The sequence below is a fragment of the Facklamia sp. P13064 genome (genome assembly GCF_050409425.1).
Lineage (GTDB): Bacteria > Bacillota > Bacilli > Lactobacillales > Aerococcaceae > Facklamia.
The window spans coordinates 1-57,671 of the sequence record NZ_JBNUPM010000002.1 but is presented as its reverse complement, the minus strand read 5'-3'; the positions used below and the strand labels follow the sequence as shown (position 1 = coordinate 57,671).

The following is a 57,671-nucleotide window of genomic DNA, read 5'->3' as shown; positions in this document are numbered from 1 at the left end:
AAACATTGGCTCCCGAAGCCATTTCATGACCACCGCCATTAAACTGGATCGCTACTTGATGAATATTTGGGCCTTTTGAGCGAATACGTGCACGATACTCTCCATGTGAGTCTTCTTTTTCAATAAAAATAACCCATGTTAATACTTCTTTTAAACGTCCTGGTAAATTGGTAACCGCATTGGTTCCATCAACCGTCATTCCTCTTTGAATTAAATCTGCTTGTTTCAAGGTCATTGTTGCTACTCCCTTTTCATACAATTCAATTTGATCAATGGCAAATGATTGGAAATTTAATTCATTGAGTGATAACTCATTCATCTTGCGGTTAATTTGAGTATTTTCAGCTTGATGAGCCATCAAATAAGCTACTGCCTCAAAGGTTGCTTGAGTGGTATTTGAATGGAGGAACCGTCCTGTATCACCGACAATGCCCGCATATAGGAATGTAGCAGCTTGTGGTGAAAGGGTCAATTGACCTTGAGAATGCATGATCATTTTAGTAATGAGTTCTGCAGTTGAAGAACTTAGAATTTCAACAATTTCCAAGTCAGCAAAGTGCTCAACTACCAGATGATGATCTATTTTGATTAAAGTATTATTTTGAATGTGATCATTTCCGTCAATCCGTTCAAAAACTGGTGTATCTAAAATAATTACCAAAGCATCTTCATAATCCTGTCTGTCAACATTATCCATACGACCCAACCACTCAATTCCCTTGCCCATCTTGCCAGCAGCTAGGACCGTCTTATCTGGAAAATTATGTTTGATTGTGGCCTTCAGCCCTAATTGTGAACCAATCGCATCTGGATCTGGATTGATGTGTCGATGAATAATAATACGATCATATTGATCAATTAGACTTATTAACTTTTCGATTAAGCTTTGCTTAACTGTCATTAGTTAGACTCCTTCTGTCTTTTATTTACCATTTGTGAACCAACTGTTGCTTGAGCGACCAGAATATTTTCAACAAAAACTTTCACCTGAGAAATTGCCGAACGTCGATTGTAGTTAGAAATTTCAACTTGAAATTCAATCAAGTTTCCTAATTGAATAAATGTGAAATAATTAAGATTAAGTGATTCAAGAATATTATTATGACCTGTTAAATCCTTTACCTTGATAATTGCAACTTGGGCAATCAACTCGCAAAGCCCTCCATAGGATAAAGTCCCCAAAGTATTAACCATCTGGGGTTGGACCTCAAACTGATAATCATAACGATTTTTAAAATCATTACGGTTAACTTCAACCAAGTGTTTTAACAGATCGTGTTCGAAGGTATTAGCTGTTTGTGGTTGCTGTTGAATATTTTGTAAGGCCTTCATAACATCTTGGCGAGAAACGACACCCAAAAGTTGCAAGTTGTCAGCAACAACGGGAATCATTTCAATATCTTCCCAAATCATCTTATATGAAACAGATGCTAAACTCATATGCGGCTTAACAGTAATGACATTTTTACTCATCGCCCGTTCAATTGAAACACTGTTACCTCTTCCCATTAAATCATTAGCAGTTACGACTCCTACTAAACGCTTATTGGTCACCACTGGGAATCTTGATAAACCAGTTTCACTCGATTTCTTCTTAAAATTCTCAATAGTATCTGAAGGCTCCAATGATACCGTTCTTTCAATAGGAGTATAGACTTCTTCAACTGTTACAATTTCTTGCTTAATCATTTGCTCGTTGATTGATTGATTGATTAATGAGGCAACAGTATAAGTATCATAACTAGTCGTTATAATGGGTAGCTCTTCTTGGTTTGCTAGTCTTATAATATCGTGGTCTGTTTTAAAGCCACCTGTTATTAATACAGCGATACCATTCTTTAGGGAGTGTCGGTGAACTTCAGACCGATTACCAACAATAATCAGGGTCTGACTTTCAAAATATCGCTCCATAGCTTGCAAGGTCATCGCTCCAATAATGAATTTGGTCAGGGGTTTATCCAGTCCTTTTTCCCCCCCTAAGACCTCGCCATCAATTAGAGGGATTATATCACCAAAGGTTAAATGGCCGACTGATAAGTGATTTTTCTGTTCAATACGTATAGTCCCTACCCGTTCAATAGTCGAAACAAGTCCCTTTTCTTCAGCATCTTTGATAGCACGATAAGCAGTTCCCTCACTCACTTGCAATTGCTTAGCTATGCCTCTGACAGAAATTTTGTTTCCTATGGGCAAGGATTGAATGTATTGGATAATGCGTTCATGCTTAGTTCCCAAAGAATCACCTCAAAATCTTATTTATTAATAATATATCTTAAAGCCACATCTAAAACCATCTTAATAACAAAACCTACCATAAAACTCATGGTTGCTAAGTCTGTATTGCCTTCTGTTTGTGATTCTGGAATTAATTCTTCCACTCGAACGAAAATCATAGTCTTCAGCATAATGCAAGTGCGGAACAAACTGATCCATTAAGCGTAAGAAGACACCACCAACTAAAAAGCCAACTGCTGCTGGAAACCGTTCAGGAATTTTAAAACCAACACTGGCAAGTTATTCTAAAGCAGGAGCTAAAAGTAACCAGAAAGAAGCTGCCACCATAATTTCACCTGCTAATCCCTGCATCATGGCTAGTAATTTATTGTCTACTTTCTTTACTAAAAAACAAAAGATGCAGCAAATACAGTACATAAACATGTTCCTATGCCGACTATACCCGACTGAAAGATGGGTTCAGTTGAAGAAACCCTTCCATTTTATATCCTTCTATTAAATATCTAATTGAATGGGTAAGGGTTCACTTTGAGGGTCTAATAACTTGGATACTGATATTCCTAATAAACGAATCTCTCTATTTGCCTCACCGTGATCTTCCCACAATTCTATAGCTTTATTCATTAATTGATAACGATCATTAGTTGGATAGGCAAAGCTGTCTTGCCTGGTCACTGTTTCAAAATTACTGTAACGTATCTTAAGAGTGAGCGTTTGACAATATAAATCTTTAGCATTTAGATCTTGCGATATTTTCACTACTAGTTGGCGTACTTTTTCCTTAATAACCTCCTCATCTAAAAGGAAAGTTTGAAAGGTTTGTTCAGTTCCCATCGATTTTCTTTGCCGATTTTGACTGACAGGCACATTGTGAATACCTCGAACCTTAAAATAAAGTGAGTGTCCCATTTTTCCAAATTTAGCAATTAATTCTTCGAGTGAAAACTTTGCTAGGTCTGAGCCAGTTTTAATGTTATGGCTTTCAAAAATACTTAAAGACTTAGCGCCTACCCCATAGAAATCTTTAATTGGGAGCGCATGAAGAAAAGGTATGGCTTCATCCGGAGAAACCAAGGTAATACCATTCGGTTTATGAAAATCTGAAGCCAGTTTAGCAATAAATTTATTATAAGAAACTCCTACTGAACAACTTAGATGAATTTCTTCATAAATTTGAGCCTGGATAAGACGAGCGATTTTTAAAGCTGATTCTTCCTTTATATGATTTTTCGATACATCCAAATAGGCTTCATCTAAGGATAGAGGCTCCACTTGGTCAGTGTATTGATAAAAAATTTTGCGAATTTCTTGCGAAACCGAGCGGTAATAAGCCATATTGCCTTTGATAAAAACAGCTTGAGGACAGCGCTTATAAGCTTCCAAAGAAGACATTGCAGAATGAATACCGTATTGACGCGCTATGTAATTACAAGTGGTCACAATCCCCCGTCCATTAGTTAATTTTGGATGTTTAGCAATAACTACAGGTTGATTGCTTAAGGACGGATTATCACGAATTTCAATGGAAGCATAAAAGGCATCCATATCCACATGTAATATTTTGCGACTTGTATCCGGTTTAGGATCATCGAAAGTAAGTAAGCCATATCTCATATTTAGCCTCCTAAAGGCTTCATATCCTAATAATAATACTATAAAGCTAGATAGAATAAGTGAAAAAACATTTATTAATAAGTAATAATTACCTACTAATAAATGTTTCAATTATTCATTTAAGATGCTAAGACTTACACATTAGCATCCGTTTCTAACTTCCCTTCAACAGTGGTTTTATTTTCAGAAGAGTAGACGGTTTCATCATTTGTACCCGCACTCTTAAGAACATTTGCTACCGCACTGATTTCAAAGGTTAAATATATACCTTCACAGTCAATTACAACAAGGCCTTCTTGCTGTTTTACTTCATCTACTATTCCATGCAATCCCCCAATTGTAACTACTCCATCACCTGCTTGCATTGCCTCAATCATTTGGCGCTTTGCATCGGCCGCTTTTTTTTGGGGACGAATCAACATAAAGTAAAATAAAGCGAACATAATAAGCATTGGTAAAAAAGCAAAATAACTATTTCCCATTAAAAATTCCTCCTCTAAATATCTCTTATATTATAACAGTTTTTTAAGACTTTCTCCATTAAAATTCTGGAGCATTTGGTTTGTTATAACCATATTCTTCACGAAAAGCTTGACGAAACTCTAATAAATTATCTTCTCGAATGGCTTGACGAACATCACGCATCAATTGCAATAAGAAATGGGTATTATGTATCGAAGTTAAACGTAACCCAAAGGTTTCTTGACTCTTCATTAAATGGCGAATATAAGCGCGACTATAATTACGACAGGTATAACAGTCACATTTAGGATCAATGGGGCTATAATCACGTGCATATTTAGCGTTTTTCACCACTAATCTTCCTTGCGAAGTCATGCAGCTACCGTTTCGAGCAATGCGAGTAGCTAAGACACAATCAAACATATCCACACCACGAATGGAACCATCAATTAAGGCATCAGGAGAACCAACCCCCATTAAATAGCGTGGTTTGTTTTTAGGAAAAACTGGCATTAAGTAATCTAGGACTTCATTCATTTCCTCTTTAGTCTCGCCCACTGATAAGCCGCCAATGGAATAGCCTGGGAAATCTAAAGCAATCATGTCTTTAGCGTGTTGTAAGCGCAAGTCTTTATAACCTGCCCCTTGGCAAATGCCAAAGAGTGCTTGTTTTTCAGGATTTTGATGTGCTTTTAATCCTCTTTCTGCCCAACGACTAGTTCTAGCAATCGACTTTTTAACGTAATCATAAGGCTGATGATAATCTGGGCATTCATCAAAGGACATGATAATATCTGATCCCAAAGCATTCTGAATTTGAATGGCTTTCTCAGGAGATAAGAATAATTTTTCTCCTGAAATATGATTACGAAAATGAACGCCTTCTTCTTCTATATCACGAATCTCACTCAGAGAAAAGACTTGAAACCCTCCTGAATCGGTTAGAATCCCTTGATCCCAGTTCATAAACTTGTGAAGCCCGCCTGCTTGCTCAATAATCTCTTCACCAGGCCTTAACCATAAATGATAGGTATTACTTAATATCACACCCGCTCCCATATCTTTTAACTCTTCAGGTGATAATGATTTGACGGTAGCTAATGTTCCTACCGGCATATACATGGGGGTTTCAAATGAGCCATGTGGAGTATGAAGTATCCCTAATCGAGCTCCCGTATGTTTTTCTTCTTTGATTAATTCATAAGTTATAGCAGCCACTATTTACCTTCCTTTCTATTATTTCAATTCCACTTTAAAAATTAATGGATAATTTTTTCCAGTTAAATAAAATTGATCCGCTTCAATATGAGCAATCCCATTTAAGACATCCATTGTTTCTCTTTGTTCTGCTGTAAGATCCAACTGATCGAGCATAGGAGTCAAATCATATGTTTTAAGTATTTGACCACTTTGAGGATCAATTTTAACAATGCGATTATCATACCAAATATTAGCGTAAATTGCATCATTGGCATATTCCAACTCATTTAACTGATCTAATGGCTCTCCTTCTAAATTCACTTCCACTTGATCAACTAATTTAAAGTTGTCAGGATTATAAGTATAGATAGTTGATGACCCATCAGACAAGTAGAACAGATCTTTTTCCTCATTATAAGCTAATCCCCATCCTTCACCTTTTATTTCATAAGTGTTGACTAGTTCTTTGGTCTTTACATCCCATTTGAAAACTTTGCCCTCTTTCCAAGTTAACTGCCAAAGTTCATTGTCACGCAAAGAAATCCCTTCTCCAAAGTATTGGTTATCTAATCCAATGGAGCGGTCTAACAAGCCTTTTTCCCAATTAAAATAACCCCAAGCTGATTCTCCGTATAAACCTGTGCCGATTAAGAGTTGGGCCTCTTGATCAAGCTCAAATCCTTGTATAAATAAATTTTCCTTGATAGGGTATGTCTCAATTAAATAGACCCCTCCTAAGCTACCATTAGCTATAACGTTTCTTGTAAAAGTAAGACTAACTAACAATAAAATAGTGAAATTCAATATTTTAAACATCATTCATTCCTCCTATAAAAAAACTTGATAAATCCTTAAGAATATGCTGACTTGAATCTTGATTGAATCTTGGTAAAATAATAACAAACATTGTAACTGAAAGGAAATTGAATATGACTTTTTATCAGTTTGCCGTAGCCATTTTACGCTGTCTCTTTCGTCTTTTTAATGGGAAATCCTATATAATTGGCAAAGAAAACATTCCCGATCCCAATCAATCAACTTTTATTCTAGCAGCCACTCACCGCTCTTTTTGGGATCCATTATACTTGGCCATTGCACTTTATCCACTTGAAATTTCTTTTATGTCAAAAGAATCAATTTTTCATAATTCTTTGTTAGCTAGCATTTTACGAAAGGCACATGTTTTTCCAGTTAATCGAGAAAAACCTAGTCCTAAAACGATCAAAATAGCCGTCAAACAATTAACTGAAAAAAATTTGAATTTAGGTATCTTTCCTTCTGGTAGTCGGTACACAACTGAAATTAAAGGTGGAACTGCTTTCATTCAACGTCTTTCAAAAAAAGACATCATCCCAATTGCTATTCAACCACCTTTAGACTTTAAATCATTCTTTAAGAGACAAGGAGCTAAAATAGCTTTTGGACCTGCCATTAAATATAATCCTGAATTAGATTATAATAAAGATCAACTAGCTAAAATAGACCAGGAATTGGCCAAGGCTTTTGATAATTTGGATCATCAATTAGACCCAAGCTTTAGCTATGTTCCTGCTAAAAAGAAATAATTATTACGCTTTATAAAAAAACTCCTACCCTTGAAGCTGTCGTTAAGCTGCTCTAGGGAGGAGGTTTTTAATCTTAAAAATAATTTATTGTATACTTGATTAAAGAAAACCTAATTTTCTGCGCCTTTTCTGCTCCTTAAGGACAGAAAACAGTAACAAAAATTGTGAAAGAAAAAACATATTTTCAAACAAAGCTATTTCGATTGCATCTTCATAGACTGCATGATTTGCTGAACTTTTTTCTTGGAAGGCTTTTGCCCCATTTGCGCCATCATAGTCGTAATCATGCGCTCATCAATAGGTGGATTTTCTTTAAAATAATTCATCATATACTTCCGAGCAATAAAGAAACCTAACACTGCTCCTGCTACCAATGCTAAAATAACAATTAAAACCCATGAAAATGTTGACATACCATCTCTCCTTTTAAAAATTTAACCGATTAAATACTCTAACCTATTAATCTTTACGATTATGCATTCCTTTAGCTTTTTGAATTCTTTTAACTTTTTCAGGTGTTAAATCATTTCCATCTGAATCGACAATTTTAACTCCCTCAACCTGTCTTACCATGTGCTGTCTGAAGACTTTTAAGTACTCTTGTCTTAATTGATTCTGTTCTTCTTTTTCTGAATCCGTAAGGCCTTTAGTTTTTTGAAGTTTAGCTAACTCATTAATTCTTGCTAGTTTTGAAGATGAAAGCATAGCGTTCCTCCTTTGCTACGAACATTTGTTTGATTTATAATTCTACTTCTGCTACAATTAAATTATCCTATAGAAAGAGTGAGTGAAATGATTAAGATAACGACCAAGCAATTAAACGTGCTACAATCTATTTATGAATTACTCAATGAAAATGGTTATCCACCCACTGTTCGCGAAATTGGAGCGCGTGTTGGACTTTCTTCTCCATCCACTGTCCACGGTCATCTTGACCGATTAGAAGAAAGTGGACTGATTGAAAGATCTGCCAGTAAAACAAGGACGATTGAAATAACGGCCTTGGGAATTAAAAAATTGGGCATCAAATCCGATAAAGTACCTTTACTCGGCTATGTTGCCGCAGGTGCTCCGATTCTTGCTGAAGAAGAAGCTATGGAATATTATCCTAAGCCTACCGATCTTCAATATGATTCAAGCGAATTATTTATGCTGATCATTAAAGGTGAATCCATGGTTAATATTGGCATTTTGGATGGCGATATCATCACCGTCCGCAGACAAGCAACTGCCAATAATGGTGAAGTCGTTGTTGCTATGACTGAAGATAATGAAGCAACATGTAAAACTTTTTATAAGAAAAAAGATCATATCGTACTTCGCCCTGAAAATGATACCATGGACGATATTATCTTGCCCGACGTTTCAATTTTAGGCAAAGTAGTTAGTCTTAATCGCTATTTCTAATCAACTCAATTAAAGATTAGCCTAACCAGAGATTAAAACTGGTTAGGCTCTTTTTATTTCTAATAGTGCATTAGTGTGAAATACTTGTGATCTCCCAACTTCTCTTTTCCTTTTAAGTCATCTAACTCAATAAGAAAAGCACACCCTGCGACAATTCCTCCAAGATTTTCCACTAATTGGATAGTTGCTTGAATGGTTCCACCTGTTGCTAATAAATCATCGGTTATTAAGACTCTTTGGCCCGGTTGAATAGCATCTTTGTGGATTTGTAAGACATTTGATCCGTATTCTAAACTATAGTCTACTTCAATTGTTTCTCTAGGAAGTTTACCTTTTTTACGGACAGGGGCAAAGCCCACTCCAAGCGCATAAGCAACTGGGCATCCAATAATAAAACCACGCGCTTCAGGCCCTACGACCATGTCCACCTTTAATTCTCTAGCATAGTCTACTATCTCTTGAGTCGCTGCTTCAAAAGCGGGACCATTTCCCATGAGAGGTGTGATATCACGGAAAATAATACCTTCTTCTGGGTAATTATCAACACGAGCGATATAGTTTGTATAATCCATTTTAAGTCTCCTTATTTATCCAGCTTTTCACTTGATCAAGTGTTTGAAAATTCAATAATTTTTCTGCTTCCATGGCTTCTTGATACTTGCTCATGGCAGGCAACTCCATTAAATCAAGTTTGTTGGCTTGCTTAAGCTGGTTCATGATTACAAGTCCATCTTTTATTGTAACAAAACCCGCCTCAAAAAACACCACAATCATTGTTTTTATTTTTATTAATGGAATTGATAAATAGCTAGAAAGAACTTGTAAATCTTTTAGTTGAAGACTACCTTCTTGCTTAAGCAGTTGGAACAATTTTGCAAAGTCTTGACGCTGGGGCAAGCCTGCTAAATATCTGGATTCTACAACAACACTGGCTAAATAAATTTTTTCCCATCCGTGACTCTTTAAAAGTTTTTTTAGTTTATTAAGATTTTGGGGGGGCTCAATCAACACTAGATTTTCATATTTAAAATTAATGGGTAATGCTTCATAATTAATCAATTGATAGTCGTTTTTCAACTGTTCAGAAAAGAGTGCCGCATTTTTTTTATCTTGAAAACAATAAACCACCTCAGACAGCTGTTTTAATTTATCAAAATGTGTTTTCCCTCGGTAATCAATCCACAATTGCCCTTCCAAATTAAAATCTTTGACAATTAATTGACATTCTTTTTGTTGTTTCCATTCGTTAATTGACAGTTCTCCAACCATATCCAACTGAATACCCAATTGACAATCTTCAAAGTCATCCGCCATACTAAACGCTATGGCAGCTAGTGAGTTTGCAGTGCCTGATTGATTAAATTTCATTTTAACATGTTGTTTATTCGCTCCAATTACTCTTTTTTCAATCATCTTTAAGTCCTTAAATAAAACAATAGGCTTAGGATTATGCATACCGAAAGGTCCTAATTTTTGAATCTCTTCAATTAATTTTAAATTAATATCTGTCAAACTTAGTCTAGCATCAACCGACAAGGAAGTTTTGGCTAAAATTTGATCTTTGTGTTTATCAGCTAACTGGCTTAATTCAGTCTGAAATTTTTGCCAATTATCTTCTTCAATTGTCATACCAGCCGCTTGGCTATGACCACCAAAATGCTTTAATAGTCCTTTTAGCTGACTAAGATTTTTGAAAAGATTAAAGTTTTCTTTTGATCTAGCTGAACCTTTATACTGATGATTTTTCTTGTCAAAGTTGAAAAGTAGGCATGGGCGCTGGTATTTATCACAAATGCGACTAGCTACAATTCCTAAAACTCCGGGATGCCAATTTGGAGAAGTCTGGCAAATAATTCGAGGCAACTCCTTTAAAACATCTAATTTTGATGTAACTTCTTGATAAATTTGAGTGACTAATTGCTGTCTTTTATAATTTTCCTGTTCAATAAACTCAAGCCACTGACTAGCCTCTTGCTCGGTAAAAGCTGCCAACCAATCGAATCCCGGTCGAGGATCTCCCAACCGTCCCACAGCATTGAGTCGAGGACCAATAATAAAACCAATCGTTTCGGCAGATATATCATCTTTTGACTGTAATTGTTGGTTTAATAGAAGCTGTAGTCCGGGCCGCTGAGTAACTTCTAACTGATGGATTCCTCCAATAACAATTGTTCGATTTTCATCTAAGAGAGAGACCATATCAGCAACCGTACCAATAGCTGCTAAATCTAACATTTCTATTGGTATTTCACCAAGGATGGCTGTTGCTACTTTAAATGCGACACCTGCTCCAGATAAATCTCCAAAAGGATAACTTCCCTGAGGGTGACGAGGATGTATGATGGCATATGCAGCTGGCAGCGTTTCCTGTAACTCGTGATGGTCAGTTACAATAACGTCGACCTTCTTTTCTTGAGCAAATTCAATTGCTTCATGACCTGCCACTCCATTATCAACCGTGATGATTAATTGAACCCCTTCTTCAATAAACTCTTGATAACGATCGATATTGGGACCGTAGCCATCTTTAAAACGATTGGGTAGATAGACTCGACTGTCAGCTCCTAAAGCATCTAAAGCCTCTTTTAAAATTAAAGAAGAAGTGATTCCATCTGCATCATAATCACCATAAATCAAAATTTTTTCTCCCTTTTCAATGGCTAAATGGATGCGTTTTACTGCTATATCCATTTGATATAAGGCAAAGGGGTCATGATATAAAGTTGGCTCTTGTTCGGTGGCTTTTTTTATTGCCGATAGATCATGAAGACCACGATTAAAACAGATTGCTAAAAAAGCGGGCGAATAGTCTTCTCCCGCTATTAATAATTTTTGATAGTTTTGATTTCCATTTAAATTTTCTGGCAATTGCCATTGGTATTTAGACAACATCGTTATTCTCCTTACACATCATAAACTCATTAATTAAGTGGGATTTCATATTCATCAAAGTCATTAACAAGATGACTGTTAGGAAAAATAGAACAAGCTTCTTTTTCAAGTTGCTTGAGAGCCTTGCCTAAGTAGCGAGCTGAAATATGATTGAGATAAAGAGCCTCTACTTGACTATCTTTAGCCACTTGGGCTGCTTGATGACTGGTCGAATGGTAATAAGCTCTTGCCATTTTTTCTTCCGCTGCTTCATGAGTAGCCTCATGGACTAAAGCATTCGCTTTTCTGGCTAAGACTTTAGAATTCTGACAATAACGGGTATCCCCCAAAATGGTAACGATTCTACCAGGTCGATCCGGAGCAAGAAAATTCTGGCCATCTATCCATCTGCCATCTTCTAATTGAACACGTTCTCCGCGTTTGAGTTGACCATAAATTGGACCATTAGGTATCTCAAATTTTTTCAACTCTTCAACTAAAAGTTGACCAGGTAAATCTGGTTCTTCTACTCGGTAGCCAAAAGAAAGAATCCCATGTTCTAAAGGTAAATAATTAACCTTCCAGCCATTATCAAAGATTAACTCGCCACCTCGGTCTACCAACTCTGTTATTTTTAAACTGTATGCAAGTTTGGATTTTGAATATTTTAAGGAAATCTTAATAAAATCTTTTATCCCCTTAGGTCCATAAACTTCTAAACAGTCTTCTCCACCTTGAAAAGATCTTGAACTTAGAAGTCCTGGCAAGCCAAAAATATGGTCTCCATGAAGATGAGTAATAAAAATTTTAGTTATTTTTCTAGGTCGAATGGTTGTTTCCAAGATTTGATGCTGGGTTGCTTCTCCACAATCAAATAACCAGATTTCATTCAACTCATCTAATAACTTTAAAGCCAGCGAAGAAACATTTCTTTGTCTGGATGGAATCCCAGCACCTGTGCCTAAAAAATGTAATTTCATATTTCCATCAACCTCTTTCTATGACTAGCGCTGACGGTATATCTCCTTAGCGATAAATTTGGATAACTCCAATGATCCCTCATCATTTAGATGAACGCCATCTTCAGCAAACCATTCAGCGTGTCCACGGGCATAATTCGCCCAGTCTATAATTCTAACATTTCCATATTCTTGAGCCGCTCTTACCAATTGACGGTTAGCATCATCTGTCCAAATGCGATCAACCAAAACGTTGACATAATACTGATCACGGTCTAGACCGACTGCTTGAATATAATCATCCATTTGACCAACTGTAAATGTTCCATTAGAGCCTAACATGGTTACCACAGTAGGCTTTAATCCGCCTGTTTGATTGAGACCATATACCGTATCATAAGATTCATAAAGTTGTCGACCGACTTTCGGATCAAAAACAGCCTTGGGAAATACATCATTCAAGCGCTCGGTGGCTGCAGCTAAAGTTGAATCCCCTATGAAAGTTATCTCCAATGCATTAGCATAGAGTAAGACTTCTTGATCTAAGCCTTCGATATTATTAACAACTACTTGTCTTTCTTCAGTTTTTCTTGACTCTTCAGCAATATTCATATTGTTTTCAATAATGGCTTGAATTTCCTTACTTGATTCTACACCCTTAGCTGGTGAAGAAATAGCCAGAGCGATGACCCCCATCACGACATTAAAAATATAACACGCTGTGATAAATTTCACTACTCTTAATGATTGAGGGTGAGAGCTTAAATAATCAAATTGATGCTTCATTTTGCGCCAATTAAAGTCTTGTCCAATTGGAAGACTAATTCTGCGCTTTTCAAATAATTGGTAAGTAATTTCAGCTAAAATAATGATCAAAAGCAACTGAAAACCATAATTTAACCATGGAGACCTATTCATAAAGCTAATGTTTTGAGGCATTAAAAGATAGACAGGATAGTACCATAGATAGTAAGAAAAAGATCGTTGGCCTATCCAGGTAAATAGTTTAAAACGAAAGATTTTGTTCCAAATAGTTGCTGGATGAATACTTGAAACAACAATTACAGCAGAAATCAAAGAAAACAAAGTTAAACCAAAACGATAAGCAAAAGGTTTGGTTGCAAACATGAATTTAATCATGAAGAAAGCAAAAATGACTGCAAGTAAACCCATAAGATTCATGGTCATAATTTTCTTTGATGAAATCTTTTTAGGTGATAAATTAACTGGAAGAGCTAATCCTAAAGAACCCCCAAGAGTAAAAGCAGATAATCTTGTTAAAAGGTCATAGTAAATTCGGGTAGGATCTTGGTTATCTTTATAAAGATAGCCCATTAAAAAAGCGGATAAGGCTGAAATAATCAATAACATACGAATAGTTACTTGAGGTTTTTTATGCCAACTGTAAAGTAAAAATATTAAAATAGGTGTTAAAATAACCAATTGTCCATATAAAGAGACGTACCACAAATGTGTAAAGGGACTTGGATTAGCCGCTTGAACAAAGTAAGACTGTTGATTAAAAATCTGATAATAATTGTTAATAAATGTGAGTGAACTTAATCCCATCCACCGAATATTAGATAAAAAATCACGGTTAAAAAGTAAAATATAGGTAGACGTAGTTAAAACTACGAATAAAGTAGGGAAAAAAAGTCTTTCAAAACGCTTATATATAAATTGCCAAAAGGACTCTTTTCTAGCTTGTATATCTTTTAAATAAAAATGTCTAAAGTTAAAAAAACCAGCTATGAAAAGAAATAGATTAACTGCAAGGAAACCACCTGGAACAATATGTTCAAAGTAGTAATAAGCAATGATTAGCAGTATTGCGATTCCCTTAAGACCGTCAAAAATTGGGATACGCCCTTGTTTAACTTTATTTTGCATATTAAAACCACCTAATCAATAAACTCAAATTGATAATCCTCTAAGTAAACTGTATCGCCATTTTTCGCGCCAGCTTCTCTCAAGGCTTGATCGACACCCATTGATCGCAGTTGACGTGCAAAGCGTTGTAAACTTTCATCATGAGCTGTATTGGTCATTTTATAAAGCTTGATAATCTTTTCACCTTCTAATTCCCAATAACCTTCTTCAAGTTTACGAACAGTAAAATCAGGGCTTTCGTCGATCGTATAATTTTTATGATCACTTTCTTTTTCCTCCAAGGGTATAAAGTCACTGGAGGCAACTAATTGAGCTGTTGCTCGCATCAATGAATCAATTCCCTGGGCTTGGCAAGCTGAAATTTGATAAATTTTTGGAATAGAAAGATTTAAATTCTGATAATAATCAGATATTTTTTCTTCAAATACTTTTAAATTATCTTTAGCTTGATCTAAATCCATTTTATTAGCCACAATCAACATGGGTCTTTCTAAAAGACGAGGATGATAATTAGCTAACTCTTGCATAATAGAAGAAAAATCTTCAAAGGGATCGCGTTCATGTACCGCTGCCATATCCACAATATGTAATAACGTTTTAGTTCTTTCAATGTGGCGTAAGAAATCAATACCTAAACCAACACCATCAGAAGCACCATCAATAAGGCCCGGCATGTCTGCAACGACAAATTCCTGACCATCAGCAATTTTAACCACTCCCAAGTTGGGTACTAAGGTAGTAAATTGATAATCTGCTACTTTGGGTTTAGCATTAGAAATAATGGACAATAGGGTTGATTTGCCCACGCTTGGATAACCAACCAAGCCCACATCTGCTAGAACTTTAAGTTCCAATTGTAACTCCAAGGCTTGACCTGGTTCTCCATTTTCAGCAATTGAAGGAGCAGGGTTTTTATGCGTGGCAAAGCGTATGTTTCCACGCCCCCCTCTCCCTCCTTTAGCAACAATTACTTCTTGTCCATGGTCCACTAAATCGGCAATGAGTCTACCGCTTGCTTCGTCATAAACAGAGGTTCCTGGTGGAACTTTTACATAAAGGTCTTCTGCATTCGCTCCATATTTACTCTTACTCATTCCATTTTCCCCGTTATGCGCTTTGAATTGACGATTGTATCTAAAATCCATCAAAGTATGAAGGCCTTCATCCACTCGAAAAATGACATCGCCACCGCGGCCGCCATCTCCTCCTGCAGGTCCACCATCTGGTCGATATTTTTCTCTTAGGAAAGCGACCATTCCGTCGCCACCTTTACCAGCAATTACCTTCACTTTTGCGCGATCTAAAAAGGTAGACATTATTATCGCTCCTTTACTCTTATTTATGGACCACTTTTCTAGGATCCATGAGACTGAGAATTGTTTGTGTTAATTGGTACATCATTTGATAGCGATTATGGCGAAGAGCTTCTTGGTCAGCGTTAACCATATGTAGTTCTAAATATGAAGCAATCATTGGACTAATGCTTTCAAAATATTCCATTAATCTTGAGGTGTCTTGTAAGTCCTCTATTGCCACTATCTTTTCAATTAAGTCCTTTTCTAGTTGACTTTCAGCTAGGTTATCAGTGATTTTAACTTGCTCGCTAACCTTTTCACCTAAATTAACTACTCGTGCCAAGTTTTCAATCATTTTTGAAAACTCAACCGGTTTGGCAGCTTTGAAGTCTTGTAAACTTTTAGCCGTTTCTTTTATTTTTACAGGATTTAGTTGTTTTTGTGCGAGTGCTGCTTGAATAATATCGTAATCCATTCCTAGATTACCTAATCTAACTTGAATCCGAGCTTCTATAAAACTAAGCAAATCATTTAAGTAATCGGCTGCTGAATCAGCATCTTCATGGTTAATCTTCACTAACAAGCTCTTTAAATCGATATTCCAAGATTGGTCTAAAAGAATGTCAATTAATCCCATGGCTTGTCTTCTTAATGCATAAGGATCATTAGACCCTGTTGGTATCATATCCGCTTTGAAGTAAGCAATTAGACTGTCTAATTTATCTGCAATCGATAAGGCGGCAGCCGCAGGTTTATCAGGTAATTTCCCTCCAGCCGAAGTTGGTAGGTATTGCTGAGCAATTGCTTGCGCTACACTATCTTCTTCACCATAATGTTTGGCATAAATCCCACCAATGACACCTTGTAATTCGGCAAACTCATTTACCGCTTGAGTCACAAGATCAAACTTGTAAATCTCACTAGCACGCAAAATGGTCTTTTGATCTTGAGCAGATAAATCGATAAAATCCATCAATTCTTCAAGCAAGTGTTTAACACGTTCTTGTTTTTGACTATAAGTACCTAACTTAAAATGCTCTTTCAAGCTTGATAATTTAGCTAAGTCTTCTTTTAAAGATAATTTTAAATCTTCTTGGTAAAAGAATAAACCATCTGCTAAACGAGCTCTTAATACCTTTTGATTACCTTTAATGACTTGATCAATATGCTGATCATTACCATTTCGTACTGAAATAAAATAAGGCAACAATTCTTTGCTTTTAGGATCTAAAACATAAAAATAACGTTGATGATCACGCATTGCTGTGATGACCATTTCTTGGGGAATTTCTAAATATTTTTCCTCAAAACTGCCGTAAAAAGCAGTTGGCCACTCGACAATGGCTGTTACCTCTTCTAGTAATTCATCATTTTCCGGTATAACCCAGCCCCTTTCATCTTCAATCGCTTGAATTTGCTGGTAAATCTTCTCTTGTCGTTTTTCAAAACTGGCAATCACATACATCTTTTCTAGTGCGTTTTCATAGTCACGACTATTTTTAATTATAACTTTGTCATTTTTAGTTAGAAAACGATGACCATGTGAAAAATTATTCGCCTGAATACCAGCAAATTCAAAGTTAATCACCTGATCTTCTAGTAATGAAAGTATCCAATGAATCGGACGAATATATTCTAAATTTAAATCTGACCACCGCATGGTAACTGGGAAATGCATACTGGCAAGAACAGTTGGGATAGCTTTTAACACTTCTTCTACTTTCTTCTGCTCAGCCACCTTATTCACAAAGAAGTAGTCAGTTCCTTTAACTTCTTTAACAAATAAGTCTTCCTTTTGACAGGCTTGACCTTTTAAGAAGCCCAATGCAGCTTTCGTCAGATTCCCTTCGTTATCTTGTCCAACTTTTACGGACGGTCCTCTTACTTCTTCTTCTAAAGCTGATTGCTGATCAGATAAACCTTCTACTCTTAGAGCTAATCTTCTAGGAGTTGCGTAAGTTTCAATGGATTGAAAGCTGATTCTTTCTTCTGCAAGAAATGCTGCAAGTTTTTCGGCTAATTGATCACGCAATTTCAATAAAAATCTAGCTGGAATTTCTTCCATTCCTACTTCTAATAAATAATCTCTCATAGCAATCCTCCTAGTTCTTATTTTCTTTTAATAATGGAAATCCAAGTTTTTCTCTTTCTTGTACGAAGGTCTTAGCAATACCGCGAGCTAATTTACGAACACGTCCTAAATAAGCAGGGCGATCTGATGCCGAAATCATCCCTCTAGCATCCATTAAGTTGAAGGTATGACTGGTCTTTAAAATATAATCATAGGCTGGATGAACTAAGTTTTCCTCAAGTAAACGGTTGGCTTCTTTTTCATAAGCTTCATACTGCTTCATTAATAAGTCAGTATCAGCTAATTCAAAAGAATATTTAGACTGCTCATATTCTTGTTGGAAAAAGATTTCGCCATACTTCACGCCTTTGGCCCACTCTAAATCATAAACATTTTCCACATCAAAAATATACATAGCAAGACGCTCCAAGCCATAAGTAATCTCTGACATTACCGGATCACACTTTAATCCCCCCACTTGTTGGAAGTAGGTAAATTGAGTCACTTCCATACCATCAATCCAAACTTCCCATCCCAGTCCCGCACAACCCAAGGAAGGGTTTTCCCAATTATCTTCTACAAACCGTATATCATGCTCTAGGGGATCAATGCCTAATTCAATCAATGAATCCAGGTAATATTCTTGTATAGCAAGAGGAGAAGGCTTCATAACCACTTGAAACTGATGGTGTTGGTATAAGCGGTTAGGATTTTCACCGTATCTTCCATCAGCAGGTCGTCTTGACGGTTCGACATAAGCGGCATTCCAAGGTTCTGGTCCATTAGCCCTTAAAAAGGTATAGGGGCTCATGGTTCCGGCTCCTTTTTCAGTATCATAGGATTGAAGGATCAAACATCCTTTCTTTGACCAAAAATTTTGCAAGGTTAAAATCATATCTTGTAACGATTCAACTGCCATTTTGACACCTCTTTCTTAAAATAAAAGTCCCTATGACCCCTTTGGAGGTCATAGGGACGAAATAAATTCGCGGTTCCACCCTAATTCTAGTTAGACTAGCACTCTTAAAATTCATTTGTTAACCCAAAGGACCATTCGATTTGCTCTAGCTTTCACCTGCCTAGAGTCGCTTTACTATCTTCTTTTAATTGCTTTGGCTTGTTAAAATTCTACTAATTATAAAGCTTTTTGTCAATTATCTTCCTTGATTTTTACTGATTTTCAATTGGTCGGCTACTTTATATAATTGATTGAGATAAGATTCTCCTTTTAATTTAATCCCTACTTGTTCATGGTAGATGGTGAAGATCAATTCATCAATTTTTTTGTAAGAAAGGTCTGAAATTGAGACTTGTCCTAATTGATTCAGTTTAATTTCATTAAAGAGTTGTAAAATTTTGACTTGCTTAGAACTAAGATGCATTCGGTTGGGATCTTTATCTAAATGGTTATGACACAAAACACCCAAATGGACCATCGAAAAGTCCTCAATCCTCTGGCTCGATCCGCAGACTACACAATTTTTCATATTTAATTGAAGCCCGAAGCGTTGCAAAAGTTTAAGTTGCAAAAGTAATTGAATAGGCCGGGCATCTTCACGCTCATTGAGACTGCTTAGAGTAGCTTGGAAAAAATCAAATAGCTGTTGATCTTTGCTATTATCATCCACACTGGCATCCACTAGTTGACTTATATAAGCAGCATGCGCTTGCTTAAAGGGATCAGATTGAATGGATCGAAAGAGGTTAAGGGTTTGACCTTCTTTCAAAAAGGACAAACCCTGTTGGTTAATAGTTCCCCAATATTGATGTTCTGTCAATGGGATTAAATGCTTTTTAAGGGGATGATTGAGTGACTGTAAACCTCTTACAAAAAACATTTTAGTACCAAATTCACGTGTAAAAATTTTAACTAAACTATCTTTTTCGCGGTACGGCCGAATAAACAAAACAATTCCGGTAAATTTTTCGTTCATTGGCACTCTCCTTATTAATAATTCTCACTCTGATAGCCCAATTCATTTAAATTACTTTGACGATCCCGCCAATCTTTTTGCACCTTGACCCATAAGTCTAAATAGACTTTGGTTGCTAAAAGCTTTTCAATATCACGTCGTGCCAGATGACCTATCTTTTTAATCATTGATCCTTGAGCACCAATAATTATTCCCTTTTGGCTTTTGCGTTCCACGATTATTGTAGCTAGTACTTCTACCTTGTCATCAGCATTTTTTTGCATGGATTGGACTTGGACGGCTACTGAATGAGGAATTTCTTCGCGTGTTAACATTAAAATCTTTTCACGAATTAACTCCGCAACGAGGAAATACTCAGGATGATCCATTACCTGGTCAGCCGGGTAATATTGGGGGCCATCTGGCAAGCTGAGTGTCAGTTGGTCTAATAAAGCTTCGACATTTTCACCTGTAAGTGCAGATAAAGGGATAATCTGATCAAAATCATAAGCATCTTGATATTTAGTGATAATATCAAAAAGCAAATTTTTTTCAATCAGATCTACTTTATTAATAACTAAAAAGACTGGTTGCTGGACATCTTTTAAACGATTGATAATAAATTGATCGCCAGGTCCTATTTTTTCTGTCGCATTGACTACCATAATCACTGCATCCACCCCACTCAAAGAGGAATAGGCTGTTTTTATCATGAAGTCTCCTAAAGCATGCTTGGGTTTATGGATTCCGGGGGTATCAATAAAAATGATTTGTGAGTCTTCACGGGTATAGACACCCTGAATTTTATTGCGGGTTGTTTGGGCTTTATCAGACATAATCGCTATTTTTTGGCCAATAATTTGATTTAATAAAGTTGATTTCCCAACATTGGGACGGCCAAGAATAGCTACAAAACCCGATTTAAAATCTTTTTTCATTTAAACTCCTTTAGTATGATTAATTGTCACCTTTTAAAATAAATAGGGGAGAAATAGTATAGCCCCGATTATAATGGAAATGATTGCTGTCATTAAAACAGAAGCAGCAGCGATATCTTTTGCCTTTTTCGCTAAGGGATGCCATTGGTCTGCTACAATTAAATCAATAACCGCTTCTATTGCTGTATTGATTAATTCGGAAAAGATAACAAGGCCAATAGTTAATAGTAAAATCGTCCATTTCAGTGGTTCAAATTTAAAATAAAAGGCTAAAAGGACTGCCACTAAAGCAAAAAATAAGTGGATTTTTAGATTTCTTTCACTTTTAATTGCTTGAAAAAATCCTTGGCTGGCACAAATAAAAGACTGGAAAAAATTTGAATTCTTAAAAGGATTATCTTGTGAGTCCATATTCACTCAGCACCTCTTCTTGAATTGCAAACATCTCTTTCTCAGTTTCAATGGTTTGGTGATCATAACCATTTAAGTGTAAGAAACCGTGGACAGCTAGAAATCCCAACTCTCTTTCTAGAGAGTGGTTGTATTCACTGGCTTGTTCAAGCGCTCGTTCGATTGAAATAATAATATCTCCCAAGTGAAGATTTATTGGCTCTTGAACTTCATTTGAGCTGATAACTGACCAATCTATTGGTTCTTCCCCCTCCATTAAAGCAAAAGATAGCACATCCGTTGCTCGGTCAATACCACGGTAGTCGCGATTCAATTGGCGAATGGTGTGATTATCGACGATGGTTATGTCTAATTCTGCTTGAGTAGGAGCAGCGATTTTTAAGCCCGCTTGATCAATTAAGTCTAAGATAATCTGTTTTTGTTTTTCAGTCAGCCTCTGACCTTCATCAATTAATTCAACTTGCATTTTCTTCTCCTTATTTAGGATATTCCACACGCGTGTGATACATACTAGCTATCCCTAAAATTAGTGACTTTCTTACTGTTTTTAGTTCATCAACCGTCAACCCACAATCGGCAAATTGGCCATCGTTAATCTTACTCGCAATTATGGAATCCAGTAATTCTTCAATACTCTTTTGAGTATGTTCTTTCATTGTTCGAGAGGCTGCTTCCATTGAATCTGCAATCATCACTATAGCGGATTCTTTTGATTGTGGAATCGGGCCAGGATATCTAAAGGTCTCTGGATTAATAGTCATTTTTTGCTCTTTAGCTTGGTAATAAAAATAGCTAGTCATGGTTGTGCCATGGTGTTCTTTACATAAATCAATAACAGACTGAGGCATACGGTACTCTTCTAATAATTTTACACCTTGAGCAACATGATCAATAATAATTTTAGCAGACTCATCTGGCCCTACCATGCGGTGAGGTGATTCAATGCCTCCAGATAAGTTTTCAACGAAGAATAGGGGATGGACTGTCTTTCCAACATCATGATAGTAAGAGGCTACCCGGGTGGTCAAGGAATCCCCGCCTATGGCTTCCACGGCATTCGCTGCTAAATTAGCCACCATAATTGAATGATGATAGGTTCCCGGTGCTTTTTCAATCAACAATTTTAATAAGGGATGATTTAAATTAGCTAACTGATTCATCGTCATGGCTGAACGACTGGATAAAAGTTGCTCCCAGTAGGGTTCAAAAACAGCGATTAATAACAAGCCAAGTAAATTAGCTGCAATTGTCATTATTAGGATGATAAAAGCCTGACGAGATAATATAGGAATTGTAAGAACAGCCATTAGAGGCAAAGCAATTATGAACTGCCAAATGATATTTAAGGCCACTCTTTTTTCTACTTTCATCGCCTGACGATCAGAAAAAGTAGTCAGTAAAACGGAAACAATGGTAGTAAATAGGTAAAATAAACTGATGAAGGTTACAACAGTTTGATTGTCTAAATCACTAACTATAAAAATAGCAAAGATATTAATAAATAGAAATGCTAACAATGTTACTTTATAGGAAGATTTTTCTTTTAAATATCCTGGTAAAATCATCAAAGGTAGAAGCAACATACCATACTCTAGACCTGCCTGTTGGAAGAAATGTCCCATCTTGGCCATGATCAACGACCCAAAAACAATAATCATATAAGCAGTAGCCTGCATATTCGCACGGCTTAAATCTGTCCAATTTAATTTATCAGAAAAGATATAAACGAATAGAAAAGCATGGACAAAAATTAATAGAACAAAGACTGGCATGAGATATTGCTTAGTCGATGCATCCAAGTAACCAAACATCTCAAGTTGTCGCATATTATTTTGATTAATAATATGACCTTCTTGAACAATAACTTGTCCTTGTAGAATATAAGATGTTTGAACTTTGGAAGCTGCTTCTTCCTTTAAGCGATTTGTTTCTGACTCCGAATATACCATCGTTGGTTTTATCAAGGCGCCTAAAAAGTTTAAAGTCGTTTGCTGAGCAAGCTCTGACATATCGGAAGATGTGATTTGTAAACGATATTTGTCCAACTCTTTATCAACTTGATCAGGACCTAATTCTTGAGCAAGACTCTCGGATATAAAATCAGTTAAATTCGATTGTAATTCAGATAGTTCTAAGGGACTGATTTTAAAAACTTGATCAATTGAGCGGTTAGAAAGCTGATCAAACAAATTAAAAACATTTTCATCTACCATTTGTAATTGTGCTTGAATCACTGTTCGCTTTTGCTCCTCGGATAAATTATCGAAGTTGGTTTTTTTAGTTGGTAAATTATTGACCTTTTCATTAAAAGATTGATCCAGTGGCTTTTCTTTAGATGCATTCTTTAAAGAATCAATTACACCGTCTCGTGAGTACTTACCATTACGAGCCTCACGAACAAAGCCAAAAAACTGCTCAATCCGCGTAATTTCCTGAATCCTGATATCTTCTTGATATAAATAGATATCATTAATAGCATCCTTAGCTCTTTGTTGATTGGCTTTTGTCTGCTCAACATCTTCCATCGTCACAGGCGCTAAAATTGTTTCATCTGCTACTTGATTCAATTCAAAGTGATAAACTTCTGGTTTGACGTGTTGATAGCCAATTAAAAAAATTGCTAAGGATAGTATGAATGTAATAAGAGGTATAAAGACTTTACCTAAACGCTCATGAAGTAACTGTAGTCGACGATTCATTTTCTTCTCTCCTTGGAAGGTTTTCAATCATGGGTTCTTTGCTATAAGCTCTAATAATATCCGCAACTACTGGATGACGAACCACATCGAACTCATCAAAAGATACAAATTCAATGCGTTTAACCTTTCTTAATTTATGATAGGCGTCAATCAATCCAGATTTTACCCCTTTAGGTAGGTCAATTTGTGACTGATCGCCATTTATAATCATTTTTGAGCCAAAGCCTAATCGAGTTAAGAACATTTTCATTTGTGCAATTGTTGTATTTTGAGCCTCATCTAAAATAACAAAAGCATCGTCTAGGGTTCGACCTCTCATATAAGCCAATGGCGCAATTTCGATAATGCCTCTTTCCATTAGACGGTTGGTTTGTTCCGTTCCGTAAATGTTATATAAGGCATCGTATATTGGTCTTAAGTAAGGATCTACTTTTTCTTTCAAATCACCTGGTAAGAAACCAAGGTTTTCTCCAGCTTCGACTGCTGGGCGTGTCAGTATTATTTTTTTCACTTTACCTTCTCGCATAGCCTGGACAGCCATCAAAACAGCCAAGTAGGTCTTTCCAGTTCCAGCAGGTCCCATACCAAAGACAACGTCTTGTCGGTTAACAGCTCTAACGTATTGTAACTGTCCAAAGTTTTTGGCACGAATAGCTGTTCCATCTGCAGAACGACCCACCACTTCTTCGTAAAGGTTGAGAAAAAAATCTAATTTATTACTTTTTGCCATTTTAATGGCTGTCATGACATCCATGGATCGAGGGGTGATTCGCCTTTCCAAAAGTTGAATAAGGTTTAGGAGGATTTGACGAACAGACTCCACTGTCTCTTCACGCTCACCAATAATGTTAATTATTTCACCGCGGTTGGTTATTTCTACTTCGAAACTATCTTCAATCATACGTATGTATTTATCATGATTGCCCAACAAGGAAATTAGCCAATCTGTGTTTGTGACGGTGACTTGTTTTGAGAATTTTTCGTTGTTATTCAAATAGTCGTCTCCTTTATTAATAAACTAAGTTAAGATTACCATAAAATGCTTATAAAATGGAATAAAAGACCGATATATTAATACTTATTATGATATTTTTTAAAAATAAAAAAGAACCAGAAAACTGATTCTTTTTAAACAGAATATTTTATTCTATATTGTTGCTTAGGCGATACGCTTAAAACTTGCGTTTACGAGCTGCTTCTGATTTCTTTTTACGTCGAACACTTGGCTTTTCGTAAAATTCACGCTTACGAGCCTCTCTCAAAGTACCGGTTTTAGAAACGTTACGCTTAAAGCGACGAAGAGCGTCATCCAATGATTCGTTATCACGAACTACTGTTTTTGACATCTGGTTCCCCTCCCCCCGAGCTTATAGTAACCTTTCCTTAGAAATAATAATCTAAACAAAGTCCTCTCTATATTATAGCATGAATCTAAAGCTTTTCAAGAACAAAGAAAAACTTTTGTGAAGTTTATGCGGGATTATCTTGTAATACTTCTTTACATTCAGCACACAGGCCAAAGACTTCAAAGCGGTGACTCCTTATTTCAACTGAAGATAAATCGGTTGTAATATGTTGCATGGGACAAGCATCAAGTAGAATTGTTTTACCACAATTGGTGCAAATAAAATGATGGTGATGGTGATGGTCTGTGCCGTGAGTTAAATGGCAATTATATCGAAATAGTTGTTCTTGTTGGTATTCCGTCGTTTCAAGAATACCCACTTCAACGAAATCATAGAGGTTACGATAAGTAGTATTATAAGACATGGTCGGATACTTCTCTTCCAATGCTTTATGAATGCCCAAAGCAGATAGGTAGCGTTGGTTTTCAGCAAAGAGGGAAAGTATTTCTCGGCGCTTCTTGGTCATTTTAAATCCTTCTTTTTTTAGAGTCTTTAAACCTTGATCAATAAGTTGTTGAACTTCTGGAGCTAACTGACCTTCATTTAATCTAACTTCTTTCAATTCTGTCACCTCTTTCAAGAAATATGGTAAACTTAAATTAATTCATTAACTGGATAGCCATTAGGAATCAAGCAAATCCGTTACCACTTCATTTTTTATCATATCGGATTCAATTGGTGAGACCACCTTAAGAGTTGCTAAAGCAGTAGCCTATCAATTCCCATATGTTCATATATTATTGCACAAATATGTCTTCATTTCAACAAGCTCGCGCTTGCAAGGGGTTCTACAAGAGGCTAAAAATCATCAAGCTAAAGAGGCCGAATCTTTTTGCATAATGAATAATTTACATTTCTTTAATTTATCACCACCCTTTACTCAAGTGGTATCACAACTTACCGGAAAAACAAGTCAAACTATCGGTGCTCAAAACGAGTTAAACCATGAATATTTTGACCGTATTAATGCCGTGGAATTTGCCATGCGCTATGCTGATGGAAAAGAGCCCAAAATTTTTATCGAAGCAGATATTATCTTATTAGCTGTCTCACACCCTTCAAAAACACCCCTAAATGTTGACGTAAAAACATTTAGGGGTTATTATCATTGCCATTGTTGATATTTTTCTTTTAAATAACTCGTAATATCCATTTGATAACTGCTATTTAATTTTTCTGAAGACAAAGCCTTAGACACATCATTAAAAACTACTTGATGTCCCTCTTTTAACAATAGAGCCCGATTTCCATATTTTTTAGCAAGACTCAAATCGTGCATAACTGTAATAATGGATCGTCCTGGCTGCTGCAACCACTCTTTAAGTATTCTAAAAAGGTTTTGCTCATATATTAAGTCTAAATGATTACTTGGTTCATCTAATATTAATAACTTAGGATCCTGTAAAAAAAGTTGAGCTAAGTATGCTCGCTGCCTTTCTCCTCCTGATAAGCTTTGAACTGATCGCTTACGCTTTTGATATAGATTGGTTTGAAGCAGGACTCTTTCAAGCGCCTCTTGATCTATGTCTGTCCAGCTCTTAAACCAGCCTTTAAGATGTGGGTAGCGTCCCATACGCACTAATTCTTCTACAGTAAAATCAAAGTCTGAACCAGGATGTTGGTCTAAAACACCAAAAATCATTGCCTTTTGATTGCTTTTTAAAAGCCGAAGGTTGCTGCCATAGATCTCAATTTCTCCAGTGTAGGGATTTTGACCAGATAGAGCTTTTATTAATGAGGTTTTTCCTGATCCGTTTGGTCCACAAATCATCAACCAATCACCCTCGGCTACTTCAAAATTAATGTCATGTAAAATTATTTTTTTATCTAATTCCATTTTGAGTTTATTAACTTTAAGCATTACGCTTCCCCCTAGCAAAGATAAGAATAAAAATACAGCTGCCAAATAAGGAAGTGATTGCCCCTATTGGTATTTCAAGGGGGGAGGCAATGGTGCGAGCTAATAAATCGGTTACCACCATAAAGTTACCACCAATAAATAGAGTCCAAGGAATCAAACGTCTATGATTGGAGCCCACAATTAAACGACTAATATGGGGGGTTATTAAACCTACAAAAGGTATCGAACCGCCTATTGAAACAGCAACACCAATCAAGATGGAAGTGGCAATAAACAATTTAATTCGAACAGAGACTATGTTTATCCCAATATTTCTTGCGATGTTTTCCCCCATTGAAAAAGCGTTCAATTCTTGCCATTTCATAACAATATAGCCACCCATTATTATGACGCAAACACCCATTACCCAAACATCGGTATACCTGGAGCCTGAAAGCGACCCTAAAGTCCAAAAAACTAAAGAAGGCAGCTTTTCTTTGCTAATAATCATTAAAATATTCATTAATGAAGAGACCAGCATGGTAAAGACGATTCCAGTTAAGATAACAGTCATATTCTTTAACTGTTTATCCAAATAATAAGAAAAAGATAAAATCAATACGAGTGATCCAAAAGCAAAGATCACCGCCATCAAAAAGATTCCTTGCCTTTGGATAAAGGAAGGAATCCCAATGACGATAGCAATGCCAGCACCCAAGCTTGCTCCAGCTGAAACTCCCAAGGTAGAGCCATCAGCCAAGGGGTTCATTAACAAGCTTTGCATGGTCATTCCACTCAAAGAAAAGGCCATGCCGATTAAAAAAGCAGTGAGTAAACGAGGTAGTCTAACAGCAAGTAAGATGGTTGCCTGTTGTTCCAAGTCGGTCATTGGTTGATTTAAGACTTGATTTTCTAGCACTTGATACAAGTCAGTAAAAGAAATTTTCACACTTCCTATAATCAAAGCCATAGCTAGTATTAAGAGAGTTATTGACACCATCAGGACTAATTTTACGACACTTTTTTTAGCTGATTGTGAAAGCTGCCAGCTCTTATTCTGTGCCATAAACTAGATCATATAATTCTTTGACAGCATCCATCAAGCGCGGTCCAGGTCTAGTGAAAGCAGAATTGTCTACTGCAAAAACTTTATCATTTTTTACAGCTGAAAGGTCATCCCATTCTTTGCGTTGCATAATTTCTTCTTCAGGAGAAGGAGCCTCTTCATCCATAGGAAGAGAAGTAGTAATGATTACTTGTGGATTGGCTAATAAAACTTGTTCTTCTGAGACTTCAACAAAGGATTTTTGATCTGCAAAAACATTTTCTAAATTCAACATCTGTCCAATTTCATCCATGAAGGTTTCAGAACCAGCAGTCCATAAGCCAAACTCTAGCGGAGAAACTTCATAATAAACACTCTTAGATTCTTCTTCTTGGTCAGCTTTTTCTTCAAACTCTTTAAAGACTGTTTCCATTTCTTCAATTAATTGGTCTGCTTCTTCTTCTTTACCAACTAATTGACCGAGCAAATCGATTGCTTCATAGACTTCCTCAATTGTCTGGGCATCTGTCACCAAGACGGTAATTCCTGCGTCTTCAATAGCAGTCATTTGATCTTCAGTTAAGGACATAGCAGTCATCACAACCACTTCTGGGTCTAGGGCAATAATTTCTTCAATATTTAAATTTTCACCAGTAGCGATAGCTGGAATCTCTTCCACTTCATCTGCCGGGAAGTCTACATAAGTTCCTCGACCCACAATAGTGTCTCCCGCTCCTATTTCAAAGAGTATCTCAGCATCTGCTGGCATTAAAGTAACAATTTCATCAACGGGTCCCTCTTCAAGCACAACTTCTCTACCAACCATATCGGTCAATGTGAGAACCGTCGTTTCTTCACTAGATACCATTTGTCCGGTAAACAGAGTCATCACAAACATCATTAAAACAGCAATTTTTTTATTCATTTAATTTTCTCCTTTATTTATTTAAATTTTTTTTACTTTATATTCACTGCAATTCCTGAAACCACCCAATAAACTAAGTTCGCTTGTCTGGCAATTTCTTGATTCATTAAACCATGAATATTTCTGAAAATGCGCCCGAGTTTATACTCTGGAACTAATCCTAGACCTAGCTCATTTGACACAATGATAAAATCCGTTGATGAAGCTTTTATTTCTTTTAAAAAAGCATTAAGCTCTTCCATAACAAAATCTTCTAGCTTTTGGATTTGCTCACCCTTTAGTTCATTGACATACTCATCAAAAGATAGTTCTTGATTGTTAGCTAAGAATTGCCATTTATCAAAAAGAATATTGGTTAGCCAAACCGTCATACAATCGACTAAAGCAATTTGATAATTATTTGAAAGTTGCTTAACCAATTGATCCAAATCATGAGCCTGTTCATAAGTATCCCAATCTTTGGGTCTTGATAAACGATGTTTTTCAATACTCCTTTTTACTTCTGAATCAGAAAACTTATTGGCTTGGGTTGCTATATAAGCAATATTTTGAAGCTTTCGTCTATAAATTTCTTCTTGAGCTAATCTAGATTTACCAGATTTAGCTCCTCCAGTATAATAAATAATTTCCCCCATTCACTCACTTCCTAAACATCGATATATTTATTTTTGTTAGACCTTCAAAAAGTCGCAAAGCTAACAATATATTAGCAAGAGTAGCTAGCTTTAAGGGCCAAAAGAAACTTACCAGCATTGCAGCCCCTAAAATCGGTTGAAAACATAGAAGTGGTAATAAAACATTAAACAAGCAGGCGCCTAGAGTTGGAAGAATAACCGGCCATATTTCAAAGATTTAAATTTACGATAAATCATAACAAAATTAATCTGAGCTAGTATCATAAGTGCCATTAATAAAAGATAAGTGGAATACTTAAGGGAAAAGCTGAGCTCATTGCCGTTGTTAAATGTCCTATAGCACCAACTATCGCGCCAGCAGATCTTCTCATAGCTAGCAAGAGTATAAAAGCTGGACTTGAATCAAAAGCTACTGTCAAGAATAGCTTGAACTGTGCTAAGATGATTGACAATGACATCATATGAGCAAGGGTTACTAAATCTTTTGCCTTCATCTTACCTCCTTAAAAAAACCAGACTAGGCTACTTGTCTGGTTAATAAACGTATTTGTTAACGAACCTTGTTACGAGACCTTGAGAAATAACAATCATCCTTGATAAAATAGGTAATCTGACTTAGATTTTCATCCATACAGTAGCAAGGGACTGCGCACGATTCTCACGTGCTTCCCCTATTCTATCTTAATTATCAAAGAGCTTAGCATCATTATAGCATAATTATTAAAGAAAATAACAATCCTAATTCTTATTAAAAAGAAGTAAAACAAACAGCATATAAATGATTTGACCAATTAAAGCAGCAGCTCCCATGGTATCTCCTGTCATACCTGAAATTTTATGATACACGAAATAGCGATAAAAATACATGGTAAGCAAAAGACTTATATAACTAAGTAGATACGGCCACCCTAATAGGAAAAAGAAGGCCATTGTTAAAATCTGACTGGCCACAATTTTCCAAGTAGAAACGCCTAGGAAAAGACTACCTAAGCCATTGGGGTTATCACCAACATACACTAACTGATAAAACATTAAGGGTAAACAGCTACGACCACTGGCAGCCCAAGCAATAACAAAGACTATTTCATTTTCAAAATAATTAATTAAAAACTCTCTTCCTAAAACAAAGGTAAGTAAAATAGTCGAAATTAAGATCAAAGCACCATTGGCTCCAATTGCTGAATCTTTCATAATTCGAACCATCTCATCAGCTTTTTTAGAGGATAATAGTCCGTCAGCAGTATCAGCCAAAGCATCATAATGAAAGCCTCTAGTTAGTAAAATATCCAAGATAATTAATAGAGACCATGCGATGGTGGATGAGAAAAAGTTACGAAATAAAAAAAAGAACAAAGCAAAGATTCCGGCATATATAAAAGCAAAAGCTGGGAAATAGATTACCCCTTTTTTTAATTTAGTAGCTGCTTGATCGACTGATTGATTAATTGGGATTGCTGTAAAAAATTGAAAATATAAAATAATAGACTCAATCAATATAGCTCACCCACCCATTTAATATCTTTAAAAACTGTCAATAAATTAGCTTTAAAAGCTGGTTTTATTACAATTAAGAGCGATGTTGCAGGCCCTGCTGATTGATAAAATTGAGGTAAATCTTGACCTAATCTAAAATCAAGTTGGTTAAATTTAGCCACTTGCTGTGCTTCAGCAATCGCACCTTGAGACCCAATTGGAACTATTTCATGAATGACATCTTTAAGATTTAATAAGTGGTAAAGCTCTTGATAACTAACTATTTGATCGACCTGGTCAATTAAATCCTGACCCATTAAAGGTTTTCCTATTTGATAGACTTGATCCCCTGGTTGGACTTTTTTTATTTTTAAATCAGCGATTTTGGCCTTTGCAAGCAAGGTGAGTCCAAGGGATGTCATCTTAGTTGGCATATTTTCCTCAGTTGAGCCATTCATTGCTAAATCAAAAAGACCTGCTAATGCCAGTTCTTTTTTTATACCATCAAGCATTAAATCTCCAGTTGGATTCATTTCATTGCCAAACATATTTATTAATAATTGTGGCTGGGCGTTTACAGAAAGAACCTCCATAAGTACCACGCGAACAGCAAAAGCTGCAGTAATTTGGGGTGAAACGCTTAAAACATCAGCTTCTTTTTGGCCGATTGAAGCTGAAGTGTCACAAGCAATAACTAAGGACTCATCATTACTTAATGGCATAATATGTATATCACGATATTTTTCCATTTCTACTCTCCTATCTCAATAACCTTCAAAGCTTCCTTTAGATTGTCCAACAAAGTCGATCCCTCTTCCCACTCTCTAGGTGTTCCTAAACTTGTTAAATAATAATTACATCCTTGCTTAGTCAGTTTCTGTCTGCGGTGGACATGTCCCATAAAACTATGACGGATGGGATATTTATCATAAAGAGGCTTAAGATCATCAGTAGAAATAAAAGCATTAAAATAATCTATGTCTTCTTGAAATTTAGGATCTGGTAAGATTTGCAAATCAAAATCTGTTACAAAATGAGTGACTAGAATATAATTAGCTTTGTTTAGATAGATCATATCTTTTTCTATTGTTCTGGCAAATTCTCTTGAGACTTGGCGATCAGATTGCTGCCAATTAATATGTAGTTTATCCTCCCACTTATAACCTTGGTATCTACCTGCTTGAAGAAATTTTTCATCATGACGTCCAAAATTTCCCGAATGATTGTACCAAGCGGAGTGCCCGACTAATCCCCAATCTTGATTTAGAGAAAGTGGCTTTCTTATTAAACAGTTCGGATGGTTACAATAGCTATCATAAATAATTTGGGTTTCTTGATTAGTAGACCAATAATCGTGATTTCCTGGAACAAAATATAAAGGGATGGTTATGGCTGCTTGTAAGTCCTTAATGAATGAAAAAACTAAAGACTGATGATTCGCTATGTCTCCAGCTATAATTAAATAAGACAAATTCCACTCATCAGTTTCTTTAGCCAGTAAATCAATAATTGTTTGAGCGTAGGGCTCTGCTTGTAAATCAATATGGAGATCAGAAATAACACCAATCTTCATTTTCTATCTCCTCACAATTAATTTAAACCACTTAGCGAAACACTTTCCCCGATCTTACATACTTCGGTTCTGCTTGATTATTAAGGTGGTTAACTAAGCGACCACCTACAAACAAATAATCGGAAAGCCGATTAAGAAATTTTAAGACATTCGGATTTAACTTTTCAGAAATTGGTAGGCTAACCAGCCTTCTTTCAACTCTACGAGCAATACTACGAGCATATTGAAGTTGACTGGCTTCCATGGTTCCTCCAGGCAAGATAAAAGATTCAATAGGGTCAACTCTTTTATCGTAAGCATCAATTCGTTCTTCTAACCAAGTAATAGCAGTCTCTGTGGTACGATAAGGAATCTTTTCATCTGCGTTTGCAACATCTGTCCCACAATCAAATAGTAATTGTTGAATTTCTAATAAATCTTGACGAATTTCATCGGCTAAATTAGGGCTTGCAATAAGGATACCAATATAAGAATTGAGTTCATCAATACTTCCATATGCCTCAACTAAGGGGTTGTTTTTGGCTACCACACGGTTGCCAATTAAACGCGTATTCCCTTGATCTCCTGTTCGCGTATAAATTTTCATTGTTTTCTCACCTCTTTGATAGTTACTGAATCAGGTCGTTAAAATATTTCCAATCATGATAAATTATTTTTTTACGTGTAAAAGTAATTTTTTTCTCTTGAGTTAAATCTTTAATGACTCTTCCTGCTGTCTCTCTTGTCGTACCGGCTACTGTCGCCGCTTCGTTAATAGTCAATGGATGTGGAATAACCACATGATCACCCATAAAACGCCCCATATCATACATCCATAAAGCCAGGGTCTGAATTACTCGGCTAGAAGCACTTGGTATAGCCGTCATTTGCACACGTTTTTCCAAATAATATTGGACACTGGCTAAATTTTCATAAAGAAATTTGAATTGTTCCGCATTTTTAAAGACAATATTTTCCATTAGGTTTTTGGGGATGTAAGCTAAATCAACATCTGTAGCTGCATAGGCATCATAAAGATGGTGGTCTTTAAAAAAGAATTCCGCATAAGGAAAAAAACTTTCCTCCGCCACATAATCTAAGTAACAAAACTCTCCTGAAGCATTTTCTCTTTCAAGACGAACCAATCCTTTAAAGACGAAATAACAATAAATATTTGGATCATCTTGAAAAAAGATTAACTGACCTTTTGGAATGTGATGAAAAATAGAGTTAGAAGTAATTTGATTGACTTCATCAATTGAAAGTCGATTGAAAAAATCATAGTTATATATATCGTTAATATAATTTTCAATTGCCCGATTAACCATAAAGACCCCTTTCTTTGTCAAAGTAAATTGTTTACTGACGATAAAAGGAGTCTTTTGTATAGAAATTTAGTTTTCAATTTTCAAAATTCAATTCAAAAGATGCCACTATATTTACTCACCTTTTATGTCATTTATTCATAGATATTATCTCACTTGTGAATATATAAATCAAACAATGAAAGGTGTCCAATAAATGTTAACAGGAGGTTCTCATTACATCTTTTCAGGAGCGCCAATACCTAGCAATGATAATGCATCTTTTAGAACAATCGTAATCGCTTTAACCAATTGAATTCTTGATTCTAACTGATCATTTTCTTCCAAAATACGGACTTTGGCATAATACTTATTGGACAATTGTGCTAATTGAATAACATATTTTGCAATGACTGATGGTTCAAAATGCTCAGCTGCCTTAATAATGACTTCTGGATACTGTTTAATTAATTTAATGATTTCCCATGAGTGTTCATGATCTAACTTCAACTCTTCCGTTGGCTTTATTTCCTTACTATATTTATTAAGCACTGTATTTAAACGCGCATAAGTATACTGAACATATGGACCAGTTTCACCTTCAAATTGAACGATATCATCTAAATTAAAATCAAAAGAGTTGAGACGATCTGCTTTTAAGTCATGGAAGACAACAGCCCCCACACCCACTTGTTTAGCAATCTCAGCTTTATTTTCTAAGTCAGGGTTCTTAGCTGTGATCTGTTTATCGGCAATTTCAATCGCTTCATTAAGCACTTTTTCAAGTAAAACTATCTTACCTTTACGAGTGGATAACTTTTTACCATTTAAAGTAATCAAGCCAAATGGAATATGGTGCATATTTTCAGCCCAATCGTTACCCATTTCATTTAAAACAGCTTTTAATTGTCTAAAGTGATCACTTTGCTCATTACCAACAACATATAAACTCATCACGAAATCAAAAGTACGCTTGCGATAGTAAGCAGTCGCTAAGTCTCTAGTCAGATACAAAGTAGCTCCATCTGATTTTTTAATTAAAGCAACAGGTAAGTGATACTTTTCAAGGTCAACAATTGTGGCTCCACGTTCGATTTTAGAGATATTATTATCTGCTAAATAATCTAAAACTTCGCCCATCTTATCATTATAGAACGATTCTCCAGTATAATGATCAAATTTAATATTTAAAAGATTGTAAACACGTTTAAATTCATTAATAGACTCTTCTTTAAACCAAGTCCATAGTCTATGATACTCTTCATTGCCATCTTCTAGGGCTCTGAAGACTTGTCTTGCCTGATCTTCTAATTCGGGATTTTCTTCAGCTTTTTCATGGAAATCAACATATAACTTTACTAATTCATTAACTGGATCTTTCCTTACTGTTTCTTCATCACCCCAACCTTGATAAGCAACAATTAATTTACCAAATTGCGTTCCCCAATCACCTAAGTGGTTAATACGAATAGGATTATAATTTAATTTTTCCAAAATTAAGGCAATCGAATTCCCTAATACGGTTGACCGTAAGTGTCCCATTGACATTGGCTTAGCGATATTAGGAGACGACATATCAATTGGAACGTTACCTCCTTTACCAATATCTGTTTGACCATAGCTTTCACCTTGTTCAAGTACTTCTTTTAAGACTTTGCTAGCCAAGTCGTCGCGCTTAATATAAAAATTGATATAAGCTCCGACTACTTGAACTTTTTCAAATGCAGAAGTATCAATTTTTTTTGCTACTTCTTCAGCAATTTGATGGGGGGCTTTGCGAAATATTTTAGCCAAAGAGAAAACTGGAAAAGCATAGTCTCCGTGCTCATTATTATTAGGTTGTTCAATTAAATTTTCGATCTGTTCTTGGGTCAAGTGCTCTGATAATATAGGATATAAAGTTTCAACAATTTGCTTTTTTACTAACATAAAATCTTCCTTTCTATACAAAAAAGCCTCTAGAATTCCTTCTAGAGGCATATGGTTATACGCGGTACCACTCTAATTCACCTTAAATTTTAAGGTCTTAAATTGATAACGCAGTTGCCTACGTGATGAACTACTCATTTCATTCACCCAAATAATAAAGTGCGGTTCAATTAATTAAGACTCATCGGCTCCCATCATCCCAACTTGCTATTCAGTCTTGCATAATCTACTCTCTTTAAGATTTAATTATTAATTTTGTCTCATTGTATATTAATTTTAAAAAAATAACAAGCTCTTATTTTTTAATAATCGTTCCGGATTCATTTTCAATTAATGCTTGAAGATTTTCTAATGAAGTAATGACAGCCTTACCATGATCTGTATTTTCAACGAATGCAATAGCTGCTTCAACTTTTGGTAACATAGATCCCGGTGCAAACTGCTCTTCTTTAATATATTCTTTCAAGCTTTCGATCGAAACTTTTTCTAATTTTTTTTGATTTGGTTTGTTGTAGTTTACATAGACATAATCCACACCTGTTAGAACGATAAACAAGTCAGCTCCGAGATCGTTAGCTAGTTTTTGTGAAGCAAAGTCTTTATCAATAACTGCTTCTACTCCAACTAATTGGCCATTGTCTTCAAGTACTGGAATACCGCCACCACCAGTTGCAACCACTACATTACCAGCATTTACTAGGGTATTGATGGAATCAACTTCTTTGATAGCAACTGGCTTAGGTGAAGCAACAACTTTACGCCATCCACGACCAGCATCTTCTTTAAAGCTAGCATCAGTTTCAGCCATTTGTTGTTTGGCTTCTTCTTCACTGTAGAATGGTCCAATTGGTTTTGATAAGTTATCAAAAGCTGGATCGTTTTTATCTACAATAACTTGAGTGACCAAACTAACTACTGGCTTATCGATACCTAATTTATTTAATTCATTTTGCATGGCATTTTGTAACCAATAACCAATTGAGCCTTCGGTCATAGCCACTAATGAATCTAATGGGAAAGCTGGGTTTTTCTCAGAATCAGCTGCAATATTTTGTAGCAATAGATTTCCAACTTGGGGACCATTACCGTGAGTAATAATAACCTCGTCTCCATTTTGAATTAATTTCACTAAATGTTTTGCTGTTTCTTTTAAAGCGTCTTTTTGTGCTTGAGCGCTTGGGTCGGAAGATAGAATCGCATTCCCACCTAAAGCGACAACAATTTTACGTTTTTTCATATATTCAATCCTTTCATTAGGCCTTAGTAACTAAAGCCTTCAATGCATGGGCATAGATTTCCATGGTTTGATAGAAATTATCGAGTGGCATTCTTTCATCTATTTGATGCATTGTATCTTCTACCCCTTCTTGAAGGGCACCAAATGCCACACAATTTTTCATTGTGCGAGCAAAGGTAGCGCCACCAGAAGAAATTGGTTCAGTCATATCGCCAGTTAAGTCGCGATATACTTTTAACAAAGTAGTTACTAACTCAGAGTCAACTGGAACATATAACGAAGCTAGATAATCAAACTCATTATACTTGAGTTTGTACTCTTTTGCTACTTTAGCTAATTGTTCTACCAATTGATCTTTGTCAGCAGTTACAGGAATACGCATATCAATACCTAGTTTAGACTCTTCTGCCGTAACCTCTAGGTTAGCAATGTTACATGTTAGGCTGCCAGATGCTTGGTCTTCAACCTCACCAAAGATACTCTTACCATTAACATCATTAGCAAAGTGATCTTTAACAAATTTTAAGACAGGATGGTCATATAATTCAGACATTCCTTCAATTAGATGCGTTAAAGCATTGTCTCCTTTTAAGGAGTCTTTAGAGTGAACGGATTTACCTAAAACAGTTAAAGTTTCACCGTCTACTTGGTATTTGTAGCCTAAATCCTCAAGAATTTGTACTAATTCATCTTTTTTATCACCCTTGTAAATAGCTTTATCAGGCACCACATTTAGGGCTCCTTTATTTTCCATTTCAAAAGCATCTGAACCTGGACCGGTGATGTGCAACTGTAGTAAGCCTTTTTCTGCATAGGTTAGAGGGAAAGATGAGTCAGGAACAATACCCATTGTTACTTGCTCTTCTTTTTCATTGTAACGGTTTAACCCACGCCACAAGTTCTCTTCGTCTGTTCCAAAGATAAAGCGAACACGTTTATTTAATTCATGTCCTTGGTCTAATAAAGCTTTTAATGCATACAAGGCAGCAATAGAAGGTCCTTTATCATCTTGTGTTCCACGACCAAATAAGGCTCCTTCACGGATATCCATTTCAAATGGAGGCGTTGTCCATTCATCTGGGTTTAAAGCTGGAACCACATCCAAGTGACATAGAACACCAAACAACTCTTCACCCTGACCCATTTCTGCATAACCATAATAACCCTCTGGATCAATATAGGTTTCCATGCCCATTTCTTGACAAGTTTTTAAAGCAAATTCTAGCATTTCTTGAATGGGTTGACCAAATGGAGTTTCCGCATCATTTTCATCTAATACAGATGGAATAGCAACCCATTGGCGCAAAGTTTCAATAGCTGGTTCTTGATGATTTTTAGTTAATTGGTAATCCATTTAAACACTCCTTTAAATTCCTAAGTAAGCTCCAATTAATAGTAAGACAATTGTCACTACAAAGATAATGATAATCAAATTACGCATAAATTTCCACCAAGTTGTTAGTTCGATATTGGCAATTGCTAAAGCTCCCATAACGACACCAGAAGTAGGAGTAATTAAGTTTACAATACCACTGGCAGATTGGAAAGCAGTTACTACAATACTTTCTAATACATCAGCAAATTGGGCTAATGGCGCCATGATACCCATAGTAGCTGCTGCTAGACCAGAAGTCGATGGAATTAAGAAGGACATTGGGATATAGAAGATATAAGTTAAGACTGTGAAAACACCTTTTGGTAAATTCGCTAACCCTTGTTCTCCCCAGTGTAATACAGTAGCGGTAATTTGGCCATCGTTCATAACTACTTGAATACCACGAGCGACTGCAGCAATTAGAGCTACTGACATTAAATCTTTAACACCTGCGATAAATACTTCTACAAAGCGATCTTCTTTAATACCATAATAAGCAGCAATAATTACTGACATTAAGAAGAATAGAACTGAAATTTCAACTAAGTACCAAGTACCAAATGGTAAGCCTTCTAATGACTGCCCAATTAAATCTCCGACTACTGGTATACCTAGTAAGGATTCATGAACAGTATTGAAGAATGTAAAGTTGTCATTTAGATCAGCCCATGGAATTAAAGAAAGAATCATAATCACAAAAGTAAGGACAAATAACCAAAGGACACCCTTTTGTTTAGAAGTTACTTTCGGTACATCATCTGGGACTTTCCATTTTTCTTTATCGGCTTCCATATGGTCAGCAATCATAGAGTTATTCTTATCAGCTAAAACTTTCTTAGCATAACGAGTTACATACATAGCTCCAATTACATAGGTAACAGCTAGGAAGATAAAACGTAGTAACATACCGTCAGCCATAGAAATTCCCGCCATATCGGAAGCAATAGTTGTTGCAAATGGGTTAACTGTTGAAGATAGAACCCCTAAACCTGCACCAACTAAAATGATTGCGACTGCCACCAAGGCATCCATTCCGATACCCACCATTAATGGAATTAAGAGTGGATAGAAGGCAATAGTCTCTTCGGCCATACCATAAGTAGAACCACCAATAGCAAAGATACCCATTAAAATCCAAATTAAACCTGTAACATTATTCTTATTGTTTTTGATGGTAGAGGCAATCCCAGCATCAATGGCACCTGTTTCAGTGACTACTCCTAGAAATCCTCCAACAATCATAATGAATAAGGAAACATCCACTGCACCAGGAGTAGTTTCTGTACCTAAAAAACCACGAATAGGTGCAGCAAATAAATCCCACAACCCTTGACGTGTACGCTCTACTGTGTGATAAGTTCCAGCAATAAAATTTCCTTCAGGATCCACCTCATAGGCGCCTGATGGAATAATCCACGTTAATACAGCGATAACCGCCGTAATAATAAATAGTATCGTAAAAGCATTCAACATCTTTCGTTTCTTCATCTTTTCCATTTTCTTCCTCCTCCTTTTTTAAAACAAAATCCGATTGCGGTTCATGGCCACAATCGGATTTCATGCCCCGTTTCACTTTTTATAGGGTAATGTTATTGTTATTAAGCTTTAGGAATGAACAAGTTCCCGTTAGTAACTGCCATAATCGCTTTGATTGAGTGCATACGGTTTTCAGCTTGTTCAAATTGACGGGCTTGTTTACTGCGGAATACTTCGTCAGTAATTTCCATTTCTTTAACACCGAATCTTTCTGCTACATCTTTACCATATTTTGTTTCTGTATCATGGAAAGCTGGTAAGCAGTGAAGGATAATATAATCTCCCTCAATTAAGTCAGTCAATTCTTTATTGATTTGGTATGGTTTTAATAAGTTAACACGTTCTTCGAACTTGTCTTCTTCACCCATTGAAACCCAAACGTCTGTATATAATGCATCAGCATCTTTAACAGCGGCTTTAATATCAGATGTAATTTCAATAGTAGCACCTGATTCTTTCGCGTACTCTTGAGCTTTTGCTACCAATTCTTCATCTGGGAATAATTCTTCTGGTGAAGCGATGGTCACATTAACACCGATAATAGCCCCAGTGATGAATAATGAATTAGCCACATTATTACGACCGTCACCACAATATACTAACTTTTTGCCCTTTAGCTCTCCAAAATTTTCTTTTAAGGTCATATAATCAGCAATCATTTGAGTTGGATGCCATTCATCAGTTAAACCGTTCCACACAGGAACTCCAGCGTATTTACCTAAGTCTTCGACCATCTCTTGACTGAAACCACGGAATTCAATACCGTCGAACATGCTACCTAAAACGCGTGCTGTATCTTCTACAGATTCTTTTTTACCTAATTGAATGTCATTAGCACCTAAGAATTCTGGAGCCGCACCTAAGTCATTAGCAGCTACTGTAAAGGCTGCTCTTGTACGAGTAGATGTTTTTTCAAATAATAGACAAATGTTTTGTCCTTTTAAATACTCGTGTGGAATCCCACGTTTTTTCAAGTCTTTTAAGTGAATTGAGAAATCAATTAAGTAGTTTAATTCGTCGGCAGTAAAGTCGATTTCTTTTAAAAAGTTTCTTCCTTGGAACATAAATTCCCTCCTATATCTGTGTGTTTATCAAAAAAATTAAATATCTTCGCGAACAAATGGCATTGACATGCAACGAGGACCACCACGACCACGTACTAATTCACTACCTTCGATTTGGTGAATCTTAATACCATTTTCAATCAATAATTTGTTGGTTACAGTATTACGGTTGTAAACAATTACTTCACCTGGTGCTACCGTTAAGGTGTTGGCACCATCGTTCCATTGTTCACGTGCTCCAGCTACGATGTCATCACCACCACAACGGATTAAGGTAACTTTTTCTAAACCTAAAGCTTCTGCTAAGATGTCTTCTAACAGCCCTTCTTTTTCAGTCACCTTGATTTCACCATTTTCACCAGGAGTTACTGAGAAGACTTTTAATTCGCCTTCAATTTCAGGGTGGATAGTGAATTTATCATAATCGATCATAGTAAATACAGTATCTAAATGCATGAATTTACGGTTGTTATCGATTAAGAATGCTAATACTTCTTTGAATTCAGTCTCTTTAAATAAGTTGCGAGCTAATTTCTCGATTGAATATTTATCAGTACGTTGAGAAATCCCAACTGCTAGAGTGTTTTTAGATAAAACTAACTCATCTCCACCTTCGATACGTGTATCTTCATCACGTTCATAATAAAGGGTAGTTCCTTTATATTCTGGGTGATAGTTAAAGATATATTTTCCATATAATGTTTCACGGTTACGTGTATCTGAGTACATGTGGTTAAGAGAAACACCGTTACCCATCGTTGCAAAGGGATCTCGAGTGAAGTATAAGTTTGGCATTGGGTCCACTAAAAAAGGATAGTTTGACAGCAATTCATCAAAACCATTTGATTCATGCTTAATCTCACTCTTCTTGAATCCTTCCATCGTTTTTAATACCATTTCATAGGTATCTTCCATATCCATTAAATACTGTTTAACTTGGTCATAATTTTGGCCTGGCTCTAACCCTGTTTCAGCCATCCACTCATCAACAAATTGTTCTTTCAATCCTTCTGCATCAATTGCTTCAGCCACTAATTTTTCCAAATAAAGTACTTCAACACCTAGGCTTTCTAATAACTTAGCAAATTCATCGTGTTCTTTTTGCGCTGCTTCAAGATAAGGAATATCATCAAACAATAAGCGTTCAAGGTAATCTGGCATCAAATTTTCTAATTCTTTACCCGGACGGTGAAGCATTACTTTCTTCAAGCGACCAATTTCAGAATTAACATTAATACTGTGGGACATTTTATTTCCTCCTTAATTATTTGTTAACTCTAGTCTAACATACGATAGAAAACGTTTCCGTTAAATCGGTCACTTCGATAAATTGAATTGATAACATTCTAAATGAGATATTCATCACATTTATCCCTTAAATTTTAGAATACCACTATCTTTCGTCAGAAAGATAGTGGTATTAATAACTACTTCAAATTTTAATGGGAATTATTTTTTAGCTTTTAATTGTAAATATAACTCATCCAATTGATCGGTCGAAACATGACTTGGTGCATCTGTTAATAAGTCGTGACCACGACCATTCTTTGGAAAGGCAATGACTTCACGAATATTAGGCTCTTGAGCAAGTATCATCACTAATCGATCTAAGCCTAAAGCGATACCACCATGAGGAGGGAAGCCGTAATCCATTGCTTCTAATAAGAAACCAAATTGACTTTTAGCTTCTTCAGCAGTAAATCCTAATAATTCAAACATTTGATCTTGCATCTCACGTTGATAAATTCTTAGAGATCCACCTCCCACTTCATAACCATTAAGAACAATGTCGTAGGCTTTAGCTTTAGCATCCGCTGGATTGTCTTTTAATGCTTGGACATCGTCGTTTTGCGGAGCAGTAAACGGATGATGCATAGCAACATATCTTTGATTATCTTCATCATATTCAAATAATGGCCAATCGGTAACCCACAAAAAAGCTAACTCTTCAACATCGTATAAGGTGTGTTTCTTGGCTAAATGATTACGTAAAGCGCCTAAGGAATCAGCAATGACACTGGCTTGATCAGCCACAAAGAAGAGGATGTCTCCCTCTTTAGCTTCCAACGTCTCTTTAATCTGGTCTTGGTCTTCTTCAGTAAAGAATTTAGCGATTGGTCCATTAAAGCCTTCCTCTAATACTTTAATCCACGCTAAGCCTTTAGCTCCATAGGGTTTAACAACTTCTGATAAGGCATCTGCTGTCTTGCGTGTGTATTCATCAGCTAAGCCTTTAAGGTTTATGGCTTTGACTTGCCCTCCATCTTTTACAGCATTTTTAAAGACGCCAAATTCACTATGTTCAGCCCATTGAGAGAGGTCTTTTAATTTCATGTCAAAGCGAATATCTGGTTTATCTGACCCGTATTCTTCCATTGCTTGAGCATAAGTCATGGTTGGGAATGCTTGCTTAATTTCTACTCCTCTTGTTTCTTTGACAACTTCTTTTAGCATCTCTTCTATATATGATTGAATATCTTCTTGACCTAAAAAGCTGGTTTCAATATCGACTTGGGTAAATTCTGGTTGACGGTCACCACGTAAATCTTCGTCTCGGAAGCATTTAACTATTTGATAATAGCGATCCATGCCTGCACCCATCAGCAGTTGCTTAAATAGTTGGGGTGATTGAGGTAATGCAAAAAAGGATCCCCCTTCACGGCGAGTAGGTACTAAATAGTCTCTAGCACCTTCCGGAGTGGATTTGGTTAACATAGGTGTCTCAACATCAACAAATCCTCTTTGGTCTAAGAAATTACGGATTGTTCGCGTTACATTATGACGTAGGCGAATATTTGCTTGCATTTTAGGACGACGTAAGTCTAACATACGATTTCTTAAGCGAACTTCTTCATCCACATCCAAATCATTTTCAATATATATAGCAGGCGTTTTAGCTTTAGTATAGATGGTTAAAGCATTGGCATACAGCTCAAAACGTCCTGTTTTAACTTGCTTATTCATTTGATTGTTTTCTCTTAATGCCAATTCTCCAGTCACTTCAATAATGTATTCTGAACGAATCCGATTGGCTAGCTCAAAATCTTCTTTTGAAAGTCTCTCAGCATTAAAGACCACTTGACAAAAGCCTTCACGATCACGTAAATCAACAAAAATTAAACTCCCTAAATCTCTTCTTTTTTGTACCCATCCTTTTAATGTGATCGCTTTACCAAGGTACTGTTCATCTACTAATCCACAATATACAGTTCTTTCTGTCATTTTATTCACCCCTAAAATATTTATCAATTACACTCGTATCCGTTGTTAAACGGCGATAAACGCCATAAAAATCAGACCATAAGTCACCTTTTGAAATCTCGGTCTCAGTCCCATTTTCTTGATTTTTAACAACTAATATCTCAGACTCAACTTCTTGCTCACCCAACATAATAGTTAATTTGGCCCCTAATTTGCCGGCTGTTTTAAACTGAGACTTTATGCTTCTAAATAAGTAATCTCTTTCTGCAATCAATCCAGCATATCTAGCCTTTTGAACTAACTCGGTTGCTAATTGATTAACCGACTCATCACGACATAAGACATATAAGTCTAGAGGCTCATATGGTGGAATGTCAATCTTTTGTTGATCCATTAATAACATGAGACGTTCAAGCCCTAATCCAAAACCAAAGCCAGGCTTCTCAGGTCCGCCAATTTGTTGAACCAGTCCATCATAGCGACCACCACCACAAACCGTTGATTGAGCACCAATCCGATTATCATCTACTACAAACTCGAAAATAGTATCCTGATAATAATCCAAACCTCTTACCACCTTGTCATTGACTTCAAAAGGTATTTCTAGTTGCTTGAGCATGGATTGAACTTGTCCAAAATGGTCCTTACTCTCTTTAGATAAATAATCTAAAATACTTGGAGCCTCTTTTACATAAGCTTTATCCTTAGCATCTTTTGAATCTAGTACACGCAGTGGATTGTCATGCAGTCTTTTTTTAGAATCATCACTTAAATTATGAATATGTGGCTCAAAATAAGCAATAAGCGCTTGACGATAAGCCTGCCGATCGTTTGGCTTTCCTAGTGAGTTAATTTGTAAAGTAATATTTTTTAAACCTAACTCTTGAAAGAAATGCCAAGCTAAACTGATAACTTCCACATCCGTTGCTGGATTTTCTGACCCGAAAACTTCGACGCCCATTTGATTGAACTGTCGTTGACGTCCTGCTTGGGGTCTTTCGTAACGAAAGTAAGGACCTAAATAATAAACCTTAAAAGGCTGTGCATGTTCTGGACCAAACAATTTATTCTCAACGTATGCTCTCACAACACCCGCAGTCCCTTCGGGGCGTAAACTAATATGTCGTTCTCCTTTATCATAGAAGTCATACATTTCTTTAGAGACAATATCTGAAGTATTACCAACTGAACGTGAAAATAAATCATAGGACTCAAAAAGCGGTGTCCGTATTTCACGATACATATATTGATCAAATAAATCTCTTGCTACATCTTCGACATATTGCCAACGATAACTATCCTCTGGCAAGATATCAACGGTGCCTTTCATCTTTTGAATCATTCTACCCCTCCTAATATAAAAGCGCCCTAAGTTTTCACTTAGGACGCATTAACGTGGTACCACCTATATTTGTAATGAATTTATCCATTACCTCTTAATCGTAACGTGATTGACGGAATAACTTTTGATTATTCTTCTCCATAGTGTCTTCACTCTCAAATGCAACTTTTCACTCAACGTTGCTCACTGTATATTACAGAGCTACTTGTCTATTTCACCGAATTGATTAATTATGTTCAGATTACTCAATGATGATTGATTTGTCAAGTTGAATTAAAATTCTTCTTTAGTTTACTTTATAGCAAATGATTAACAATCTAGTTACTATTGTGTAACAGTCCATCTAGAGTTGACCTTTAATTCAATTAATCAACTATAATGCAATTAATAGAGGAATAGTGGAGGAATATAGGATGGCTATCGTTTGGACCAAAAATTTGAAACACTTAACTAAAAAGCGACTTACTCCTTTCTTATTAACACTTATAATTAGCGTCATAACAGTATGGGGAATTGTTAATCTTAGCAATTTAAAAGCTTTACCAATTGATCGTCAAGGAATCGTTCTGCACTCTTTTCCAACTACTAATTCCGAGGTTTTAACCGAAATTGATCCTGACTTTCCTATTGAAATTATTCAAGAACAAACCGGTTGGCTTAAAGTGCGCTATCAAGGGAAAGTTGAAGGTTGGTTACCCAAGTGGCTAATCGAAAACAAGGAACTTAAAAGTGACCAAGATTTAGCAGCCTCTTTTGAAAAATCAACGGCTCTTTATCAAAAAGCTGATTCTAAAAGTCCTATTCTCTCAAATATTCCTAAGGAAAGCCTCATCCCTATTAATTATATAGAAAAAAATTGGGCTCAAGTTAATTATCAAGGTAAACCAGCCTTTGTAAACATAAACGAGATAGAATTATTGAATCGACAAGACGCGGAGCGTTTAATTGCCGAAAAGAATGCTTTAGATAGCAGTATTAATAAAAAAGAAAAAGAAAAAGAAAGCTTGAAAAACAAGCTTATCATGCGCAAAAAAGAAGAATACTTATTAGAAGAAGCAGACTTTTTTTCTAATATGATTTATCAAACGGATTACCTACAAGAATTTACAAGGCTTGATTATGTTGAATATAGTCCTCAGGAATCATTTTACTACGTAGAAGACAGTCAAGGAGTTAAAGGATATATTGATTCCTTCTCTCTATCTGAGCCTTACTATTCAATTGACCATCGCTTTCTACCTATTAAATCTGAACTCCAACAAGCGACCATCATGCTAGACCCTGGCCATGGTGGAGAAGACCCAGGTACATTGAGTAAAGATCAAAAGTATGCTGAAAAAAGCTTTACCTATAAGATTGCTAAAGTATTAAAGAAAACACTTGAAGCTTTCGGGGCTAAAGTTATCTTAACTAATGAAAGCGACCAATTTTTAGACCTCGCTGAAAGGGTTAAAATCAGTAACCAAAAACAGCCAGACTTATTTCTTTCGTTACATTTCGATTCCTCCTATGACACTCAGGTCAAAGGTGTTCGTACATATTTCTATCATTTAAATGACGAAGAATTTGCGAAGACCTTACATTCTGGGTTGATAACATCTGGTCGACCTAATTTGGGTGTGGAGTATGGAAACTTTCATGTTTTACGCGAAAATACCGTCCCCTCCCTCTTGCTCGAACTCGGTTATATTACAAACAGCGAAGACTTGGAGTTAATGTTAACGGATGACTACCATCAAAAATTAGCTGATGCTATTACTGAAGGACTCTCAACTTATTTTAATCAAGTTGGAAATCAATTAGAAATAAATACCCCTGATAGATAAGGTCTCTATCAGGGGTATTGTTTACTCATTGGAGTCCAAAATTATTGTAACAGGTCCATTGTTTTCAAATTCAACTTTCATGTCAGCTCCAAAAATACCTGTTTTAGCTTTAAAACCTTTTTTGTCAAGCTCTTGGTTGAAATAATGGTATAATTCTTCAGCCTGGTCTGGTTTTGCAGCATTGGTAAAGCTAGGGCGATTCCCTTTCTTACAAGAAGCGTACAGGGTAAATTGACTGACTGAGAGAATACTGCCGCCAGTATCTTTCAACGATAAATTCATTTTTCCTTCTTCATCGTCAAAAATCCGCATAGTTACAATTTTTCTAGCACAATACTCACAGTCTTTAACCGTATCTTCAGGTCCAAATCCGACTAAAAGTAGAAGTCCTTCTTTAATGGCTCCTACTACTTCTTCATTAACTGTTACACTGGCATGGTTCACTCTTTGAATAACTACTTTCATTTGACCTCCTAATTGCCTTGACGTTTAACTTCGTAAACATCTGGGATGTTCTTTAATTTAACAATTAATTCATGTAATTGTTGTGTATCAGCAACTAAAACCTTAAGTTTGATGATGGCTTGACTTTGATCATCAATGCGCCCATTGACTGCTTTGAGGTTTTTGACCGTATGGTTGACAACGTTTAAAACGTCGTTAATCATACCCGACCGGTCAAAACCAATGACTTGTATTTCTGTTTCATACTCATGTTCTTCTTGCTTTTCTTCGGACCAATGCACTGCAATCGTTCGATCATCCAATTCAATTTCACTTTTTAAGTTGGAACAATCTTTGCGGTGAACAGAAATGCCTCTACCTCTTGTTATATAACCAACTATCTCATCACCGGGAACCGGGTTGCAACAACGACTAAGTCGCATCATTAAGTTATCAACGCCGTCAACCACTAATCCTTTTTCATTTCCTACTTTTTCTTTGTTAGAGTCAGTCTCCCTATCTTTAGAAATGACATTAGATAGCTTTACATTTTTGTCGACTTTCTTAATATTCCAAAAATGCATAATAGAAGTCGGTGAGATTTCTCCTAAGCCGATAGAAGCATAAAGATCTTCCATCTCATTGAAGTTAAATCTCTCAAGTAAGTCTTTTTCTTTGTTCTTTTTAAGTTCTATTTTTAAAGATGTTTCGTTTTCTTTCAGGGCTTTTTCAAGTATTTCCTGTCCAATTTCGCTATTTTTCTCACGCTCTTGCATTTTAAAATAACGTTTGATCCGATTACGTGCTTTAGAAGTTTTAACAAACTTGAGCCAATCACGGCTAGGGCCAACAGAACTCGGATTGGTTAATATTTCAACAATATCTCCATTTTTCAAGCGATAATTAAGAGGAACGATATTACCATTAACTTTTGCTCCAACCGTCTTATTTCCTATTTCAGTATGGATATGGAAAGCGAAATCGACTGGACCTGAGCCTAATGGTAATTCAAAGACGTCGCCTTTAGGAGTAAAGATATAAACTTGATCTTTAAAAACATCTTCTTTAATAAATTCCATGAATTCACTAGCATTCCCTGCATCATCTTCATACTCAACAATATCATGAAACCATTTTAACTGTTGTTGAATGTTATCTCGTGGTTGCTCATCGACTGTTTTCCCTTCTTTGTAGGCCCAATGAGCTGCTAGTCCGTACTCTGCCACTTCATGCATAAGGTGCGTTCTTATTTGAACTTCAACAGGTTTGCCTTGAGGTCCAATAACAGTCGTATGAATTGATTGGTACATATTAGCTTTAGGCATAGCAATATAATCTTTAAAGCGTCCTGGCATCGGCTTCCATTTTGTATGAATAATGCCTAAGACTCCGTAGCAATCCTTAATCGAATCGACTAAAACGCGAACCGCTAATAAATCATAGATATCATCAAACTCTTTTTTCTGATCGACCATTTTACGGTAAATGGAATAAATATGTTTCGGTCTTCCATAAACAGTAGAGTCCATGGACAGTTCGTCAATCGCATCTTTTATCTGATCAATGACAACTTGAATATATTCTTCGCGCTCATCTCTTTTTTGGTCCATTTGATGGACAATATCATAATAGGCTTGAGGATTAATATATCTTAAAGAAATATCTTCTAATTCCCATTTAATGACACTCATACCAATTCGTTCAGCCAAGGGTGCATAAATATCTAATGCTTCTTGAGACTTTTCAATTTGTTTGTGGGGTTTTTGAAATTTCAAAGTGCGCATATTATGTAAACGGTCAGCTAATTTAACCATTACCACACGAATATCTTTAGCCATGGCAATCAACATTTTACGATGATTTTCTGCTAATTGTTCTTCTTTACTTTGAAATTTAATCTTACCGAGTTTAGTAACGCCATCTACTAAGAAGGCGACGGATTCTGAAAATTCTTCCTGGATTTTTTCCAAAGTGTAGTCCGTATCTTCCACTACATCATGTAAAAAGCCAGTAGCTACTGTATCAGGGTCTAATTTAATATTCGCTAAAATACCTGCTACTTGAATTGGATGATTAATATAGGGTTCTCCTGAGAGACGTTCTTGCCCTTCATGGGCCTTGGTTGCTACTGCTAATGCCTTTTTTACAAAAGCTACCTTACTGTCATTCATATAAGATCGACAAATTGCTATAACTTCTTCACCAGTATAGACATCATTTCTACCCATATTATCACCACTCTTTCTAGATAATTTTTCTACTATTATAACTTAAATACTCACTATAAAACAATATTAGCCTCTTTAATACTATCAATCTTAGCTTATGCTAAAAAACAACTGGTCGAAAGACACAGTTGTTTTAAAATTTTATTCAGAAACAATTTTAATCCCTTTAGAAGCACCAATACGGTTTGCGCCTGCTTCAATCATTATTAATGCAGTTTCTTTATCGCCAACGCCTCCAGAAGCTTTGACTCCCATTGTTTCACCAACAGTCGAACGCATTAGAGCAATATCTTCTTTCACAGCTCCTGCTGTTGAAAAGCCAGTGGAAGTTTTAACAAAATCTGCTTTGGCTGCTTTGGCTGCAAGGCAAGCTTTCACTTTTTCTTCTTTTTCAAGTAAACTAGTTTCGATGATAACTTTCACAATAATTTCTTCTGGAACAGCTTGAACGACTTGACGGATATCCTCTTCTACTGTTTCCCAATCAGCAGCTTTAGCCGCTCCGATATTGATTACCATATCAATTTCACTAGCCCCATTTTTCACTGCTTCTTTTGCTTCAAAAGCTTTAGTAGATGAAGTATTCGCTCCTAAAGGGAAACCAATCACTGTACAGACTTTGATGTCTGAATCCTTCAACAAATCACTCGCATAAGTAACCCATACTGGATTAATACAAACTGACATGAATTGATATTCCAAGGCTTCTTGACAAATTTGCTTAATTTGGTCTTTGGTTGCATTTGCATTTAATAAAGTATGATCGATATATTTATTTAATTCCATTTTAAAACTCCCTTTCAATTTCAGTGACATATGATAGGACACTTAAAAGATAAATAGGTGCCGTCTCTGCCCGTAAGATTCTTGGACCTAAGCTACAAATCTCAAAGCCATTTTCTACTAAGAAAGATACCTCTTGTTGTTCTAATCCACCTTCCGATCCAAATACCATAACTATCTTTTTATTCTTTTCGATATTTTTTAATATTTTGGCTAACAGATGGTGTTGACCTTCTTTAGCACTTTCTTCGAATGCCACTAGTTTAATGTCATGAGTACGATACTGATTAACAAAGTCTTTTAAATTTAAAAGCTGCTTAACTTCAACCTTTTTTAAACGTTTTGACTGTTCTGCAGCACTATCAGCAATTTTTTGTAGTCTTTCAACTTTTTTACCAGCTTTTTTCTGGTCCCATTTGACTACATCACGTTTTAAAGCTAATGGTTGAAAGCTGCTCATGCCGCATTCTGTAGCTTTTTGAACAATTGAATCCATTTTGTCATTTTTGGATAAACCACAAGCTACAACTACCTCGACCGGTAACTCCGTTTGACTGAGAGTCTCACTTAAGGGTGACATGATTTCTAATAGAGCATAATCATTCTTTTTTTTGAGATAAGAAGCTAGATACTTCTTTTGATCGTATACAACTATTAACTCCTTCCCTTGCTTAGCCCTTAAAACATTGACCAAATGATGACTGTCTGATGGATTCAAAACAACTTTCTTGCCAATTTCTACTATTTGATTCGAATCATCGATAAAATATTGATGCATAACTCACTCTTTCTTCTGAGCCGTGATACCAGCCCATCCTTTATAATAATTAATTTGGATTATTTCCCACTGATCTGTTGATAAAGAATCGATTACTTGTTCTGCCTTCTCAGTCAGTATGCCTCCAAGAATGAGATAGCCACCCTTTTCTAAAAGCTGATAGGCATCCTGATAGAGCTTGAGTAATATATGAGGTAGGATGTTTGCCATGATGATATTTACTTTTTCTTCAACACCTCTTAATAAATCATTGACATGAAATGATATAGGTGGTTGAAAATCATCAGAATAGCCCATATTTTGCCATTTTTGATAAGTAAGATTTTGTTTAGCAGCTGCGATTGCTTGAGGATCAAGATCGTATCCCACCACTTTTTGTGCGCTGAGAGCAAAAGCTATCAATGCAAGGATACCAGATCCCGTTCCAACATCATAAACTTTCTCGTCACCTCGCATAACCATTTCTAAAGCTTGCGCGCCGAGTCGGGTTGTCGGGTGATCACCTGTTCCAAAGGCAACTCCTGGGTCTAAATAAATAACTTTCTCATCCTTATATTTTGGAGAATAAGCATCCCATACCGGAACAACTTTTATAAATCGTGAAATTTCTTGAATTCGGTAGTTTTTCATCCAATTTTTTTGCCAATTTTCCATTTCAATCGGCTCTTTTTCCCAACTATAATCGAAATAAAGGTTATCTTCTAAATAACTATCGAACAAGTCTTTTTCTATATCTTGTTCAAAAAAACCTAAGACAAGCCCCCGTTTATCTTGTTCTTTAAGGGATGGAGCTAAAGGAATTTCTCCAAATAAATTTTCTTTATTTTCCATATATCCATCGACATTTATAAGCTGCGTCCCTTTCGCCCCCCACTCAAATAAGAGATGAGAAACATATTCCACTTCATCAGGCTTCTTAGTTTCAAGATAGATAGTCACTTTTGTCCAATGAGTCATTAAACCCCCCCAGTCAATGCATCTAAAAAATTTAAAGCTGAGCTTATTCACATTATGGAGGACTGTTTATCTTTTTTCAATCAAAAGAAGTTATTTTTTCAAGATTAAGTCTAGCTATTTTAATAAGGGCATGTAATAATAAATAATAGACTTTAGAATATTTGTAACTTTTTTTGAAATTTTCAAAAGAAAAGGATAAAATAGTAGTTGATATTCTATTTAATATAAAAGCTAATAAACGAGGTGAACTTCATGGCAGAAAAAAACTTAACAGCAAAAGATATCTTACAAAAAGAATTTTCTCGTTCCATGCGTGGCTATAATGCTGCTGAAGTCGATGAGTATCTCGATAGTATTATTCGTGACTATGATTCTTATCAAAAAGATGTAGTGTTCTTAAAGAATGAAAATGAGCGACTCATTGCTAAAATAGATGAATTAACTAAGCAGTTATCATTAGCTAAGAAAAACGTTTCAACAACTCCAGGTTCTGGCGTAACCAACTTTGATATCCTTAAACGTTTATCTAACTTAGAAAAACATGTTTTCGGAGCCAAAATTTCAAACACAGAGTATAGTCAAAATTAATGATCATAGTAAATTTCAGGTAATCGCGGTCAATTCATTTGGCTGAGGAAAGTCCATGCTCGCACAAGCTGAAACGCTTGTAGTGTTCGTGCTTAGCGAAACAATAAGCTAAGGTAGCCTTAAGGTGAACGGCGAGTGAATATTCTAAGGCTTAGCTAAGAATAAGTAATTCATAAAGTGCCACAGAGACGATCTTTTTGGAAACAAAAAGCTGAAACGCGGTAAACCCCTCGAGCGAGCAACCCAAATTTGGTAGGGGCACTCTCTGTATGGGAAAATGCGTAAGCATTGCTTAACTGAAAGAGAGACAAGTTATCTTGTAGATAGATGATTACCCTTTATTTATTCTTGCCTATGGAATAAATATTGACAGAACATGGCTTATCGAAATTTACTAATATAGGTATTTATAGATGCATATAGTCAACAACACGATTCTGAGCCTAAAAGCTTGTTGAATCGTGTTTTTTTAAAAGGAAGGATTATCCATGAAAACATATCACTTAATTGCTACAGCAGCGGCAGGTATCGAGGGAATAGCTAATCAAGAACTCAAGGATTTAGGCTATGAAACACAAACAGAGAATGGTCGCGTGCGCTTTAAAGGAACTGCAGAAGATATTGCTAAAACAAACCTATGGTTGAGAACAGCTGATCGAATTAAAGTAGTGGTTGGCGAATTTAAAGCAACCTCTTTTGAAGAATTGTTTGACCAAACCTATGCGATTGCCTGGGAAGACCTCTTACCCATGGATGGAGAATTTCCTGTTTCAGGTAAATCGGTGAAATCAAAACTTTATTCTGTCCCTAACTGTCAAAGAATTGTCAAAAAAGCCATTGCCAAACGGCTAATGGATCACTATGCTCGTAAAATGCCTTTGAGCGAAACAGGTGATTACTACCCTATTGAAATATCGATACTAAAAGATGTGGCGATGATTACTTTAGACACAAGTGGAAGCAGTCTATTTAAACGAGGTTATCGAACTGAAAAAGGTGGCGCGCCTCTAAAAGAAAATATGGCAGCAGCTTTAGTCAAATTGACTACTTGGTTCCCTGACCGTCCTCTTTATGATCCAACTTGCGGGTCTGGAACAATTTTAATTGAAGCTGCCTTAATGGGACGCAATATTGCTCCAGGATTAAATCGGTCATTTGCAGCAGAAAAATGGGAGTTCTTTAATCCAGAAGTATGGTCAAAGGAAAAAACAAAAGCACGTCAAAAAATTAACCATGAAATAAAACTCAATATCTTTGGAAGCGATATAGATGGAAGAATGATTGAAATCGCCAAGCAAAATGCAGCAAATGCCGGTGTGGGAGAAGATATTACTTTTAAACAAATGCAGTTAAAAGATTACCGTCCGAATGAAGAATATGGCATTTTAATCTCCAACCCTCCTTATGGGGACCGCTTGCTAGATGAAGATAAGGTACACCAACTATACCAGGACATGGGTACTATTTACCGTTTGATGACCACTTGGTCGAAGTATATTCTCTCAAGTGATGACTCATTTGAGAAATTTTATGGTGAAAAAGCTAGCAAAAAACGCAAGTTATATAACGGTGCCTTAAAAGTAAATTATTATCAATTTTGGTCTACAAATAAATAAGGGTCTAAAGTCTTTACTTTCCCTTGTTTACGTAAGGCTTGTTTTGCTGCTTGATCAGCTGCTCGATTTTCTTTTTCAGGAATCCATTTTAGAAAAAGCAAAGGATAATGGTCCATTTCAAAGAGAATATCTTTTAAAAGCTTGCTAAAATAGTCTTTTTTGGCAAAACGTTTTTCAATCGATTGGAAAACAATCTTAGAATCGGTTTTAATTTGAATGAGTTGATCTGTTTTTAATTTTTCTTGCTTGATCCATTGCATAGCTAATCTTAAAGCAAAAAACTCAGCTTGGTGATTATCCAGACATTCATTAATATAAAATTTAAAAGTAGCAACTTTTTCACCATTGAATACCAAAAAAGCTAGGCCCGCTTCTTTAGTTTTAGGATCAAAAGCGGCATCAATTTGTATCCACATAGGTTTTTCACCCTCTCTATTTTGAAAGGAGTCTCCTCAATTGACAGATCTTATTCATATGCCAAATAAGAGCGAATATTTCTATCGCAAAGCCATGAATGCGCTTGAACAAAATGATTATGCAAGTGCATCTAACTTTTTGAAAGAAAGCTATCAGATAGAACCTTCCCTTAAAGTGTTTAAAGAACTAATTTCTATTCATATTATTCAAAATAAAAGTCAAGCTGTCAAAAAGTTATGGCAAAATTTTCTTTCAGACCACTCCATACAAGACCTTGACTATGAATTAGCGATGCTTTATGTTCATTCTTTACCTTATCTTTTTTCTCATCAAAAACTATTGATTCAGCTATATGAAATCAAAGAATATTTTGATCAAAAAAAATGGGATAACTCTTTGATTGTTAAACAAATTGAAAAAATTAAAGAAAAAGAAGCTCTTTCTAAAGAACTTCAACTCCTTATAAATACGAAGAGGTTAGATTCAAAGTTGAAACAATTGAAAGAACTAACCTTATATGAACTTTTAAAAGAAATCAAAAACTTCTATAGTTTAGATTACTCCCTTAAACATCCAATCTTGACTGCATTATTGGCTGACAAAGAGATAAGTCAATTCGTTAAAAGTGATATATTGCATCATTATATAGTTCGAAATTACCAGGCCCATCTAAAACTGACATGGTTTGAAGAAATTAAAATCATCGATAGCCTATCTCTAGTCCCTTATAAAGAAGATTCGACCTATTTACAAATAAAAGCTCTTCTTGAAGATTATACGGTCAATAATAATCCTCATATTTATGATGGTCTACTAGAAGAAATAAATTTATTGGTGATGGTATACTATCCATTTATCAAAGAAAAAATCTCAGACCCTGTTGCATGGTTTAATAGCTTTTTAAGTTATTACCATATAGAAAAAAGTGAAGAATCCGATCAAAATGAGCGAATGGATGAAATTCTCCAACAGGCTATCGATGAAATCAAACAACTAAGTCTATAGATAGAAATTTAAAGAAAACTTTCTAAATAAATTAGAGCAAGTCTATAGTAGACTCGCTCTAATTTTACTTCTCTTCTTCTGACTGTGTATCATTTTCCTTGGTGTTTTTATGGTGCACGGTAGGTTGTGGATCAAGAATGACATGCTTATCCTCTTCTTGTGGTGGTAAGGATATAAAATCAATAATATCTTTGAAATTGACTATGGTCTTCTCTTCAATAATATCTTGCATCATCATATCTGATTCTTGCCAATAAATATCTACAACAGCACTATTAGAAAGCAATTTTGTAATTATTCCTGTCATGCTACTTTCTCTAAATTTGAAAGTAATCTTATCCCCTATTTCTGGTCGAATTGCTAACTTTACTGATTCAATCATTTCAAGACCCGTTTCATAATCTACATCTAATAGCGAAGCGATACGTGACTTGCTTGTCCCGCGTCTTAACTCCTTTTCAATTAGACTTCGTTGCCCATCTGAAATTTTTTTCGACACGTTATCCCTCTTTTCTTAAATTGCCCTCTGTAATTGTTATTATACCACATTTTTCTTTTTTATTCTAAAGGTTACTCTTTCTCTACCTTTGGAACCCATACAGAAAGTGCTTGACTATGAATCTTAATTTTTAATGGTAAACTTGGGCCTTTATCGCCATCAATGTTCGCTTTTAGTTCACGTTCTTCATTCAAGGAAGCGAGTTTAATATCGAATGATTTACCCTTTAACGACAAGATGGACTCATTATCTAATTCGTGTCGAGGCAAGCCTTTCTCTTCAATAAAAGTAGCTATGCTTGATATAGCCAATGAACCCTTAAAAGCATAAAGATGACCCAATCCATCAAATAGCTGGTCTTGTGAAAGAAGATTTTCCATTCCTCCCACACTAGTAGTGAGTGTTAATAATATAAGATTGGTTTTAAGGTGATGAGATTCCTTTCCATCGACACTAATGTCTAAATCAAAATCTTCCTCTTCAAACATCGCTTTAAAGCCATCAAATAAATAAGCTAATACCCCAATCTTATTTTTTACTTTAGATTCAGTTTCAAATACTGCTGAAGGAATAGCTCCTAGCGCAAGAACATTCGCAAAATACTGCTCGTTAACTTGCCCGATATCCAATTTTTTTAACTCTAAAGATTTAAATTGATTAATGGCTTTTACTGGGTTTAGAGAGATTCCTAAAGATCTTGCTAAATCATTTACAGTCCCCAAGGGTAAAAAAGCAAAATGAGGTGGTTGTGAATTCTCCATTAAACCGGATACCACTTCCTTAATAGTGCCGTCACCGCCCAAACAAATAATAGTGTCGTATTCATCTGCAGGGGTAGTTTTTGCCCAATCATAGGCATCTTGAGGTTTTTCAGTTGTTCGGTGTTTGACTTGAGCATCGTATGTATTAATTAGTAAATCAGCTAACTGCTCAGCATATGCTTTGGCCTTACCCTTACCTGAACCTGGATTAGCGATGATTAAAACGCTCTTCATATTAACCCTCCTTTTTTTACATTATACCACAAGTCCTCCTAAACGATTTTGTTAGACGATAATACATATGTGACATAAAACAAATAAAAAATAGGGAGCTTCTGTTACACTAAAGATATACAAACAACTTAGCGAAAGGAA

At 35.9% G+C, this 57,671-nt stretch carries 56 protein-coding genes, 1 other RNA gene, 1 pseudogene, 1 riboswitch and 1 other annotated feature (1 of these 60 running past the window's edge); of the genes and pseudogenes, 8 read left to right on the top strand and 50 right to left on the bottom strand.

The window, feature by feature from the left end; translation table 11 throughout:
• The 7 genes and pseudogenes from ACQV2S_RS01740 to ACQV2S_RS01710 form a co-directional block, all read right to left on the bottom strand.
• A protein-coding gene (locus ACQV2S_RS01740) for a DHH family phosphoesterase (RefSeq protein ID WP_428873795.1) crosses the window boundary here: on the bottom strand, nucleotides 1-901 show its 5' portion. The gene continues 80 nt to the left of window position 1, outside the view; only the first 901 of its 981 coding nucleotides appear in the window; the start codon lies at nucleotides 899-901; its stop codon lies off the left edge, out of view.
• Entirely contained in the window at nucleotides 901-2,235 is a 1,335-nt protein-coding gene (locus tag ACQV2S_RS01735; RefSeq protein WP_428873796.1) for a DRTGG domain-containing protein, read from the bottom strand. Before ACQV2S_RS01735 ends, ACQV2S_RS01740 begins: the two co-directional genes overlap by 1 nt.
• A 17-nt stretch (nucleotides 2,236-2,252) precedes the next feature.
• A pseudogene (locus ACQV2S_RS01730) lies at nucleotides 2,253-2,690 on the bottom strand (hypothetical protein).
• A 40-nt stretch (nucleotides 2,691-2,730) separates the two neighbouring features.
• A complete protein-coding gene (gene dinB / locus ACQV2S_RS01725) occupies nucleotides 2,731-3,849 on the bottom strand; it encodes a DNA polymerase IV (RefSeq protein ID WP_428873798.1) in 1,119 nt (372 codons plus the stop codon).
• A gap of 134 nt (nucleotides 3,850-3,983) precedes the next feature.
• On the bottom strand, nucleotides 3,984-4,331 hold the full coding sequence (gene yajC / locus ACQV2S_RS01720; RefSeq protein WP_428873799.1) for a preprotein translocase subunit YajC: 348 nt from the start codon (nucleotides 4,329-4,331) through the stop codon (nucleotides 3,984-3,986).
• A 58-nt stretch (nucleotides 4,332-4,389) separates the two neighbouring features.
• Entirely contained in the window at nucleotides 4,390-5,529 is a 1,140-nt protein-coding gene (gene tgt / locus ACQV2S_RS01715; protein ID WP_428873800.1) for a tRNA guanosine(34) transglycosylase Tgt, read from the bottom strand.
• 18 nt (nucleotides 5,530-5,547) lie between these two features.
• Nucleotides 5,548-6,330, bottom strand: coding sequence for a glutaminyl-peptide cyclotransferase (locus ACQV2S_RS01710; RefSeq protein WP_428874686.1), 783 nt, complete (start codon nucleotides 6,328-6,330; stop codon nucleotides 5,548-5,550).
• A 110-nt stretch (nucleotides 6,331-6,440) separates the two neighbouring features.
• On the opposite strand from ACQV2S_RS01710, the gene ACQV2S_RS01705 reads away from it, so the two are divergent.
• Nucleotides 6,441-7,076, top strand: coding sequence for a lysophospholipid acyltransferase family protein (locus ACQV2S_RS01705; RefSeq protein ID WP_428874685.1), 636 nt, complete (start codon nucleotides 6,441-6,443; stop codon nucleotides 7,074-7,076).
• Between the two features lie 194 nt (nucleotides 7,077-7,270).
• Here the strand turns inward: ACQV2S_RS01705 and ACQV2S_RS01700 are convergent, their stop codons facing one another.
• Both ACQV2S_RS01700 and ACQV2S_RS01695 read right to left on the bottom strand, forming a co-directional pair.
• Nucleotides 7,271-7,489 carry a YneF family protein gene (locus ACQV2S_RS01700; RefSeq protein WP_428873803.1) on the bottom strand — a complete coding sequence of 73 codons (219 nt, stop codon included), beginning with the start codon at nucleotides 7,487-7,489 and terminating at the stop codon, nucleotides 7,271-7,273.
• Nucleotides 7,490-7,535: 46 nt separating this feature from the next.
• Nucleotides 7,536-7,781, bottom strand: coding sequence for a DUF896 domain-containing protein (locus ACQV2S_RS01695; protein ID WP_428873804.1), 246 nt, complete (start codon nucleotides 7,779-7,781; stop codon nucleotides 7,536-7,538).
• A gap of 87 nt (nucleotides 7,782-7,868) precedes the next feature.
• Here ACQV2S_RS01695 and lexA point away from each other — a divergent pair, with 87 nt between their 5' ends.
• The gene (gene lexA, locus ACQV2S_RS01690; RefSeq protein WP_428873805.1) at nucleotides 7,869-8,483 is read left to right on the top strand and encodes a transcriptional repressor LexA; all 615 of its coding nucleotides are present in this window, start codon (nucleotides 7,869-7,871) and stop codon (nucleotides 8,481-8,483) included.
• A 59-nt stretch (nucleotides 8,484-8,542) separates the two neighbouring features.
• Here lexA and ACQV2S_RS01685 read toward each other — a convergent pair whose 3' ends face one another.
• The 15 genes from ACQV2S_RS01685 to ACQV2S_RS01615 all read right to left on the bottom strand — a co-directional run bounded on the left by ACQV2S_RS01685 (nucleotide 8,543) and on the right by ACQV2S_RS01615 (nucleotide 25,498).
• On the bottom strand, nucleotides 8,543-9,055 hold the full coding sequence (locus tag ACQV2S_RS01685) for an adenine phosphoribosyltransferase (protein WP_428873806.1): 513 nt from the start codon (nucleotides 9,053-9,055) through the stop codon (nucleotides 8,543-8,545).
• 1 nt (nucleotide 9,056) lies between these two features.
• A complete protein-coding gene (recJ, locus tag ACQV2S_RS01680; RefSeq protein WP_428874682.1) occupies nucleotides 9,057-11,375 on the bottom strand; it encodes a single-stranded-DNA-specific exonuclease RecJ in 2,319 nt (772 codons plus the stop codon).
• Between the two features lie 29 nt (nucleotides 11,376-11,404).
• Nucleotides 11,405-12,334, bottom strand: coding sequence for a ribonuclease Z (gene rnz / locus ACQV2S_RS01675; RefSeq protein ID WP_428873808.1), 930 nt, complete (start codon nucleotides 12,332-12,334; stop codon nucleotides 11,405-11,407).
• Nucleotides 12,335-12,358: 24 nt separating this feature from the next.
• Complete coding sequence (locus ACQV2S_RS01670; RefSeq protein WP_428873809.1) at nucleotides 12,359-14,203, bottom strand: acyltransferase family protein; 1,845 nt, start codon at nucleotides 14,201-14,203, stop codon at nucleotides 12,359-12,361.
• 11 nt (nucleotides 14,204-14,214) lie between these two features.
• Complete coding sequence (gene obgE / locus ACQV2S_RS01665; RefSeq protein WP_428884923.1) at nucleotides 14,215-15,519, bottom strand: GTPase ObgE; 1,305 nt, start codon at nucleotides 15,517-15,519, stop codon at nucleotides 14,215-14,217.
• 19 nt (nucleotides 15,520-15,538) lie between these two features.
• Nucleotides 15,539-17,590 (bottom strand): glycine--tRNA ligase subunit beta, encoded by a 2,052-nt coding sequence (gene glyS / locus ACQV2S_RS01660; RefSeq protein WP_428884922.1) that lies wholly within the window; start codon nucleotides 17,588-17,590, stop codon nucleotides 15,539-15,541.
• Nucleotides 17,591-17,600: 10 nt separating this feature from the next.
• Complete coding sequence (glyQ, locus tag ACQV2S_RS01655) at nucleotides 17,601-18,488, bottom strand: glycine--tRNA ligase subunit alpha (protein WP_428874679.1); 888 nt, start codon at nucleotides 18,486-18,488, stop codon at nucleotides 17,601-17,603.
• Between the two features lie 235 nt (nucleotides 18,489-18,723).
• Nucleotides 18,724-19,503 (bottom strand): DNA repair protein RecO, encoded by a 780-nt coding sequence (gene recO, locus ACQV2S_RS01650; protein WP_428874678.1) that lies wholly within the window; start codon nucleotides 19,501-19,503, stop codon nucleotides 18,724-18,726.
• A gap of 14 nt (nucleotides 19,504-19,517) precedes the next feature.
• Complete coding sequence (era, locus tag ACQV2S_RS01645; RefSeq protein WP_428873814.1) at nucleotides 19,518-20,420, bottom strand: GTPase Era; 903 nt, start codon at nucleotides 20,418-20,420, stop codon at nucleotides 19,518-19,520.
• Nucleotides 20,421-20,453: 33 nt separating this feature from the next.
• Nucleotides 20,454-20,831 carry a diacylglycerol kinase family protein gene (locus ACQV2S_RS01640; protein WP_428873815.1) on the bottom strand — a complete coding sequence of 126 codons (378 nt, stop codon included), beginning with the start codon at nucleotides 20,829-20,831 and terminating at the stop codon, nucleotides 20,454-20,456.
• On the bottom strand, nucleotides 20,815-21,297 hold the full coding sequence (ybeY, locus tag ACQV2S_RS01635) for an rRNA maturation RNase YbeY (RefSeq protein WP_428875802.1): 483 nt from the start codon (nucleotides 21,295-21,297) through the stop codon (nucleotides 20,815-20,817). Before ybeY ends, ACQV2S_RS01640 begins: the two co-directional genes overlap by 17 nt.
• A gap of 10 nt (nucleotides 21,298-21,307) precedes the next feature.
• Nucleotides 21,308-23,530 carry an HD family phosphohydrolase gene (locus ACQV2S_RS01630; protein ID WP_428884921.1) on the bottom strand — a complete coding sequence of 741 codons (2,223 nt, stop codon included), beginning with the start codon at nucleotides 23,528-23,530 and terminating at the stop codon, nucleotides 21,308-21,310.
• Nucleotides 23,502-24,524: a PhoH family protein gene (locus ACQV2S_RS01625; protein WP_428873818.1), complete on the bottom strand. Its 1,023-nt coding sequence runs from the start codon at nucleotides 24,522-24,524 to the stop codon at nucleotides 23,502-23,504. The genes ACQV2S_RS01630 and ACQV2S_RS01625 overlap by 29 nt, the downstream gene beginning before the upstream one ends.
• 178 nt (nucleotides 24,525-24,702) lie before the next feature.
• On the bottom strand, nucleotides 24,703-24,876 hold the full coding sequence (gene rpsU, locus ACQV2S_RS01620) for a 30S ribosomal protein S21 (protein ID WP_066126806.1): 174 nt from the start codon (nucleotides 24,874-24,876) through the stop codon (nucleotides 24,703-24,705).
• A 124-nt stretch (nucleotides 24,877-25,000) separates the two neighbouring features.
• Complete coding sequence (locus tag ACQV2S_RS01615; RefSeq protein ID WP_428873819.1) at nucleotides 25,001-25,498, bottom strand: Fur family transcriptional regulator; 498 nt, start codon at nucleotides 25,496-25,498, stop codon at nucleotides 25,001-25,003.
• Between the two features lie 97 nt (nucleotides 25,499-25,595).
• Here ACQV2S_RS01615 and ACQV2S_RS01610 point away from each other — a divergent pair, with 97 nt between their 5' ends.
• Nucleotides 25,596-26,057 (top strand): kinase/pyrophosphorylase, encoded by a 462-nt coding sequence (locus ACQV2S_RS01610; RefSeq protein ID WP_428874740.1) that lies wholly within the window; start codon nucleotides 25,596-25,598, stop codon nucleotides 26,055-26,057.
• Here the strand turns inward: ACQV2S_RS01610 and ACQV2S_RS01605 are convergent.
• From ACQV2S_RS01605 to hisS, 18 genes are all read right to left on the bottom strand, one after another.
• A complete protein-coding gene (locus ACQV2S_RS01605; protein WP_428873820.1) occupies nucleotides 26,042-26,797 on the bottom strand; it encodes an ABC transporter ATP-binding protein in 756 nt (251 codons plus the stop codon). The genes ACQV2S_RS01610 and ACQV2S_RS01605 overlap by 16 nt on opposite strands.
• Nucleotides 26,790-27,842: a FecCD family ABC transporter permease gene (locus ACQV2S_RS01600; RefSeq protein WP_428884920.1), complete on the bottom strand. Its 1,053-nt coding sequence runs from the start codon at nucleotides 27,840-27,842 to the stop codon at nucleotides 26,790-26,792. Before ACQV2S_RS01600 ends, ACQV2S_RS01605 begins: the two co-directional genes overlap by 8 nt.
• Nucleotides 27,829-28,746, bottom strand: a complete 918-nt coding sequence (locus tag ACQV2S_RS01595) for an ABC transporter substrate-binding protein (protein ID WP_428873822.1) — start codon at nucleotides 28,744-28,746, stop codon at nucleotides 27,829-27,831. The genes ACQV2S_RS01600 and ACQV2S_RS01595 overlap by 14 nt, the downstream gene beginning before the upstream one ends.
• Before the next feature lie 32 nt (nucleotides 28,747-28,778).
• Nucleotides 28,779-29,381, bottom strand: a complete 603-nt coding sequence (gene cobU, locus ACQV2S_RS01590) for a bifunctional adenosylcobinamide kinase/adenosylcobinamide-phosphate guanylyltransferase (RefSeq protein ID WP_428874672.1) — start codon at nucleotides 29,379-29,381, stop codon at nucleotides 28,779-28,781.
• 272 nt (nucleotides 29,382-29,653) lie between these two features.
• Nucleotides 29,654-29,875 (bottom strand): hypothetical protein, encoded by a 222-nt coding sequence (locus tag ACQV2S_RS01585; RefSeq protein WP_428873824.1) that lies wholly within the window; start codon nucleotides 29,873-29,875, stop codon nucleotides 29,654-29,656.
• A 101-nt stretch (nucleotides 29,876-29,976) separates the two neighbouring features.
• Nucleotides 29,977-30,071, bottom strand: a riboswitch (adenosylcobalamin-variant (AdoCbl-variant) riboswitch).
• Between the two features lie 48 nt (nucleotides 30,072-30,119).
• A complete protein-coding gene (locus ACQV2S_RS01580; protein ID WP_428874670.1) occupies nucleotides 30,120-30,875 on the bottom strand; it encodes an adenosylcobinamide-GDP ribazoletransferase in 756 nt (251 codons plus the stop codon).
• On the bottom strand, nucleotides 30,872-31,603 hold the full coding sequence (locus tag ACQV2S_RS01575) for a hypothetical protein (protein ID WP_428884919.1): 732 nt from the start codon (nucleotides 31,601-31,603) through the stop codon (nucleotides 30,872-30,874). The genes ACQV2S_RS01580 and ACQV2S_RS01575 overlap by 4 nt, the downstream gene beginning before the upstream one ends.
• Nucleotides 31,604-31,605: 2 nt before the next feature.
• The gene (locus tag ACQV2S_RS01570) at nucleotides 31,606-32,427 is read right to left on the bottom strand and encodes a metallophosphoesterase (RefSeq protein ID WP_428884918.1); all 822 of its coding nucleotides are present in this window, start codon (nucleotides 32,425-32,427) and stop codon (nucleotides 31,606-31,608) included.
• Nucleotides 32,428-32,458: 31 nt separating this feature from the next.
• Nucleotides 32,459-33,013: a cob(I)yrinic acid a,c-diamide adenosyltransferase gene (locus ACQV2S_RS01565; protein WP_428874667.1), complete on the bottom strand. Its 555-nt coding sequence runs from the start codon at nucleotides 33,011-33,013 to the stop codon at nucleotides 32,459-32,461.
• Between the two features lie 22 nt (nucleotides 33,014-33,035).
• On the bottom strand, nucleotides 33,036-33,734 hold the full coding sequence (locus ACQV2S_RS01560) for a Crp/Fnr family transcriptional regulator (protein ID WP_428873830.1): 699 nt from the start codon (nucleotides 33,732-33,734) through the stop codon (nucleotides 33,036-33,038).
• 213 nt (nucleotides 33,735-33,947) lie between these two features.
• Complete coding sequence (gene argS, locus ACQV2S_RS01555; protein ID WP_428884917.1) at nucleotides 33,948-35,639, bottom strand: arginine--tRNA ligase; 1,692 nt, start codon at nucleotides 35,637-35,639, stop codon at nucleotides 33,948-33,950.
• A gap of 295 nt (nucleotides 35,640-35,934) precedes the next feature.
• The gene (gene arcC / locus ACQV2S_RS01550) at nucleotides 35,935-36,876 is read right to left on the bottom strand and encodes a carbamate kinase (protein ID WP_428873832.1); all 942 of its coding nucleotides are present in this window, start codon (nucleotides 36,874-36,876) and stop codon (nucleotides 35,935-35,937) included.
• Between the two features lie 16 nt (nucleotides 36,877-36,892).
• Nucleotides 36,893-38,230 carry a M20 family metallopeptidase gene (locus ACQV2S_RS01545; RefSeq protein WP_428873833.1) on the bottom strand — a complete coding sequence of 446 codons (1,338 nt, stop codon included), beginning with the start codon at nucleotides 38,228-38,230 and terminating at the stop codon, nucleotides 36,893-36,895.
• Between the two features lie 12 nt (nucleotides 38,231-38,242).
• Entirely contained in the window at nucleotides 38,243-39,748 is a 1,506-nt protein-coding gene (locus tag ACQV2S_RS01540; RefSeq protein WP_428884916.1) for a YfcC family protein, read from the bottom strand.
• Between the two features lie 101 nt (nucleotides 39,749-39,849).
• Entirely contained in the window at nucleotides 39,850-40,851 is a 1,002-nt protein-coding gene (gene argF / locus ACQV2S_RS01535) for an ornithine carbamoyltransferase (protein WP_428874663.1), read from the bottom strand.
• A gap of 36 nt (nucleotides 40,852-40,887) precedes the next feature.
• Nucleotides 40,888-42,099 carry an arginine deiminase gene (arcA, locus tag ACQV2S_RS01530; protein ID WP_428874662.1) on the bottom strand — a complete coding sequence of 404 codons (1,212 nt, stop codon included), beginning with the start codon at nucleotides 42,097-42,099 and terminating at the stop codon, nucleotides 40,888-40,890.
• Nucleotides 42,100-42,300: 201 nt separating this feature from the next.
• Nucleotides 42,301-44,073, bottom strand: a complete 1,773-nt coding sequence (aspS, locus tag ACQV2S_RS01525; protein ID WP_428884915.1) for an aspartate--tRNA ligase — start codon at nucleotides 44,071-44,073, stop codon at nucleotides 42,301-42,303.
• Between the two features lies 1 nt (nucleotide 44,074).
• On the bottom strand, nucleotides 44,075-45,394 hold the full coding sequence (gene hisS / locus ACQV2S_RS01520; RefSeq protein ID WP_428873001.1) for a histidine--tRNA ligase: 1,320 nt from the start codon (nucleotides 45,392-45,394) through the stop codon (nucleotides 44,075-44,077).
• A 36-nt stretch (nucleotides 45,395-45,430) separates the two neighbouring features.
• Nucleotides 45,431-45,621, bottom strand: a binding site (T-box leader).
• Nucleotides 45,622-45,807: 186 nt separating this feature from the next.
• Between hisS and ACQV2S_RS01515 the strand changes: the two genes are divergently transcribed.
• On the top strand, nucleotides 45,808-47,220 hold the full coding sequence (locus tag ACQV2S_RS01515; RefSeq protein ID WP_428884914.1) for an N-acetylmuramoyl-L-alanine amidase: 1,413 nt from the start codon (nucleotides 45,808-45,810) through the stop codon (nucleotides 47,218-47,220).
• A gap of 21 nt (nucleotides 47,221-47,241) precedes the next feature.
• On the opposite strand, the gene dtd is transcribed toward ACQV2S_RS01515, so the two are convergent.
• The 5 genes from dtd to ACQV2S_RS01490 form a co-directional block, all read right to left on the bottom strand.
• The gene (dtd, locus tag ACQV2S_RS01510) at nucleotides 47,242-47,685 is read right to left on the bottom strand and encodes a D-aminoacyl-tRNA deacylase (RefSeq protein WP_428872998.1); all 444 of its coding nucleotides are present in this window, start codon (nucleotides 47,683-47,685) and stop codon (nucleotides 47,242-47,244) included.
• Nucleotides 47,686-47,693: 8 nt separating this feature from the next.
• On the bottom strand, nucleotides 47,694-49,892 hold the full coding sequence (locus ACQV2S_RS01505; protein WP_428872997.1) for a RelA/SpoT family protein: 2,199 nt from the start codon (nucleotides 49,890-49,892) through the stop codon (nucleotides 47,694-47,696).
• 141 nt (nucleotides 49,893-50,033) lie between these two features.
• Nucleotides 50,034-50,678, bottom strand: a complete 645-nt coding sequence (gene deoC / locus ACQV2S_RS01500; RefSeq protein ID WP_428884913.1) for a deoxyribose-phosphate aldolase — start codon at nucleotides 50,676-50,678, stop codon at nucleotides 50,034-50,036.
• A gap of 1 nt (nucleotide 50,679) precedes the next feature.
• The gene (locus tag ACQV2S_RS01495; RefSeq protein ID WP_428874660.1) at nucleotides 50,680-51,453 is read right to left on the bottom strand and encodes an RsmE family RNA methyltransferase; all 774 of its coding nucleotides are present in this window, start codon (nucleotides 51,451-51,453) and stop codon (nucleotides 50,680-50,682) included.
• Nucleotides 51,454-51,456: 3 nt separating this feature from the next.
• Nucleotides 51,457-52,410, bottom strand: a complete 954-nt coding sequence (locus ACQV2S_RS01490; protein WP_428872993.1) for a 50S ribosomal protein L11 methyltransferase — start codon at nucleotides 52,408-52,410, stop codon at nucleotides 51,457-51,459.
• Nucleotides 52,411-52,662: 252 nt separating this feature from the next.
• Between ACQV2S_RS01490 and gpsB the strand changes: the two genes are divergently transcribed.
• From gpsB to ACQV2S_RS01475, 3 genes are all read left to right on the top strand, one after another.
• Nucleotides 52,663-52,998 (top strand): cell division regulator GpsB, encoded by a 336-nt coding sequence (gene gpsB / locus ACQV2S_RS01485; RefSeq protein WP_428872992.1) that lies wholly within the window; start codon nucleotides 52,663-52,665, stop codon nucleotides 52,996-52,998.
• 11 nt (nucleotides 52,999-53,009) lie between these two features.
• An RNA gene (rnpB, locus tag ACQV2S_RS01480) (RNase P RNA component class B) lies at nucleotides 53,010-53,387 on the top strand.
• A 99-nt stretch (nucleotides 53,388-53,486) separates the two neighbouring features.
• A complete protein-coding gene (locus ACQV2S_RS01475; RefSeq protein WP_428872991.1) occupies nucleotides 53,487-54,614 on the top strand; it encodes a THUMP domain-containing class I SAM-dependent RNA methyltransferase in 1,128 nt (375 codons plus the stop codon).
• Here the strand turns inward: ACQV2S_RS01475 and ACQV2S_RS01470 are convergent.
• A complete protein-coding gene (locus tag ACQV2S_RS01470; protein WP_428884912.1) occupies nucleotides 54,590-55,030 on the bottom strand; it encodes a ribonuclease HI family protein in 441 nt (146 codons plus the stop codon). The two genes, ACQV2S_RS01475 and ACQV2S_RS01470, sit on opposite strands and share 25 nt — an antisense overlap.
• A 40-nt stretch (nucleotides 55,031-55,070) precedes the next feature.
• On the opposite strand from ACQV2S_RS01470, the gene ACQV2S_RS01465 reads away from it, so the two are divergent.
• Nucleotides 55,071-56,036, top strand: coding sequence for a hypothetical protein (locus ACQV2S_RS01465; RefSeq protein ID WP_428884911.1), 966 nt, complete (start codon nucleotides 55,071-55,073; stop codon nucleotides 56,034-56,036).
• 64 nt (nucleotides 56,037-56,100) lie between these two features.
• Here the strand turns inward: ACQV2S_RS01465 and ACQV2S_RS01460 are convergent, their stop codons facing one another.
• Both ACQV2S_RS01460 and ACQV2S_RS01455 read right to left on the bottom strand, forming a co-directional pair.
• Nucleotides 56,101-56,535 carry a DUF2187 family protein gene (locus ACQV2S_RS01460; RefSeq protein ID WP_428872988.1) on the bottom strand — a complete coding sequence of 145 codons (435 nt, stop codon included), beginning with the start codon at nucleotides 56,533-56,535 and terminating at the stop codon, nucleotides 56,101-56,103.
• Between the two features lie 71 nt (nucleotides 56,536-56,606).
• Nucleotides 56,607-57,530 carry a diacylglycerol/lipid kinase family protein gene (locus tag ACQV2S_RS01455; protein ID WP_428884910.1) on the bottom strand — a complete coding sequence of 308 codons (924 nt, stop codon included), beginning with the start codon at nucleotides 57,528-57,530 and terminating at the stop codon, nucleotides 56,607-56,609.
• Between the last annotated feature and the right edge of the window lie 141 nt (nucleotides 57,531-57,671).

Coding starts and splice junctions, on each gene's coding strand:
- ACQV2S_RS01570 (WP_428884918.1), bottom strand. CDS start 32,427: ATGAAGATTGGTGTTATTTCTGATCTCCATATTGATTTACAAGCAGAG.
- ACQV2S_RS01560 (WP_428873830.1), bottom strand. CDS start 33,734: ATGGTTAATCGGGCAATTGAAAATTATATTAACGATATATATAACTAT.
- glyQ (WP_428874679.1), bottom strand. CDS start 18,488: ATGGCAGTTGAATCGTTACAAGATATGATTTTAACCTTGCAAAATTTT.
- recJ (WP_428874682.1), bottom strand. CDS start 11,375: ATGTTGTCTAAATACCAATGGCAATTGCCAGAAAATTTAAATGGAAAT.
- ACQV2S_RS01515 (WP_428884914.1), top strand. CDS start 45,808: ATGGCTATCGTTTGGACCAAAAATTTGAAACACTTAACTAAAAAGCGA.
- argF (WP_428874663.1), bottom strand. CDS start 40,851: ATGTTCCAAGGAAGAAACTTTTTAAAAGAAATCGACTTTACTGCCGAC.
- ACQV2S_RS01595 (WP_428873822.1), bottom strand. CDS start 28,746: ATGAATAAAAAAATTGCTGTTTTAATGATGTTTGTGATGACTCTGTTT.
- ACQV2S_RS01505 (WP_428872997.1), bottom strand. CDS start 49,892: ATGGGTAGAAATGATGTCTATACTGGTGAAGAAGTTATAGCAATTTGT.
- ybeY (WP_428875802.1), bottom strand. CDS start 21,297: ATGCAAGTTGAATTAATTGATGAAGGTCAGAGGCTGACTGAAAAACAA.
- ACQV2S_RS01540 (WP_428884916.1), bottom strand. CDS start 39,748: ATGGAAAAGATGAAGAAACGAAAGATGTTGAATGCTTTTACGATACTA.
- recO (WP_428874678.1), bottom strand. CDS start 19,503: ATGAACGAAAAATTTACCGGAATTGTTTTGTTTATTCGGCCGTACCGC.
- deoC (WP_428884913.1), bottom strand. CDS start 50,678: ATGGAATTAAATAAATATATCGATCATACTTTATTAAATGCAAATGCA.
- dinB (WP_428873798.1), bottom strand. CDS start 3,849: ATGAGATATGGCTTACTTACTTTCGATGATCCTAAACCGGATACAAGT.
- dtd (WP_428872998.1), bottom strand. CDS start 47,685: ATGAAAGTAGTTATTCAAAGAGTGAACCATGCCAGTGTAACAGTTAAT.
- ACQV2S_RS01695 (WP_428873804.1), bottom strand. CDS start 7,781: ATGCTTTCATCTTCAAAACTAGCAAGAATTAATGAGTTAGCTAAACTT.
- cobU (WP_428874672.1), bottom strand. CDS start 29,381: ATGGGGGAAATTATTTATTATACTGGAGGAGCTAAATCTGGTAAATCT.
- yajC (WP_428873799.1), bottom strand. CDS start 4,331: ATGGGAAATAGTTATTTTGCTTTTTTACCAATGCTTATTATGTTCGCT.
- ACQV2S_RS01670 (WP_428873809.1), bottom strand. CDS start 14,203: ATGCAAAATAAAGTTAAACAAGGGCGTATCCCAATTTTTGACGGTCTT.
- argS (WP_428884917.1), bottom strand. CDS start 35,639: ATGTTAGTAAAAAAGCAAATTGTTGAAACTTTATATCCTATATTATCA.
- ACQV2S_RS01575 (WP_428884919.1), bottom strand. CDS start 31,603: ATGGAAAAATATCGTGATATACATATTATGCCATTAAGTAATGATGAG.
- ACQV2S_RS01630 (WP_428884921.1), bottom strand. CDS start 23,530: ATGAATCGTCGACTACAGTTACTTCATGAGCGTTTAGGTAAAGTCTTT.
- ACQV2S_RS01495 (WP_428874660.1), bottom strand. CDS start 51,453: ATGCATCAATATTTTATCGATGATTCGAATCAAATAGTAGAAATTGGC.
- ACQV2S_RS01705 (WP_428874685.1), top strand. CDS start 6,441: ATGACTTTTTATCAGTTTGCCGTAGCCATTTTACGCTGTCTCTTTCGT.
- rpsU (WP_066126806.1), bottom strand. CDS start 24,876: ATGTCAAAAACAGTAGTTCGTGATAACGAATCATTGGATGACGCTCTT.
- gpsB (WP_428872992.1), top strand. CDS start 52,663: ATGGCAGAAAAAAACTTAACAGCAAAAGATATCTTACAAAAAGAATTT.
- hisS (WP_428873001.1), bottom strand. CDS start 45,394: ATGATTCAAAAGATGAAAGGCACCGTTGATATCTTGCCAGAGGATAGT.
- arcA (WP_428874662.1), bottom strand. CDS start 42,099: ATGTCCCACAGTATTAATGTTAATTCTGAAATTGGTCGCTTGAAGAAA.
- ACQV2S_RS01605 (WP_428873820.1), bottom strand. CDS start 26,797: ATGCTTAAAGTTAATAAACTCAAAATGGAATTAGATAAAAAAATAATT.
- rnz (WP_428873808.1), bottom strand. CDS start 12,334: ATGAAATTACATTTTTTAGGCACAGGTGCTGGGATTCCATCCAGACAA.
- ACQV2S_RS01600 (WP_428884920.1), bottom strand. CDS start 27,842: ATGGCACAGAATAAGAGCTGGCAGCTTTCACAATCAGCTAAAAAAAGT.
- ACQV2S_RS01685 (WP_428873806.1), bottom strand. CDS start 9,055: ATGGATTATACAAACTATATCGCTCGTGTTGATAATTACCCAGAAGAA.
- arcC (WP_428873832.1), bottom strand. CDS start 36,876: ATGAAAAAACGTAAAATTGTTGTCGCTTTAGGTGGGAATGCGATTCTA.
- ACQV2S_RS01585 (WP_428873824.1), bottom strand. CDS start 29,875: ATGAAGGCAAAAGATTTAGTAACCCTTGCTCATATGATGTCATTGTCA.
- glyS (WP_428884922.1), bottom strand. CDS start 17,590: ATGAGAGATTATTTATTAGAAGTAGGAATGGAAGAAATTCCAGCTAGA.
- ACQV2S_RS01710 (WP_428874686.1), bottom strand. CDS start 6,330: ATGATGTTTAAAATATTGAATTTCACTATTTTATTGTTAGTTAGTCTT.
- ACQV2S_RS01565 (WP_428874667.1), bottom strand. CDS start 33,013: ATGAAAATTTATACGCGAACAGGAGATCAAGGGAATACGCGTTTAATT.
- obgE (WP_428884923.1), bottom strand. CDS start 15,519: ATGTCTACCTTTTTAGATCGCGCAAAAGTGAAGGTAATTGCTGGTAAA.
- ACQV2S_RS01475 (WP_428872991.1), top strand. CDS start 53,487: ATGAAAACATATCACTTAATTGCTACAGCAGCGGCAGGTATCGAGGGA.
- aspS (WP_428884915.1), bottom strand. CDS start 44,073: ATGACAGAAAGAACTGTATATTGTGGATTAGTAGATGAACAGTACCTT.
- ACQV2S_RS01700 (WP_428873803.1), bottom strand. CDS start 7,489: ATGTCAACATTTTCATGGGTTTTAATTGTTATTTTAGCATTGGTAGCA.
- ACQV2S_RS01640 (WP_428873815.1), bottom strand. CDS start 20,831: ATGGACTCACAAGATAATCCTTTTAAGAATTCAAATTTTTTCCAGTCT.
- ACQV2S_RS01490 (WP_428872993.1), bottom strand. CDS start 52,410: ATGACTCATTGGACAAAAGTGACTATCTATCTTGAAACTAAGAAGCCT.
- ACQV2S_RS01455 (WP_428884910.1), bottom strand. CDS start 57,530: ATGAAGAGCGTTTTAATCATCGCTAATCCAGGTTCAGGTAAGGGTAAG.
- lexA (WP_428873805.1), top strand. CDS start 7,869: ATGATTAAGATAACGACCAAGCAATTAAACGTGCTACAATCTATTTAT.
- era (WP_428873814.1), bottom strand. CDS start 20,420: ATGAAAAAAGATTTTAAATCGGGTTTTGTAGCTATTCTTGGCCGTCCC.
- ACQV2S_RS01545 (WP_428873833.1), bottom strand. CDS start 38,230: ATGGATTACCAATTAACTAAAAATCATCAAGAACCAGCTATTGAAACT.
- ACQV2S_RS01470 (WP_428884912.1), bottom strand. CDS start 55,030: ATGTGGATACAAATTGATGCCGCTTTTGATCCTAAAACTAAAGAAGCG.